This window comes from Pseudonocardia sp. TMWB2A (assembly GCF_017312135.1).
Window position 1 is genome coordinate 5,069,293 of sequence record NZ_QKQY01000002.1, and the last position, 55,159, is coordinate 5,124,451.

The following is a 55,159-nucleotide window of genomic DNA, read 5'->3' on the forward strand; positions in this document are numbered from 1 at the left end:
CGGTGCCGGGCGCACCGTCGGGGCGGGCCTCCCCGAGCCGCACCGCGGCCGTCACCACCACTGCGGACGTGACCGGTGTCGGCCACGACCCGTACCCGGAGATCGTCACGGCGCCCACGCTAGTCATCGCCGGGCCGCCGTGCCCGTAGGTTGTCGCCGTGCCGACACTGCGTGCGCTGGAATGCCTGGTGGCCGTCCTCGACCACGGGTCGGTGACCGGGGCGGCCGCGGCCCTGCACCTGTCCCAGCCCGCGCTGTCCCACCAGCTGGCCCAGCTCGAACGCGAGATCGGCACCCCGCTGCTGGAGCGGCTGCCGCGCGGGGTGCGCCCGACCGTCGCGGGGCGGGCGGTGCACGCCGACGCCGTCGCCGCGCTGGCGGCCGCGGACCGGGTGCTGACGACCGGGCGCGCGGTCGCCCACGGTGGCGCCGGGGTGCTGCGGGTGGCGTGCGCGGAGACGATGACCGCGGGGCTGCTCGCCCCGGTGCTGCGGGCCTCCTCCGGCGCCGCCGCCCGGACCCGGGTGGAGCTCACCGAGCTGACCAGCGCCGACGAGATCGCGGCCCGGGTGGCCGACGGCGCGGCCGACGTGGGGGTGTCCCCGCGCCCCGGCCGCGACGGCGTCGACGCCGAGGTGCTCGGCCGCGAGCCGCTGGTCGCGGTGCTCCCCCGTCGTCACCCGCTCGCCGGCACACCGGGCCCGGTCCCGGTCGCCGCGCTCGGCGACGGCCCCGTGGTGCACTACGACCCCGGCAACGGCCTGGCCGGCTGGCTCGACACCCTCGCCGCCGGGCACGGCGTCGCCCTCGACGCGGTGACCCGCACCCGCAGCGCGACGACCGCGGCCCGGCTCGCCGACGCCGGGCTGGGCGTCGCGGTGGTGCCGGTGACGGCACTGCCCGCGGGCGCCCCGGGCGTGGTGCGGGCGCTGGACCCGGCGCAGGACCGGGAGGTGGTCGCGCTGACCCGGCCGGGCCGGGACCCGGTGGTGACGGCGTTCGTCGCCGCGCTGCGACGGCGCGGGGTGCCCGTGCCCGCCGCCGTCGCCGCGCAGCTCGCCCCCTAGAGCGGCGCGGGTCAGGCCAGCCGGCCGCCGCCGTCGACGTGCAGGGTCGTGCCGGTGACGAAGGGGTTGGTGAGCAGCGAGCGGGCCGCGGCGGAGAGCTGGGCCGGGGTGCCGATGCGCCGCGCCGGGTTGGCCGCGGCGGTGGCGGCGAGGAAGGCGTCCTTGCCGTCGCCGAGCCGGTCCCACTGGCCGGAGTCGACGATGCCGGGCGAGAGCGCGTTGACCCGCACCGGGGAGAGCTCGACGGCCAGGGCCTGCGCGAGGAACGCGACGGCGCCGTTGGTCGTCGCCATCACCGACCGTCCGGGGGCCGGGCGCCAGGCCGCGACGCCGGAGAACAGCAGGAACGAGCCGCGCACGAGCGGGGCGAGGTGCTTGGCCAGCAGCAGCGGGCCGATGACCTTCGCGTCGAACGCGGTGTGTACGGCGTCGCGGTCCAGCTCCGCGACGGGCCCGTTCGCCGGTGCGGCGGCCAGCGACACGACGTGGTCCAGCGGCCCCGAGGTCGCGGCGAAGGCGGCGATGCTCCCCTCGTCGGTCAGGTCGATCCGGGCGGTGGCGGCGCCGACCTGTGCGGCCACCGGGGCGAGCCGCTGCGGGTCGCGCCCGGCGAGGGTGACCGTGGCCCCCTCGGCGACGGCGTCGGCGGCGAGCGCGCGGGCGATGCCCGAGCCGCCGCCGACGATCAGCAGGTCCTGTCCGGCCAGTGTGGTGATGTCCATGCCCGGTACAGCGCGGCCGGGCCGTCGCACAGTCCCGTCGCGCGATCGATGCTTCCGAGTGCTGCGATAGACGTCGTCTATGCCTCGGCCAGCCGCAGCGTCGCCCGGGCCCGGGCGAGCACCGGCGCGTCGACCATCTCCCCGCCGAACCGGAAGACCCCGGGGTGCCGCTCCGCCTCGGCGAGCAGGGCGCGGGCGTGCTCGATCTCGGCGTCGCCGGGCCGGAACCCGCGGCGCACGACCTCCACCTGCGACGGGTGGATGCACACCTTCGCCGCGAACCCCGCGTTCGCCGCGTCGACGGTGTCGGCGAACAGGGTGTCGGTGTCGGCGATGTCGGTGAGCACGGTGTCGACCGGGGCCGGGCCCGCGGCGCGGGCGGCGTAGAGGATCCGGGTGCGGGCCTCGGTCAGGGCCGGGCCGTAGCCGCCGCCGGCCGCGCGCCCGGTGCGCCCGCCCAGGTCGGCGAGCAGGTCCTCGCTGCCCCACATCAGGCCCGAGCAGTTCGACGCCCGGGCGATCGACGGCGCCTCCAGCACCCCGTGCGCGGTCTCGCACAGCGCGATCACCGGGTGCGGGGCCAGCGCCTCCACCGCGGCGGCGCTCGTCGCCATCGGCAGCATCAGCGTGAGGTCGGGGTAGGCGGCCAGCGCGGCGACGTCGCCGTCGTGGGCGGGGGTGCCGGGCGCGTTGACCCGCACGACCACCCGGGTGCGGTCCAGCTCCGCCAGCGCGGCGACGACGGTGTCCCGGGCGCCGTCCTTGTCGTCCGGGCCGACGGCGTCCTCCAGGTCGAGGATGACGGCGTCGGCCGCGGCGAGCGCCTTGGCGAACCGGTCGGGCCGGTTGCCGGGGCAGAACAGCCACGCGGGCCCGTGGTCGAGGGGCTGGGCTGCGGTGTCCACGGGTGGTTCCCTCCGGTGGGACGGCGACTCTGACCCGACCAGGATCTCCGGTGCGGCGACGACCGGCTCACGGGGGCCCGGTCTCAGCGCCGCACCGCGGCCGCCTCGCACAGCAGCCGGACCGCGACCGGCAGCGCGCCGGGCCGCAGCACCGGCGCCAGCCCGACGATCCCGCGCATCCCGGTCCACCAGCGGACCTGCCCGTCGGTGCGGAGCACACCGACCGCCGGCACCCGGCACCCGGCGACGGCGGCCGGCAGGTTCGGGTAGATCTCGGCCAGCCGCGGCTCGTGGCAGGAGCGCGCCCGGACCCGGACGGTCACGCAGCCCGGCAGCTCCTGTGCGATCCGCGAGCACGGCGCACAGGCCGCGTCGTGCACCACCACGAGCTCCCGGATCCGCGTGCGCGCCACGGCGCCATCATCGCCTGCCCTCAGCGGCCGAGTACCGCCGCGGCCAGCGCGCCGGGGTGCGACAGCATCGGGTGGTGCCCGCCGGGGACCATCTCGGGCACGACGCCGCGCAGCCGCCGGGCGAGCATCGTCCGGACGAACGCGGCCGGGAACAGCTTGTCCTCGCGGCACAGCAGGTACCGGGTCGGCACGTCCGGCCAGGCCGCACGCGGCCACGGCTGGGTCCACGGCGTCGCGGACTGGTCGCGCTCGTGACGCAGTGCCTCGTTCGCGACCGACTCGTCGACGTCGTGGTAGAAGAGCCCGACGACGTCGTCGGGGTCGCGCCCGTCGCGGGCGTCCTGCTCCGCGAGCGCCGTCCCGGCGCCGGTCGCGTCGCCCCACTGCGCCGCGGACTCGCCCGGCAGCGGCACCATCGCCGTCACCAGGACGAGCTCGCGCACCGCGACCCGGTCGCACACCAGCGGTGCGCTGAACCCGCCGAAGGAGTGCGCGACGACCACGAGGTCCTCGGCACCGCCGACCGCGGCCACGACGGCGTCGGCGTAGATCTCCAGCCCGGCGGTGTCGTCGTCGCAGGGCAGCTCGACCGGCACCGCGCGGTGGCCGCGCCGGGTCAGCTCCCGTTCCAGCGGGCCCCAGTACCAGGTGTCGGTCCCCGCCCCGGGGACGAGCGCGAAGGTCGTCATACCGGTGACGACCGCCCACCGGCGCCGTTCTCATCGCCTACCGTCGGGGGCGGAACCGAGGAGGCCCGATGACCGACCCGACCCACCTGCCCGCCGTCCCCGACCCGGAACCGGCCCTGCCCGACCCTGCCGTGCCCGACCCGGTCGAGCCCGTCACCGACTACACCGACGACGGCGTCCCCACGTTCTCCTACGTGCGCGACCGCATCGAGGGCCGCGCCGCGACCGCGGCGGCCGCCGAGGAGCTCGCGGGCGGCGACGCGCGCGCCGCGGAGGCGGAGGACGCGTTCGCCGAGCGCGAGCGCAAGGCCGCCGACCGGCTCTCCGAGATCCGCCGGTCGATGGAGCGCTGAGCGACCCGTCGCACCCCCGGCGCGGTCCCCGCACCCCGTGCGGCGGGTGCGACGACCGCCGCCGGGGCGCGAGGGCACGCTCAGCTCCCGGAGCGCCGGAAGATCTTGTCCCCCAGCCACACCAGCGGGTCGTACTTGCGGTCCACCGCGCGCTCCTTGAGCGGGATGAGCGCGTTGTCGGTGATCTTGATGTGCTCGGGGCACACCTCGGTGCAGCACTTGGTGATGTTGCAGAACCCCAGCCCGTGTTCCTCCTGGGCCTCGACGGCGCGGTTGCCGTGCGCGTCGAGCGGGTGCATGTCCAGCTCCGCCATCCGCATCAGATAGCGCGGCCCGGCGAACGCCTCCTTGTTCTCCTCGTGGTCGCGGACCACGTGGCAGGTGTTCTGGCACAGGTAGCACTCGATGCACTTGCGGAACTCCTGGCTCCGCTCGACGTCGACCTGCGCCATCCGGTACTCGCCCGGCGCGACGCCCTCGGGCGGGGTGAAGCTGGGGATCTCGCGGGCCTTGGTGTAGTTGAACGACACGTCGGTCACGAGGTCGCGGATCACCGGGAAGCTGCGCAGCGGCGTGACGGTGACGACCTCCTCGTCGTCGAAGGTGTTCATCCGCGTCATGCACATCAGCCGCGGCCGGCCGTTGATCTCCGCCGAGCACGAGCCGCACTTGCCCGCCTTGCAGTTCCACCGCACGGCCAGGTCGCCGGCCTCGGTGGCCTGCAGCCGGTGGATGACGTCGAGGACGACCTCGCCCTCGTTCACCTCCACCGGGTAGTCGACCAGCTCGCCCTTGGTGTCGTCGCCGCGCCAGACGCGGAAGTGGTGCAGGTGACTGCTCACTGGTTCCCCTCCGCGGAGTCGGCACGGTGACCGCCCAGCTCGTCTCCGGTGTAGTACTTCTTCAGCTCGTCCATCTCGAACAGGTCGAACAGGTCCGACCGCATCGGGAGCTGCTCCTGACGGGTCAGCTCGACGTCGTCCTCGCCGATGGCCCGGCACACCAGCAGCAGGTGCCGCCAGTCCGAGTCCATGACCGGGAAGTCGTCGCGGGTGTGCCCGCCCCGGGACTCCTGGCGCTCCAGCGCCGCCTTCCCGGTGCACAGCGCGACGAGCAGCATGTTGCGCAGGTCCAGGGCCAGGTGCCAGCCCGGGTTGAACCGGCGGTGCCCCTCCACCGAGACCGTCCGGGTGCGGGTGGCGATGTCCTCGAGCTTCTTCAGCGCGAGCTCCATCTCCTCGCCCTTGCGGATGATCCCGACGAGCTCGTGCATCGTCTTCTGCAGCTCCTGCTGCACGACGAACGGGTTCTCCCCGCCCGCGGTCGCGCTGGAGAACGGCAGCATCGCCCGCTCCAGCGCCGCGGCGACGTCGGACTCGGCCACGGCGGGCCGGCCGGCGTCGGCGTGCTGCGCGGCGTGCAGCCCGGCGCGACGGCCGAACACCAGCAGGTCCGACAGCGAGTTGCCGCCGAGCCGGTTGGAGCCGTGCATGCCGCCCGCGACCTCGCCCGCGGCGAACAGGCCGGGGACCTTCGACATCGCGGTGTCCGGCTCGACCTCCACCCCGCCCATCACGTAGTGGCAGGTCGGGCCGACCTCCATCGGCTCCTTGGTGATGTCGACGTCGGCCAGCTCCTTGAACTGGTGGTGCATCGACGGCAGCCGCTTGAGGATCTCCTCGGGCTTGAGCCGGGTGGACACGTCGAGGAACACCCCGCCGTGCTCGGTCCCGCGCCCGGCCTTGACCTCGGAGTTGATCGCCCGGGCCACCTCGTCGCGGGGCAGCAGCTCCGGCGGGCGCCGGTTGTTGTCCGGGTCGGTGTACCAGCGGTCGCCCTCCTCCTCGGAGGTGGCGTACTGCTCCTTGAACACGTCCGGCACATACTCGAACATGAACCGCTTGCCGTCGGTGTTGCGCAGCACGCCGCCGTCACCGCGGACCGACTCGGTGACCAGCAGGCCCCGCACCGAGGGCGGCCACACCATGCCCGTCGGGTGGAACTGCAGGAACTCCATGTTGATCAGCGTCGCGCCGGCGCGCAGGGCCAGCGCGTGGCCGTCGCCGGTGTACTCCCAGGAGTTCGACGTGACCGAGTAGCTCTTCCCGACCCCGCCGGTGGCGAGCACGATCGCCGGGGCGTCGAAGCGCACGAACCGGCCGTCGCCGCGGAAGTAGCCGAAGCAGCCCGAGATCGCGCCGTCGGTGGTGAACAGCTCGGTGATCGTGCACTCGTGGAAGACCCGGATCCGGGACTCGGCGTCGCCGGTCTCGGCGAGGTCCTCCTGCTGCAGCGAGACGACCTTCTGCTGCAGGGTCCGGATCAGCTCCAGACCGGTCCGGTCGCCGACGTGCGCCAGCCGCGGGTAGGTGTGCCCGCCGAAGTTGCGCTGGCTGATCTTGCCGTCCTCGGTGCGGTCGAACAGCGCACCGTAGGTCTCCAGCTCCCAGACCCGGTCCGGGGCCTCCTTGGCGTGCAGCTCGGCCATCCGCCAGTTGTTGAGGAACTTCCCGCCGCGCATGGTGTCGCGGTAGTGGACCTGCCAGTTGTCGTTCGGGTTGGCGTTGCCCATCGACGCCGCGCAGCCGCCCTCGGCCATCACGGTGTGCGCCTTGCCGAACAGCGACTTGGAGATGATCGCCGTCCGCTTGCCCTGCAGCCGCGCCTCGATCGCCGCCCGCAGGCCGGCACCGCCGGCCCCGATGACGACGACGTCGTAGTCGTGCCGCTCGATCTGTTCGTCCATCTCGGTGCTCACCCCACGATCCGCAGGTCGCTGATCCAGCCGGCGGAGACGGCCATGACGTAGAAGTCGGTGACGGCGAGGCTCACCAGCGTCGCCCACGCGAACTGGTTGTGCCGCGTGTTCAGCTTCGAGACCTGGGTCCAGAGCTTGTAGCGGACCGGGTGCTTCGAGAAGTGGTTGAGCCGCCCGCCGACGGCGCTGCGGCACGAGTGGCACGAGAGCGTATAGCCGAACAGCAGCACCACGTTCACGACCAGGATGATGTTGCCCAGCCCCAGGCCGAACCCGCCGCCGGGCTTGGCGAAGGCCAGCACCGCGTCGTAAGCGTTGATCAGCGTGATGATCCCGGCGATGTAGAAGAAGTAGCGGTGCGCGTTCTGCAGGATCAGCGGGAAGCGCGTCTCGCCGGTGTAGCGCCGGTGCGGCTCGGCGACCGCGCAGGCCGGCGGGGAGAGCCAGAACGCCCGGTAGTAGGCCTTGCGGTAGTAGTAGCAGGTCAGCCGGAACAGCAGCAGGAACGGCAGGGAGACCGCCGCGTAGGGCAGCCACCAGACGTCGGGCAGGAACCGGCCGAAGTGCGACGCCTCCTCGACGCAGCCCGTCGAGACGCACGGCGAGTAGAACGGCGTCAGATAGCCGTACTCGGGGACGAAGTAGTAGTTCTGCATGAACGCCCGCACGGTCGCGTAGGCGACCCAGGCGACGAACGCCACGAAGGTGGCCAGCGGGGGAAGCCACCATCGGTCCGTGCGCAGCGTGCGCGCGGCGATGGTGGCCCGGCCGGTGGACGCGTCAGTGGTGGATGACACGTACGGGAGCTCCTGTCGTCTCGACGACGCCGAAGAGACCTGACACGACGTCGTGTCCTCGTGAACACCCGCCGCACACACGGTGCGGTGGTCGCCAGAGAGTACGACCCAGATCACATGTGATCTACGTCGGGACGGCGATTGGCCGTTCTATCGAGACGTGGCTCACACGTCACGGGCCGTCGAGACCCGATTCGCGCAGCGTGACGTTGAGCCGCCCGGACCGCAGGCCGGTGCCGGGCGGTCCGGGGTCGTCGAGCAGCCGGGGCACCCCGTGGAACGCCAGCCGGCTCGCCCCGCCGAACACCACGAGGTCACCGGAGTACAGCTCGACGTCGGTCCACGGCCGCCCGCGGTGCCCGGCGGTGCCGAGCCGGAACACACACGCCCGCCCGACCGACAGCGACACCACCGGGGCGGGCGAGCGTTCCTCGCGGTCCTGGTGCAGGCCCATGCGGGCGTCGCCGTCGTAGAAGTTGACCACCGCGACGTCCGGCCGGTACGCCTGCGCGTCCGGGTGGCCGGTCGCGGCCAGCGCGGCCCGGCCGAGGTCGGCCAGCCACGACGGGACCGGCGGGACGGCGCCGCCGTCCTGGTCGTCGCGGGTGCGCGAGTAGCGGTAGGGCAGCCAGTGCCACCCCAGGCAGACGCTGCGGACCGACATCACGCCACCGCCGGGGAGCGTCACCGTGCGGAGGCCGGGACCGTCGCGGACCCACCCCCGGCAGGCGTCGGCCAGCCTGCGCTGCCCGGGGAGGTCGAGCCAGTCCGGGACGTGCACCGCGCCGGGCCCGAGCGCACGCCGCTCCCGTCCGAACAGTCCGTCCACGACCCCTCCCCCACGACGCACGACGGCCCGGGCACCCCGCGGAAGAGGTGGCCCGGGCCGTCGCGACGGTGTGTCCTACTTCTTCCGGCCGCCCACCGTGGCCGCGAGGTAGTCGCGGTTCAGCTGGGAGATCACGTCGAGCGGGATCTCCTTCGGGCAGGCGGTGGCGCAGGCGCCGGTGTTGGTGCAGCCGCCGAACCCGGCGGCCTCGTGCTCCTCCACCATGCTGACGACGCGCTCGTAGCGCTCCGGCTGGCCCTGCGGCAGCTCGCCCAGGTGGGTCAGTTTCGCGCCCAGGAACAGCGACGCCGACCCGTTCGGGCAGGCCGCGACGCAGGCACCGCAGCCGATGCAGTTCGCCGCGGCGAACGAGCGGTCCGCGGCGACCTTCGGCACGGCGTTGGAGTTGGCCTCCGGCGCCGACCCGGTGTTCACCGAGACGTAGCCGCCGGCCTGGATCATCTTGTCGAACGCGGCGCGGTCGACGACGAGGTCCTTGATGACCGGGAACGAGCCCGAGCGGAACGGCTCGATGACGATCGTGTCGCCGTCGGAGTAGTGCCGCATGTGCAGCTGGCAGGTGGTGGTCGCCCGCTGCGGGCCGTGCGGCCGGCCGTCGATGACCATGCTGCACGAGCCGCAGATGCCCTCGCGGCAGTCGTGGTCGAACGCGACCGGCTCGTCGCCGGAGAGGATCAGCTTCTCGTTGAGCACGTCGAGCATCTCGAGGAACGACATGTCCTCGTCGGCGTCGACGGTGTAGGTGACCAGGCGCCCCTTGTCGACCGCGTCGCGCTGGCGCCAGACCTTCAGGTTGAGCTTCATGTCCGTCGGTCCTCTTACTTGTAGCTGCGCTGGGTCGGGTGCACGTACTCGAACGTGAGCTCCTCCTTGTGCAGGACCGGAGCCTGCCCGCGGCCGGTGTACTCCCAGGCCGAGGTGAAGGAGAAGTTCTCGTCGTCGCGCTGCGCCTCGCCGTCCTCGGTCTGGCTCTCCCCGCGGAAGTGACCGCCGCAGGACTCGCGACGCACGAGCGCGTCGAGACACATGAGCTCGCCGAGCTCGAGGAAGTCGGCCACGCGGCCGGCCTTCTCCAGGCTCTGGTTGAGCTCCGCGCCGGTACCCGGCACCTTGACGTTGTTCCAGAACTCGCGACGGAGCTCGGGGATGCGGTCCAGCGCCTTGCGCAGACCCTCCTCGGTGCGCTCCATACCGCAGTAGTCCCACATGATCTGGCCCAGCTCGCGGTGGAACGAGTCCACCGTGCGGGTGCCGTTGATCGACAGGAACTGGTCGATCCGGTCGGTGACCGACTGCACGGCCTCGACGACCTCGGGCGCGTCGTCGGGGACGGCGTCGAGCTCGTTCTTGGCCAGGTAGTCGCCGATCGTGACCGGGAGGACGAAGTAGCCGTCGGCCAGGCCCTGCATCAGCGCGGACGCACCGAGCCGGTTCGCACCGTGGTCGGAGAAGTTCGCCTCGCCGGCCACGTAGAGACCCGGAATGGTCGACTGCAGGTCGTAGTCGACCCAGAGGCCACCCATCGTGTAGTGCACGGCGGGGAAGATCCGCATCGGGACCTCGTACGGGTTCTCACCCGTGATCCGCTCGTACATCTCGAACAGGTTGCCGTACTTGTTCTCGACGGCCTTGCGGCCGAGGCGCTGGATGGCGTCGTCGAAGTCCAGGTACACACCCAGGCCCGACGGTCCGACACCGCGCTTCTCGTCGCAGACCTCCTTGGCGGCCCGGGACGCGATGTCGCGGGGCACCAGGTTGCCGAACGCCGGGTACTTGCGCTCGAGGAAGTAGTCGCGCTCCTCGTGCGGGATCTCGTTCGGCCCGCGGTCGTCGCCGAGCTTCTTCGGGACCCAGACGCGGCCGTCGTTGCGCAGCGACTCCGACATCAGGGTCAGCTTCGACTGGTGGTCGCCGGAGACCGGGATGCAGGTCGGGTGGATCTGGGTGAAGCAGGGGTTCGCGAACAGCGCGCCCTTGCGGTGCGCCCGCCAGCCGGCGGTCACGTTGCAGCCCTTGGCGTTCGTCGACAGGTAGAAGACGTTGCCGTAGCCGCCGGAGGCGAGCACGACCGCGTCGGCGGTGTGCACCTCGATCTCGCCGGAGACCATGTCGCGCGCGACGATGCCGCGGGCACGACCCTCGACCATGATCAGCTCGAGCATCTCGTGCCGGGCGTACATCTCGACGGTGCCGGCCTTCACCTGGCGCTCCAGCGCCTGGTAGGCGCCGATCAGCAGCTGCTGACCGGTCTGGCCGCGGGCGTAGAAGGTGCGGGAGACCTGCACGCCGCCGAAGGAGCGGTTGTCGAGCAGTCCGGCGTAGTCGCGGGCGAACGGCACGCCCTGCGCGACGCACTGGTCGATGATCTGCCGCGAGATCTCGGCGAGCCGGTGGACGTTGGACTCCCGGGCGCGGAAGTCGCCGCCCTTCACGGTGTCGTAGAACAGCCGGTAGACGCTGTCGCCGTCGTTGCGGTAGTTCTTCGCGGCGTTGATGCCGCCCTGCGCGGCGATCGAGTGCGCACGCCGCGGGCTGTCCTGGTAGCAGAAGGTCTTGACGTGGTAGCCGGCCTCGCCGAGCGTCGCGCTCGCGGAGCCGCCGGCCAGGCCGGAACCCACGACGATGATCTTCTTCGAGCGCTTGTTCGCCGGGTTGACCAGCTTGACGCCGAAACGACGACGCTCCCAGCGGGTCTCGATGGCACCCGACGGGACCGCCTTGTCGACGACCGGCTCACCGGTCGCGTAGTCGGCGTAGGACACGTGGTGGGACGTGGCGTCAGTGCTGTCAGTCATGGGATCAGACCACTCCGAACGTGACGGCGAGGGGCACCGAGATGAAGCCGAGGGTCAGCACGGCGGCGAAGACCGTCGACACCACCTTGATGGTGCGCTCACGGCTGTTCGACGACCACCCGAGCGTCTGGATGCCCGAGAAGATGCCGTGCTGGACGTGGAAGCCCAGCGCGACCACCGCGAGGACGTAGAACAGGGTGACGTACCAGCGGGCGAGGGTGAAGTCGGCCGCGAGGTTGTCGGCCACCGCGAGGTGCACGCCGTTCGGGTTCAGCGTGCCCGCGGTGAGGTCGAGCAGGTGGTAGATCACGAACAGCGCGATGATCACGCCGCCCCAGCGCATGGTGCGGGCCGCGTAGCTGCCCTTGACCTGGTAGGAGCCACCCGCGTACTTGATCGGGCGGGCCCTGCGCGCACGCAGGGCGAGCATCGTCGCCGACCAGATGTGGGCGACCACCGCGACGACCAGCACCACGCGGACGATCCAGAGCATGCCCGAGTAGGGCAGCGCCGGCTCCAGGATGGTGCGCAGCCAGGCCGCGTAGTGATCGATCGCCTCGGGGCCGAAGAAGATCTTCAGGTTCCCGATCATGTGCAGCGTGACGTAGCCGAGCAGCACGACGCCGCTCACCGCCATCACGAACTTCAGCAGCGCACTGGGCGTGCGCGGGCGCCGGGGTGCGGCGGGCTTGGCTCCGCCGCCGGCCCGGGACTTCTCGGACATCGTGACCACGTCCTCCAGTGGACATACCAACGGGTAAGGCAGTCCAATGCATGAAACGGTCTCCGCTCATAGCCGTAAGCTATGCACGTGACACTTCAGCAGCTCATGTACTTCGTCGCCGTGGCGAACGTGCGCAGCTTCACTCGGGCGGCCGACCAGGTGGGGGTCGCCCAGCCGACCCTGAGCCGCGCGCTGCGGGCGCTGGAGGACGAGCTGGGCTCCCCACTGATCAACCGCGGGTCGGCCGTCACGCTGACCCCGGCCGGTGAGGCGGTGCTGCCACTGGCACGCAGGATGCTCGCCGATTCCGACATGGTCCGCACGACGGTGGCCGAGATGGTCGGCCTGCGCAGCGGCCGGGTGCGGGTCGGGGCGACGCCGTCGCTGTGCATCGGCGTGCTGTCCGACGTGCTGCGGGTCTTCCACGCCCGGCACCCCGAGATCGCCGTCGAGCTCGCCGAGGACGGCTCGCAGCCGCTGGAGGCGGCGCTGGTGCAGGGGGAGCTGGACGTCGCGCTGGTGATCGTGCCCCCCGACGGGGTGGACCCGACCCTGCACACCGCTCCCCTACTGCGCGAACGGCTCTCGGTCGCCTCGCCGCGGGCGCGCAGGCCGCTGACCCCGCGCGGGTCGATGACGGTGTCCGAGCTCGCCCGGCACGACCTGGTGATGGTGCGCCAGGGCTACGACCTGCGGGAGGTGACCCTGCGGGCCTACGCCGTCGCCGGGGTCACGCCGCGGATCGCCGTCGAGGGCGGCCAGATGGACGCGGTGCTGCGCATGGTCGAGGCCGGCACCGGGGTGGCGGTGGTGCCGGACCTGACGTTCATCGGGCGGCCGCGGCTGCGGCGCACGGTGCTCAACCCGGCGATCCACCGCACGGTGGCGCTGGCCCGGCGGGCCGACATCGCCCCCACCCCGGCCGTCATCGCCTTCGCGGACACGCTGCTGGAGCACATGTCCGACACCTCGGCGTCGCTGCGGGAGGGCACGACCGACGTCCAGGTGCTGCACCGGCACCGGACCGGCCGGGAGCTGCTCGGCTGAGGGCCGGGGTCAGTCGGGCACCGGGAACAGCGGGGCGCGGCCCCCGGGGGTCTCCGGCGGCGGGTGCGGGTCGAGCACCCGCAGGTGTTCCAGGGTGCCGGTGACCTGCAGGACCCGGCGGACCTGGCGCGCCGTGCCGCAGTACAGCTCCAGCACCACCCCGGCCGCGGCAGCGTCGCGGTGGCAGTCCAGCAGCGCCGCGATCCCGGCCGAGCCGAGGAAGCCGACCGCGGACAGGTCCAGCACGATCCGCGGGGCCGCGGCGAACCAGGCGCCCACCTGCTCGGCCAGGAACGGCGCGGTCGCGACGTCGACGTCGCCGACGGCGTGCAGCGCCACCGGCCCGGACGGGTGTGGCACCGCCTCCAGGGCCAGGCCGCCGCCCTCCGCGGTCTCGGCGGACAGGCCGGGCACTCCTCCCGGGCCGTCCGTCGGATCGGTCATCACCGGCCGCCTCCCGCGGGGCGCCGCGCCACCGCCGGGGCCAGAGTGCCAGTACCGCACGCCGACCGCCCGATGGCGGCGGCGTCGTCGCCCCGTCGACGCGCGGGATGCCGCCGGTCTTCCTAGGCTCGGCGGGTGGCCCATCACGATCTCGCAATCGTCGGCACCGGATCCGGGAACATGATCGTCGACGACCGCTTCGACGGTCTCGACGTCGCCCACGTCGAGGCGACCCGGTTCGGCGGGACCTGCCTCAACGTCGGCTGCATCCCGACCAAGATGCTCGCCTACACCGCCGAGGTCGCCGAGACGGTGCGCGCGGCGTCGTCCTACGGCGTGGACGCCCGGATCGACCGGATCCGCTGGAGCGACATCCGCGACCGGGTCTTCGCCCGGCTCGACCCGATCGGCGACGAGGGCCGCGACTACCGCCGTGACCACGGCACCGTCTACGACGGCACGGCCCGCTTCACCGGGCCGCGCGCGATGACGGTGGACCTGGCCGACGGCGGCACCGCGGAGTTCACCGCGGACCGGATCGTGCTCGCCGTCGGGGGGCGGCCGGTGGTCCCGCCGCCGGTCGCGGACTCGGGCGTCCCGTTCCACACCTCGGACACGATCATGCGGATCGACGAGCTGCCCGAGCACCTGGCGATCATCGGAGGCGGCTACATCGCGGCCGAGTTCGCGCACGTGTTCGGCGGGCTGGGCTGCGAGGTCACGATCGTCGAGAGCTCCGACACCCTGCTCGGCGGGATGGACGAGACCGTCGTGGAGCGGTTCACCGACGCCGCCCGCGAGCGCTTCACCGTCCACACCGGCCGGACGGTGGAGAAGGTCACCGGCGGCGAGGGCGACGTGCGGCTGCACCTCGACGACGGCACCGAGGTCCGGGCCGACCGGCTGCTCGTCGCGGCCGGGCGCCGTCCGAACTCCGACCGGCTCGACCTGGACCACGCCGGGGTCGACATCGACGACGCCGGCCGCGTCGTCGTCGACGCCCACGGCCGCACCACCGCCGACGGGGTGTGGGCGCTGGGTGACATCTCGACCCCGCACCCGCTCAAGCACGTCGCGAACCACGAGGCCGAGGTCGTCGGGCACAACCTCGCCCACCCCGACGAGCTGCGCGAGGTGGACCACGGGTTCGTCCCGGCCGCGGTGTTCACCACCCCGCAGATCGGCACCGTGGGGCGCACCGAGCAGCAGTGCCGCGAGGAGGGCCTGGAGTTCCGGGTCGGGTTCCACGAGTACGCCGACGTCGCCTTCGGCTGGGCGCTGGAGGAGCAGCGCGGGTTCTGCAAGGTCCTCGTCGCCCCCGACGGCACGCTGCTGGGGGCACACCTGCTCGGCCCGCAGGCGTCGACGATGGTCCAGCAGCTGGTGCAGGCGATGGTGCTGGGCGTGACCGCGCAGCGTCTCGCCGACGTCCAGTACTGGATCCACCCCGCGCTGACCGAGGTGCTGGAGAACGCGCTGCGCGACGCCGTCGAGGAGGACTAGGCCCGCCGCTCGGCCAGCTCGGTGACCACGGCCAGCCCGACCACCACGGCGAGCACGACCAGCCCGATCACGATCGCGGGCAGGGCGTGCCCGGCGACCAGCGCGACCGCCGCGGCCACGACCAGCACCGCGGCGGCGACGTAGCGCGACCGCCCGACCGTCCCGGTGCGGCCCTGCAGGTAGAGCTTGTTCCCCGCGAGGTAGAGCAGCGGCCCGCCGACCGAGGTCAGCACCAGGGCCGGGGTGTTCTCCGGGTGCGTGAGGTGCAGGTCGATCGCGACCGCGAACAGCACGGCGCCGGCCACCATCAGGCCGTGCGCGTAGGCGAACGCGGCCCGCGCCGCGCGGGTCGACCCGTCACCGGAGCTCGCCCGGGTGCCGTGCCCGGCGAGCGCGAAGTAGGACCACCACAGTGCGACCAGGCCGGCGAACCCGAGCAGGGTGATCACCACCGCGTAGGGGGTCACGACCTCCATCTCCGACAGCGTGAAGCCCATGATCAGGATCGACTCGCCGAGCGCGATGATGAACACCAGCCGGTTGCGCTCGGCCAGGTGCTCCACGTCGGTCGGCCAGTCCTCCAGCGGGGTGTACCCGAGCCCCGGCACCCGGAACTCGAACCGCGGCCCCGCCATGTCGACGGCGACGGCCAGCGCCCAGACGACCAGCCGGGCCACCGGCGGGAGGAACGCGCCGACGACCATCAGCACCGACGCGACGGCGCTCCACACCAACAGGTTGCGGTAGTTGCGCGCCATGACGTGCCCGCGCGCGCTCACGACGAGGAACAGCGGGCGCCCGATCTGGGCGGCGGCGAAGCACAGCGCGAACAGCAGCCCGGAGTCGCCGAACGCGCCCGGCAGGGCGAGCGCCATCCCCAGCGCCGCCAGCATCAGCCCGGCGTTGAGCATCCGGACCGACGGGCGCGCCGGGTCCAGGTAGTTCATCGCCCAGGCCGAGTAGTTCCACAGCCACCAGACCGCGGCGAACAGCACCGCCGTCTCCAGCGCCCCGAGCGGGGTCAGGTGGTACAGCAGCGTGTGCGAGACCTGGACGATCGCGAACACGTAGACCAGGTCGAAGAACAGCTCGATCGGGGCGACCTCGGGGTCGCCCGTCCGGCGCAGCACCCGCGGTCGGGTGTCCGGTGTCGTCATCGATGGGTCCTTCCCCGTGTCGGCGCAGCCGAAGGGTAGTGCGGCGCGCAACGATGGCCGACGTGAACCTCGGCCTGCGTGCGATGCGCCCCCGCGACCCGGACGAGCCCCACCGGGCGGCGAGTCCGCTGGAGCTGTTCTTCGACCTGGTCTTCGTGGTGGCGGTGTCGCTGTCGTCGGCCGCGCTGCACCACTCCGAGTCCGGCGGGCACGTCGGCGCCGGGGTCGGGTCGTATCTGCTGGTGTTCTTCGGCATCTGGTGGGCCTGGATGAACTTCACCTGGTTCGCCTCGGCCTTCGACGTCGACGACTGGCTCTACCGCGTCACCACCCTGGTGCAGATGGCCGGGGCGCTGGTGTTGGCCGCGGGGACCCCGTCGGCGATGGCCGGTGAGGGCTACGGCGTGCTCGTCGCGGGCTACGTGGTGATGCGCCTGGCGATGGTCACGCAGTGGCTGCGGGCGGCCCGCTCGCACCCGGAGCTGCGGGTCACGGCGCTGCGCTACGCGGGCGGCATCGTCGTCGTCCAGCTGCTGTGGATCGCCTGGGTGCTCGTGGACCCGCACCCGGTGGGGTTCGTCGTGCTGGCGCTGGCCGAGCTGGCGGTCCCGGTGGTCGCCGAGCGGGCGCGGACGACGCCGTGGCACCCGCACCACATCGCCGAGCGCTACAGCCTGTTCACCCTGATCCTGCTGGGCGAGTCGGTCCTGGCGTCGACGACGGCCGTGGTCGACGCGCTGTCCTCCGCCGAGCACCTCGGCCCGCTGCTGCTGCTCTCGGCGTGCGGGCTCGTGCTGGCCGCGGGCATGTGGTGGGTCTACTTCGCCCGCGACCAGCACGAGCACCTGCGGGCCATGCCGCGGGCGCTGGTGCACGGCTACGGCCACTACCTCGTCTTCGCCGCGGCCGGGGCGTTCTCGGCGGGCATCGAGGTGGCCGTCGACGTCGACACCACCGCGACCGGGCTGTCCGCCGCCGCGGCCGGGGCGACGCTGACCGTGCCGGTCGCCCTGTTCGTCCTCGGGGTGTGGGCGCTCGCGCTGCGCCCCACGCTCACCGCCGGGCGCAGCGCCGCCGTCGTCGTGCTGGCGGTGCTGCTGGGGCTGTCGGCGTTCGCGCCGTTCACCCCGGTCGTCGCCGCGGTGGTGATGGTGGCGGTGGTCGTGACCGTTGAGACAGCACCCGCCCGGAACACCGTCGCCGCGTGACGGGTTCGGAGGTGACATGGGCCGGGTGTGGATCGACAAGCAGACCCCCGAGGTGTTCCGGGCGATGACCGACGTCGTCGCGGTCGTGCGCGAGCGCGCCGCCGCGGCCGGGGTGGACCGGGACCTGCTGGAGCTGGTGAACCTGCGGGTCTCACAGATCAACGGCTGCGAGACCTGCCTGGACACGCACTGGCGGGCGGGGCTCGCGGCCGGGCTGACCCCGCAGCGGATGACGCTGCTCCCGGCCTGGCGCGACAGCGCCCTCTACGACGACCGCGAGCGCGCCGTACTCGGTCTCGCCGAGGCCGTCACCCGGACCGCCGGGACCCACCTCGACGACGACGCCTACGCCGCCGTCCGCGGTGACCTCACCGACGACGAGGTGTCGGTGCTGGTCTGGGCGGCGATCACCATCAACGCGTTCAACCGGGTCTCGATCCTGTCGGCGCACCCCGTCCCCGAGCGCGACGCCGACGGCCGCGTGGTGCGGCGCCGGGCGTCCTGAGAGGCTGAGCACATGTCCGGCGACACCGACGACACCGTGGTCACCCACGACACGGGCCACCACCGATACGAGATCCTGATCGACGGCACCGTGGTCGGCCGGGCCGAGTACGTCGACGACCACGAGCAGCGGATCTTCCACCACACCGAGGTCGACCCGGAGCTGTCCGGGCGCGGGCTCGCGAGCACCCTGGTCCGCTTCGCGCTGGACGACACCCGCGCCGCCGGGCAGCGGATCGTGCCGGTCTGCCCGTACGTGCGGCGCTGGGTGTCGACCCACCAGGGCTACGCCGACATCCTCGACCTGGTGACGCCCGACGCCGTCGCCACCGTCCGGCGGAGGGCGCGGTGAGCAACGTCGAGACCGCGCCGGAGGAGGTCGTCTGCGGGGGCGACGCCGCCGCCGCGGAGCTGGTGACCCCGCGCGACGTGCCGCTGGGCGGGCCGCGCGCGATGACGGTGCGCCGCACGCTGCCGCGCCGTACCCGGTCGCTGATCGGGGCCTGGTGCTTCCTGGACCACTACGGCCCGGACCGGGTCGCCGACACGGGCGGGATGGCCGTGCCGGGGCATCCGCACACCGGGCTGGCGACGGTGTCGTGGCTGTTCAACGGGGAGGTCGAGCACCGCGACACCACCGGCGCGCACGCACTCGTGCGCCCGGGTGAGCTGAACCTGATGACCGCGGGGTCCGGCATCGCGCACTCGGAGTTCTCCACGCAAGGTACCGAGGTGCTGCACGGGGTGCAGCTGTGGCTGGCGCTGCCCGCCGCGCACCGGGACACCGCGCCCCGCTTCGAGCACTACGCGCCGCCCCGGGTGCGGGCCGGGGACGCCGCGCTGCGGGTGTTCCTCGGGTCGCTGGCCGGGTCGACGTCGCCGGTGGAGACGTTCACCCCGCTGCTGGGCGCCGAGGTCGTACTGCCCGCCGGGGCGGCGGTGACGCTCGACGTCGACGCCGGGTTCGAGCACGGCGTGCTGGTCGACGCCGGCTCGGCGCGGGTGTGCGGGACGGCGGCCGCGTCCGCCGAGCTCGTGTACCTCCCGCCGGGCCGGACGACCCTGGACCTGCACGCCGGCGACGACGGCGCCCGCCTCGTGCTGCTCGGCGGGGAGCCGCTGGGCGAGCAGATCGTGATGTGGTGGAACTTCGTCGGTTCCACCCACGACGAGGTCGCGGCCTACCGGGAGCAGTGGCAGGACGAGCGTGCCGCCGGAGGGCGGGACGGTGGGCGCTTCGGGGTGTTCCCGGACGCCTGGGAGTCGACGTTGCCGGCGCCGGAGCTGCCGAACGCGCGGTTGACGCCTCGGGGGTAGGGCGGGGTTCGCGGATCGCGAAACGTGGAGACGTCTCCGCAGCTCAAGGATTCGCAATAGTGAACGGAAACTTGGTGTTCGAACACTAGTTCGAGTACTGTCGATGGTGTGACCGCCACCCAGGAACCACCCGCCCACGCCACCGGCGTGCCCGGCGGCGGGTTCCCCTCCGGTGACCTCACCCTGCTCCGGTTCCACGTCGAACAAGCCCTCGGCGCCGACACCTGCGCGTGGTCCGAGTCGGAGTTGATCGACCAGATCCAGGAGATCGAGTCGCTCCAGGCCTCCCTGGCCGCCCTCCAGGCGAGCCGGATCCGGGCTTTCGCCCGCAGCCACGTGGAGAACGGCTCGACCGACCTGGATCCCGAGAAGCTCCACCGCAGCGTGGTCGCCCAGATCCAGCTGGCCTGCCGGGTCTCCGCCGCCGAGGCCCGCACCCGGGCGGCGAACGCCCGGGACCTGCATTCCGGGCTCGACCGGATCCGTGGCCTGCACCGAGCCGGCGAGCTCAGCGCCGCGAAGGTGTCCGCGATCGCCGTCGAATGCCGCGACCTCAACACCACCCAGCGGGCGCAGGTCGACTCCCGACTCGCCGCCGTCCGCGACCTCACCCGGTACGGGATCGGGCGGCTGCGGGCGATGACCCGGCGTCTGGTCGCCGAGATCGCCCCCGACCGGTTCCGCGCCCGCGTCCACGCCGCCAAGGCCGAACGCCGAGTGACACTGCGCCCGGCACCGGATGCGATGAGCTACCTGACCGCCTACGTTCCGGTCGAGCAGGGCGCCGCCTGCCTGGCCGCGCTGCAGAAGGCCTTCGTCGAGGTCCAGGTCGACCCCGAGCCCCTGACCCGCACCCGCGGACAGGTCCTCGCCGACACCCTCGTCGAACGCGTCACCGGACAGGCCACCGCGACGGCGGTGAACCTCGAAGTACAGGTCACCGTGCCCGTGCAGGCCCTGCTCGACCCGCATTCCCCGCTGCCCGCCGAGATCCCCGGGCTCGGACCGGTGCCGGTCGACCTGCTCGCGAACCCCGAGGGCACCAAGTCGCTGCGCAGACTGCTCACCGACCACGGTCTGGTCATCGGCGGCGACTCCCGCAGGCGCACCTTCACCGGGCTCCTCGCCACCCTCGTGAAAGCCCGCGCCGGGAACCGGTGCACCGAGCCCTACTGTGACGCTCCCGTCCGTCACCTCGACCACATCCAGCGGAATGCCGACGGTGGGCGCACCGAGCTGGAGAACGGGCGCGGGGTGTGCGAGTTCCACAACCACGTCCGCGAACAACCCGGCTGGCACATCGCCCGGGCCCCCGACGGGGCCGTCGTCACCACCACGCCGACCGGGCACACCTACCGCGGACCGGACTGACGACGATGCTGCTCGCAGACGTCACCCACATCGCATCGACGTCACACCGACCTGCACCGTCGACGACTGAGCCTCGGGGTCCCCGATCAGGGACGTGGTGCGGCGGTTCAGCCCAGGTCGGCGCGCACCACCGGGACGACCCGGCGCAGCTGCTCGAGCAGCAGGTCGGCGTCCCGGCCGTCGCGGGTGACGACGAGGTCGACCCGGCCGATCTCGCCGGACATGTCGACCCGCAGCGAGCGGACCTTCCAGCGGCGCGACCGCAGCATGGTGAGGACCTTGTACAGGCCGTCGTCGGCGTCGGTCAGCAGCAGCGAGACGACGTGACCGTGCTCGGCGGGATCGCTGTCGGTACTGGTGCGCTCGGCGGTGAGGGCGTTCATCGGATCTCCGGTGTTCGAGGGCGAACGTCAGGATCCGGCCAGGTCCGGCGGGCACGACGTGCCACGCGCCGGCTCCCTGGCTTCAGCCGGCGCGCCGGGTAATGATCCGACCGCGCACGGGACGAGGGTAACAGCCGTCACCACCCCCGGGCAGAGCCGTGGTGATCGCGACGCGGATGCTGACCCCGTGCGGTACGTGGCGATCGGGGACAGCTTCACCGAGGGCGTGGGCGACGAGGACGCGGCGGGCATCCCCCGCGGCTGGGCCGACCGGGTCGCCGCCGGGCTGGCCGGCGCCTCCGGCGAACCGGTGCACTACGCGAACCTGGCCGTACGGGGCCGGCTGCTGGCCGACGTCGTCGGGCCGCAGCTCGACGCCGCGCTGGCGCTGGACCCCGCACCGACGCTGATCACGCTCAACGGCGGCGGGAACGACATGCTGCGCCCCCGCACCGACGTCGACGGGCTCGCCGCGCTGACCGCCCGCGCCGTCGACCGATGCGCGGCGGCGGGGGTCCGGCTGGTGCTGCTCAGCGGCGCCGACCCGTCGGACCGCCTCCCGCTGGGACGGGTCGTCCACCGCCGCGGCGCCGAGCTGTCGGCGACGGTGCGCACGCTCGCCGCCGCCCGCGGGCTCACCTTCGTCGACGTGTTCGGCGACGCCGAGATCCGCAGGCCCGGCTACTGGTCGGACGACCGCCTGCACCTGGGCACGCCCGGGCACCTGCGCGCCGCCGGGCTGGTGCTGGAGGCACTCGGGGTGCGCGGCGCGACGCCCGCGACGACCGTCGCCACGACCCCGCCGACCGGGCCGGCCGCGGGGCTCGCCTACTACCGCGCCCACGTCCTGCCCTGGGTCGGACGACGCCTGCGGGGCAGGTCCTCCGGGGACGGCCGCCCGGCGAAGGCACCGGCCTGGACCGTCGTCCCGGCGCGCTGAGCTGCGGCGACCCGCGACACCGCGATCACGGAAGCCGCTGGGAGTGCGTTCGGGCAGGTCCCGCAGCGCGTCGAGCCGGTGGTGATCACGCGGCGGCGCTGAGGGTCACAGGTCGGCCAGCGCGGACAGCGGGGACTCGACGGCGTCGGCGACGAACCGCAGGAACCCGCCCGCGGTGCCGCCGTCGCAGACGCGGTGGTCGAACACCAGCGACAGCTGGGTGACCGACCGCGGGACGACCGCGCCGTCGACGACCCACGGCCGCGGCAGCACCCGTCCGACGCCCAGCATCGCGACCTCGGGATGGTTGATGATCGCGGCGCTGCCGTCGACGCCGAGCACCCCGTAGTTGTTCAGTGTGAACGAGCCGCGGGTCAGCTCCGCGGCGGTGACCGAGCCGTCCCGGGCGGCCGCGGTGAGCCGACGGATCTCGGTGTCGAGTCCGCGCATCCCGAGGCGGTGGGCGTCGGCCACCGAGGGGACGACCAGGCCACGGTCGGTCTGCGCGGCGATGCCGAGGTGCACCCCGTCGAGGTGCACGATCTCCCCCGCCTGCGTGTCGACCCGGGCGTTGAGCTCGGGGAACCGCGCGAGACCGGCGACGACGAACCGGGCCAGGATCGCGAGCAGCCCGACCGGGCGACCGTCGGCGCCGGCGAGCTGCGGGCGCAGGGCGAGCAGGTCGGTGGCGTCGACGTCGACCCAGGTCGTGGCCTCGGGGATCTCGGCGCGGCTGCGGGTCAGGGTCTCGGCGACGGCGCGGCGAACCCCGCGGAGCGGCACGATCCCCCGCACCGCGAGCCCGGTGCGGGGGTCGCGGCCCGGTGCGATGGCGGTCGTCGCGGCGGGCGGTGCAGCAGCGGCGGGCGGCGCAGCGGCGGGCGGCGCGGCAGCGGGCTCGGCGGCGGCAGGCTCCGCGGCGCGGGCGGCGGCGAGCGCCACGTCGTGGCGCAGCACCATCCCGCCGGGCCCGGTCCCCTCGACCGTCGCGAGGTCGATGCCGTGGTCGCGGGCCAGCCGCCGCACCACCGGCGACTGCACCGGCCGACGCTCCCCCGGCGCGCGCTCGGCGACGGACGTCGCCGCCGGGACCGCGGGCGCGGCAGCGGGCTCGGGCTCGGGCTCGGGCGAAGCGGCGGGTGCGGCGGCGGGCTCGGGCGCGAGCGCGGGGGCACGCTTCGCGGCCCGGCGACGCCGGCGGGCCCCCTCGTGCCCGCCGGACGTGCCGTACCCGATCAGGACGTTCCCCGACCCGGCGTCCTCGGCGTCCCCGACCGAGACCAGCGGCTCCCCGACCCGCAGCGTCTCGCCCTCCGCGCCGTGCCGGGTCAGCACCGTGCCCGCGTACGGCGACGGCACCTCGACCACGGCCTTCGCCGTCCCGACCTCGGCCACGGGCTGGTCGACGCCGACGGTGTCCCCGTCGGCCACGAGCCAGCGGACCAGCTCGGCCTCGGTCAGCCCCTCCCCCAGGTCGGGCAGGGTGAACACCTGCGCGCTCACGCCGCGTCCTCCCAGCCGAGCGAGTCGACGGCGTCGAGCACCCGGTCCACCCCGGGCAGGTGGTGCTGCTCCAGCTTCGGCGGCGGGTAGGGCACGTCGAACCCGGTCACCCGGCGCACCGGCGCCTCGAGGTGGTGGAAGCACCGCTCGGAGACCCGGGCGGCGATCTCCGAGGCGACCGAGGCGAACCCCGGGGCCTCCGCGACGACGACCGCCCGCCCGGTCCGGCGGACCTGCGCGCAGACGGTCTCGTCGTCGAACGGGACGATCGACCGCAGGTCGACCACGCCCAGGTCACGGCCCTCGCGGGCGGCCTCCTCGGCGGCGGCGAGCGCGACCGGGACCGTCGGGCCGTAGGCGATGAGCGTCGCGTCGACCCCGGGGCGGCGGACGACGGCACGTCCGATCGGCGGCACCGGGACGGTCGTGTCCACCTCCTCCTTGGTGAAGTAGTGCTTCTTCGGCTCCAGGAAGACCACCGGGTCCGGGTACTCGATCGCCGCGCGGAGCAGGCCGTGGGCGTCGGCGTTCGTGGCCGGGGCGAGCACGGTCAGCCCGGCGGTGTGGGCGTAGTACGCCTCGGAGGAGTCGCAGTGGTGCTCGACGCCGCCGATCCCGCCGGCGTAGGGCACCCGGATGACCATCGGCAGCCGCATCCGGCCCGAGGTGCGGTTGCCGAACTTCGCGACGTGGCTGGCGATCTGCTCGAACGCCGGGTAGGCGAACGCGTCGAACTGCATCTCGACGACGGGCCGCAGCCCGTTCATCGCCATCCCCACCGCCGTGCCGACGATGCCGGACTCGGCGAGCGGGGTGTCGAAGCAGCGGTGCTCGCCGAACTCGGCGGTGAGCCCGTCGGTGACCCGGAACACCCCGCCGAGCGGGCCGACGTCCTCCCCGAACACGACGACGGTCGGGTCGGCGGCCATCGCCTCGCGCAGTGCCGTGTTGATCGACTGCGCCATGGTGAGCTTCACGGGACCGGTGTTCACGGCATGACCTCCAGCTCGGCGCGCAGCTGGTCGCGCTGCTCGCGCAGCTGCGGGGTGGGGTGGGCGTAGACGTGCGCGAACAGGTCCTCGGGGTCCACCGGGGACTCGGCCGCGATGCCGGTGCGCAGGTCGGCGGCCATCCGCTCGGCGTCGTCGGTGAGGGCGCGCTCGGCGTCGTCGTCGAGCAGGTCGTCGGCGCGCAGCCGGGCGCGCAGGCGTACCAGCGGGTCTCGGACGGCCCAGGAGGCGACCTCGCTCTCGTCGCGGTAGCGGCCCGCGTCGTCGGCGTTGGTGTGGGCCTCCATGCGGTAGGTGTCGGCCTCCACCAGCGTCGGGCCGCCACCGGAGCGGGCCAGGGCGACGGCGTCGTCGAGCACGGTGAGCAGCGCGGGGAGGTCGTTGCCGTCGACCCGAACGCCGGGCATGCCGTAGCCGACCGCCTTGTCCGCGAGGCTGGCGGCGGCGCTCTGCCGGTGCAGCGGCACCGAGATCGCGTACTTGTTGTTCTGCACGAGGAACACCACCGGCGCGCGGAAGACCGCGGCGAAGTTCAGCGCCTCGTGGAAGTCGCCCTCGCTGGTGGCGCCGTCGCCGCAGAGCGCCAGGACGGCGTCGGGCTCGCCCTTGAGCCGGGCCGCGTGGGCGACGCCGACCGCGTGCAGCAGCTGCGTCGCGAGCGGGGTCGCCTGCGGGGCGACGCGGTGGGCGGCGACGTCGTAGCCGCAGTGCCGGTCCCCGCGCAGCATCGTGAGCACCTCGACCGGGTCGACGCCGCGGGCGACGATCGCGGCGGTGTCGCGGTAGGTCGGGAAGAGCCAGTCGCCGTCGGCCAGCACCATCGCCGCGGCCACCTGGCAGGCCTCCTGGCCGCGCGAGGACGGGTACACGGCCAGGCGCCCCTGCCGGACCAGCGCGCCGGCCTGTTCGTTGAGCCGCCGGGCGTGCACCAGGCCGCGGTAGCCGGCGAGCAGCCGGTCCGGCGGCGGGAGCTGCGCGCCGGGCACGGTGGTGCCGTCCGGTTCCAGCAGGCGGACGGTCTCGCGCCGGTCGTCCACGATGACTCCCCTCCGTGCGGACACTGTGCCTCGAGAATGGCGCATGATCCGTACGATCGGCCCGGACCGAGGAGATGACGAGACGATCGGCCCGCAGCACGGCACAGCCCCGGACGAGTGGTCCGGGTCACCGGTGCCCGGCGGGGCCCGGTGAGACGAACGGAGGGTGCCGGTGCTCGACGACATCGACCGGCGGATGGTCGCGGAGCTGCAGCGCGACGGCAGGCTGACCGGGCGCGCGCTGGCCGAGCGCCTGACGATCTCGCGGGCGAACGCCTACGCCCGCCTCGCCCGGCTCGTCGACGACGGCGTGGTCACCGGTTTCACCGTGCTCGTCGACCCGGACAAGGTGGGGCTGCACACCTCGGCGTACGTGACGTTGACGGTGCGCCAGAACAGCTGGCGCGAGCTGCGCGAACAGCTGCGCGCGATCCCCGAGGTCCGGCACATGGCACTGGTCGGCGGGGACTTCGACGTGCTGCTGCTGGTGCGCACCACCGGCAACGACGCACTGCGCAGCGTCGTGCTCGAACGCCTGCAGGCGCTGCCGACGGTCGTGTCGACGCGGACGATCCTGATCTTCGAGGACGAGTCCCGCTAGCTGCGGGCGGGCGTCTCCCGCTCGGCCCAGGCGGTGTCGAGGAGCTGCCGCAGCGCGTCCGCCGGCTGGGCGCCGGCGACGCCGTAGCGGTCGTCGACGACGAGGAAGGGCACCGAGGTGATGCCGAGGCGGCGGGCCAGGTCCTCGTCGGCGCGGACGTCGTCGAGGTACCGGTCGGAGCCGAGCACGGCGCGCACCCCGTCGTCGTCGAGGCCGGCGTCCACCGCGATCCGGGCGAGCGCCCCGGGGTCGCCGATCGGCTCGCCGTCGGTGAACGAGGCCCGCAGCAGCCGGCCCTTCAGCTCGTCCTGCACCGTGGCGCCGCCGGTCTCCCAGGCGTGGTGCAGCAGCCGGTGGGCGTCGACGGTGTTGCCGTGCCGGGCCCGGTCGAAGCGGAACTCCAGGCCGTCCTGCGCGGCGGTGGCGGCGACGCGCTCCTGCATCCGCCGGGCCTCCTCGACGCTCATGCCGTACTTCGACGCCAGGTGCTCGGCGCCGCCGCTGCGCTCGCGGGGTGCTTCCGGCTCCAGCTCGAAGCTGCGCCACCGCAGCGTCACGTCGTCGCGGTGGGCGAATCCGGCCAGCGCGGCCTGCAGCCGGGCACGCCCGATCGCACACCACGGGCAGACGACGTCGGACCAGATCTCGAGCTTCACAACCGGCCGCAACCGGCCGGGGCCCCGCCGCATTCCCTCAGCGGCGGTCCTTGAGCCGCTGCAGCTTCCCGACCGAGCGCTCCAGGGTGTCGGGGTCGACGACGTCGCAGGTCACGGAGATGCCGACGGTCTCCTTCACCGCGCGCACGAGCTCCGCGGCGGCCGGGTCGCGGCGGTCGGCGGGCGTGTCGCCGCGGGCCTCCACGCGCACGGTCATCGCGTCGAGCCTGCCCTGGGTCGTCAGCTCCAGCTGGAAGTGCGGCGCGAGCCCGGGCGTGCGGAGCACGATCTCCTCGATCTGGGTCGGGAAGACGTTCACACCGCGCAGGATGATCATGTCGTCGGACCGTCCGGTGATCTTGGCCATCCGCCGCATCTGCGGCCGCGCGGTGCCCGGGAGCAGCGTCGTGAGGTCGCGGGTGCGGTAGCGGATGATCGGCAGCCCCTCCTTGGTGAGGCTGGTGAACAGCAGCTCGCCCTCGGAGCCGTCGGGCAGCGGGGTGCCGTCGAGCGGGTCGACGACCTCGGGCAGGAAGTGGTCCTCCCAGATGTGCAGGCCGTCCTTGGTCTCCACGCACTCCTGCGAGACACCGGGTCCCATGACCTCGGACAGGCCGTAGATGTCGACGGCGTGGATGCCGGCCCGCTCCTCGATCTCGGCGCGCATCTGCTCGGTCCACGGCTCGGCGCCGAAGATCCCGACCTGCAGGCTCGTCGACCGGGGGTCGACGCCCTGGCGCTCGAACTCGTCGAGCAGGGTGAGCATGTAGCTCGGGGTCAGCATGATGACCTCGGGCTCGAAGTCGCCGATGAGCTGCACCTGGCGCGGGGTCATCCCGCCGGAGACGGGGATGACGGTCGCGCCCAGCTTCTCCGCGCCGTAGTGCGCGCCGAGCCCGCCGGTGAACAGGCCGTACCCGTAGGCGACGTGCACGCGGTGGCCGGGGCGCCCGCCCGCGGCCCGGATCGACCGGGCGACGAGCCCGGCCCACCGGTCGAGGTCGCCCGCGGTGTAGCCGACGACGGTCGGGCGGCCCGTGGTGCCCGACGACGCGTGGATCCGCGCGATCCGCTCGCGCGGCACCGCGAACATGCCGAACGGGTAGGTCTCCCGCAGGTCGGCCTTGGTCGTGGTCGGGAACTTCGCGATGTCGGCGAGCTCGCGGCAGTCGTCGGGGTGCACGCCGTGCTCGTCGAACTTCGCGCGGTAGTGCGGCACGTTGTCGTAGGCGTGCCGCAGCGACCACTGCAAACGCTCCAGCTGCAGCGCGCGCAGCTCGTCGACCGACATCCGCTCCGCGGGGTCCAGCAGCTCGGCCGGGGGCGCGTCGCCCGGGCGCTTCGTGGCGGTCGTCATCACGCGTCCTTCTTCGCGACGAGAGTGAGCACGTCGTAGCGGGCGACGGACTCGCCGTCCTGCCGCGTGACTTCGGCGTCCCAGCGGACCTCGCCGTAACCGGCGGACTCGCGCGGGGTGAGCTGCTTGCAGGTCAGGGTCACGGTGAGCTCGTCGTCGAAGCGGACCGGGGTGAGGAACCGCAGTCCGTCGACGCCGAAGTTCGCGAGCACCGGGCCCGGGTCCGGGTCGACGAACAGGCCCGCGGCCAGCGAGACGACCAGGTAGCCGTGCGCGACGCGCTGCCCGAACAGCGGGTTCGCCGCGGCGGCGGCCTCGTCCATGTGCGCGTAGAACGTGTCGCCGGTGAACTCGGCGAAGTGCTCCACGTCCTCCCGGGTCACCCGGCGCGGGCCGGCGACCAGGCAGTCGCCGGGGCGCAGCTCCTCCAGGTGCTTGCGGAACGGGTGGACGTCGGACTCGTGGCGCCGGGCCCCGGCGACCCAGCGGCCGGTGATCGCGGCCAGCGAGTCGGGGTCGGCCTGCACGGCGGTGCGCTGCATGTGGTGGAACACCCCGCGGACACCGCCCATCTCCTCGCCGCCGCCGGCGCGGCCGGGACCGCCGTGGACGAGCTGGGGCAGCGGCGACCCGTGTCCGGTGGACTCGCCCGCGTCGCGGGCGTTGAGCACGTGCACGCGGCCGTGGAACGGCGCGACGCCGAGCACGACCTCCCGGACGAACCCGGGGTCGGCGGAGACGACGGACCCGGCGAGCGAGCCCTGGCCGCGGGCGGCGTAGTCGATCAGCTGCTCGGTGGTGTCGTAGGGCAGCACGGTCGACACCGGGCCGAACGCCTCGATCTCGTGCGGCTCGGCGCGGTCCGGGTCCCCGACCAGCAGCAACGGGGAGACGAACGCGCCACGGTCGGCGTCGGCGCCGGTCACCTCGACGCGGTCGGGGTCGCCGAACACGATCCGGCCGGCGTCGCGCAGGGCCTTCACGCTGCGACGGACTTCCTCGCGCTGGTCGAGGCTCGCGAGCGCCCCCATCCGGACGCCCTCGGCTCCGGGGGCGCCGACCACGACCCCCGCGAGCCGTGCGGTGACGGCCTCCACGACGGCGTCGACGTGTGCGCGGGGCACGAACGCGCGTCGGATCGCGGTGCACTTCTGTCCGGCCTTGACCGTCATCTCGGTGGTCAGGGCCTTCACGAACAGGTCGAACTCCTCGGTGCCGGGCGTCGCGTCCGGGCCGAGCGCGGCCAGGTTCAGCGAGTCGGCCTCGGCCGAGAAGCGCACGGAGTTCCGGACGATCCCGGGGTGGCTGCGCAGGGTCTGCGCGGTCGACGCCGAGCCGGTGAAGCTCACCAGGTCCTGCCCGGTGAGGTGGTCGAAGGTGTCGCCGAGCGATCCGGCGACGAACTGCACCGACCCCTCGGGCAGCAGGCCGGAGCCGATGATCAGCTCGGCGAGCTCCGCGGTGAGGAACGCCGTCGGAGACGCGGGCTTGATCAGCGTCGGGACGCCCGCGAGGAAGGCCGGGGCGAGCTTCTCCAGCGGGCCCCAGACGGGGAAGTTGAACGCGTTGACCTGCACCGCGACCCCGTGCAACGGGGTGAGCACGTGCTGGCCGAGGAACGTCCCGCCCCGGCCGAGCGGCTCGACGTCGCCCTCGACGTGGATCGTGTCGTTGGGCAGCTCGCGCTTCGCCTTGGAGGCGTAGGCGAGCAGGACGCCGATGCCGCCGTCGACGTCGAACTTCGAGTCGCCGAGGGTGGCGCCGGTCCGCGCGGAGACGGCGTAGAGCTGCTCGCGGTGCTCGCGCAGGTGCTGCCCGAGCGCCTTCAGCAGGGCGGCACGCTGGTGGAAGGTGAGCTCGCGCAGCGCGGGCCCGCCGGTCCGCCGCCCGTACTCCAGCGCCCCGGCGAGGTCGAGGCCATCGGCGGAGATTCGGGCGACCTCCTCGCCGGTCACCGCGTCGTACAGCGGGCGGCCCTCGCCGCTCCCGGTCTGCCAGGTACCGGAGAGGTGACTGCGGAGCAGGGTCATCGGCGAGCCTCCGTCGCGCTTCGTCGTCGCGGGTCAGCGATTGAACCGACCGTTCGTTCGGGCGAACCTAGCACCGGTCCACGGAACCGCACCAGGGTCCGTCCGGACGCCGGCAGGACGGGGAGACCGATCGTTCGGTCGGCCGCTAGGCTCACCGGATGACCTCCCCCGCCACCGGCACCGATCCCGCCGTCCTCGTGACCCGCGACGAGACCGACCCGTCGGTCGCGGTGGTCACGCTGAACCGGCCCGCGAAGTACAACGCGCTCACCGTCGAGCTCAAGGAGGCGCTGCTCCCCGCGGTGGTCGAGGTCGCCGGGGACGAGTCCGTACGCGCGATCGTGCTGACCGGCGCGGGGAAGGCGTTCTGCGTCGGGCAGGACCTGGGCGAGCACGCCGCGGCGCTCGACGTCGACCCGGTCGACGCCCTGGGCACCGTGCGCCGGCACTACAACCCGCTGATCCGCGCGCTCAACGAGGCACCGAAGCCGGTGGTCGCCGCGATCAACGGGCCCTGCGTGGGCGCCGGGCTCGGCATCGCGCTGGCCACCGACCTGCGGATCGCCGCGGAGGGGCTGAAGTTCGCGACCGCGTTCACCGGGATCGGGCTGTCCACCGACAGCGGCCTCGCGGCGTCGCTCGCGCACGCCGTCGGCGTCTCCCGGGCGACCGAGCTGGTGCTGCTGAACGAGCAGTTCACCGCCGAGGACGCCCGCAACTGGGGCCTGGTGCGCGACGTCGTCCCGGCCGACCAGGTCCTCACCACCGCGCTGGAGCTCGCGCGCCGGCTGGCCGCCGGACCCACCCGCGCCTACGCCGAGGTGAAGGGCGCGCTGCGCTTCGGCGCGGTCAACGAGCTCCCCGCCGTCCTGGAGTACGAGGCCGACGCCCAGGTCCGGCTCTCGACCACGCGCGACCACCAGCAGGCCGTGAGCGACTTCCTCGCGAAGAAGAAGCCCGTCTTCGAGGGCCGATGAGCTCGCCGGTCAAGCGGGCCCGGCGACCCAGCGGCGGCCGCGACGCGCTGCTCGAGACCGCGGTCGGGGAGTTCATCGACCGCGGCTACGACGCGACGTCGATGGAGGACCTCTCGCGGGCCGCCGGGATCACGAAGTCGTCGTTCTACCACCACTTCGCGGGCAAGGAGGCGCTGCTGCGCGCGGCGCTGGAACGCGCCGTCGACGGGCTGTTCGGCGTGCTCGACCTGCCCGAGGCCCGCACCGGCTCCCCCGCCGACCGGCTGCGGGTGATCGTCGCCGCGCAGGTCAGGGTGCTGATGGCCGAGCTCCCGTACGTCACCCTGCTGCTCCGGGTCCGCGGCAACACCGAGACCGAGCGCTGGGCGCTGGAACGCCGCCGTGCGTTCGACGCGGCCGTGCGAGCCCTGGTCCGCGACGCCGTCGACGCCGGCGAGGTCCGCTCCGACGTCGACCCCGCCCTGGCCGCACGGCTGCTGTCCGGCACGATCAACTCGATCGTCGAGTGGTACCGCCCCGGCCGCCCCGGGACCGCCACCCTGCCCGAGGACGTCGTCCGCGCCGCGTTCGCCGGCATCGTCCCGGCGCCGTGACCGACGTCCGGGTCCGCGTCCGCCCCGAGGTCGACGACGTCGCGCTCTCCGCGCTGCACGCCGCCGGGTTCGACGAGACCCCACGCCTGCGACGCTGGTCCGCCCAGCTCGCCGCACACAGCCTGAGCTGGCTCGACGCCCGCGACGGCGACGCGCTCGCCGGGTTCGTCAACCTCGCCTGGGACGGCGACCGGCACGCGTTCCTGCTCGATCTCGTCGTCGCCGACGGGTACCGCCGCCGCGGGATCGGCCGGGCGCTGGTCGCCGGGGCCGTGGAGCAGGCCACCGCGGCGGGCTGCACCTGGCTGCACGCCGACTTCACCCCCCACCTGACCCCCTTCTACCGCTCCTGCGCCCTCCCCCCTACCGACGCCGGCCTCCTGCGCCTGCACCGCTGAGCAGTCGATCAGCACGTTCTCGCCCGTGACGGGGCGGAAACGTGCTGATCGATCACGCGTGACCGCCTCGAGACGTCAGGCGGCGGCGAACCTCGACGGCCAGGAGGTCGGGGTGGGCCAGCCCGAGCGCGACCACGACCTCCACCGGTACCCCGCGCGGTGCGCAGTCCGCCCCCAGCATCTCGGCCGCGGCCCAGCCGCCCAGCGCGGCCCGCCCGGTCCCGGCTCCGATCGCCCCGACCGCGACCGCCCCGGCCTCGCACCGCAGTAGGAAGGTGTCCGGGACGTGCGCGGCGACGAACACCCCGCGCACGACCGGACGGAACCGGGCCCCCGCAGCTGCTTCGAGGTGACCACCCCGGCGCGCACCGCCGCAGTGCCGAGGAACGGTCGCGTGAGATCCATGCCCCTTGGACCGCCCCACCCACCGCCCGGTTCCTCCGGAGTCCCGGCCCGGCACCGACCACCGCGCGGGGGCCGGGGTTGCGGGATCCCCCGCTCATCCGCCACACTCGTAGCCGAACGAACATTCGGTACGGAGGTGTCCAGTGACGAGCACCGCGCCATCCCCGGCGGAGCTGGAGGAGCGGTTCGACGCGACGATCGCGGCGGACCAGCGGATCGAGCCGCGGGACTGGATGCCCGAGGCCTACCGCAGGAGCCTGATCCGGCAGATCGCCCAGCACGCGCACTCGGAGATCATCGGGATGCAGCCGGAGGGCAACTGGCTGCTGCGTGCGCCGTCGCTGCGGCGCCGGGCGATCCTGCTGGCCAAGGTGCAGGACGAGGCCGGCCACGGCATGTACCTCTACGCGGCCGCCGAGACCCTCGGCGTCGACCGCGAGGAGCTCACCGAGAAGCTGATCGACTCGAAGCAGAAGTACAGCTCGATCTTCAACTACCCGACGCTGTCCTGGGCGGACATCGGCGTCATCGGGTGGCTGGTCGACGGCGCGGCGATCGCGAACCAGGTCCCGCTGTGCCGCTGCTCCTACGGGCCCTACGCCCGGGCGATGATCCGCATCTGCAAGGAGGAGTCGTTCCACCAGCGCCAGGGCTACGAGTCGCTGCTCGCCCTGACCGCGGGGACCGAGGCGCAGAAGCGCATGGTCCAGGAGTCGGTGGACCGCTGGTGGTGGCCGTCGCTGATGATGTTCGGCCCGGCCGACGGCGACTCGCCCAACACCCACCAGTCGATGGCCTGGGGCATCAAGCGCCACACCAACGACGAACTGCGCCAGCGCTTCGTCGACATGACCGTCCCGCAGGCGGCGGTGCTGGGCGTCACGCTGCCCGACCCGGACCTGCGCTGGAACGACGAGCGGCAGGCGCACGACTTCGGCGAGCCGGACTGGTCGGAGTTCACCGCCGTCGTCTCCGGGGCGGGGCCGGCGAACCGGCAGCGGCTGGACCACCGGCGTCGCGCGCACGAGAACGGGGCGTGGGTGCGCGAGGCGGCGCAGGCCTACGCGGAGAAGCAGGCCGGGAAGCGGGGGGCACGGGCATGAGCGAGCAGGACATGACCGCCGAGGGCGGCCACGGCGCCGTCCCGACGACGGGTGTCGAGACCGGGCAGGGCGAGAAGCCGAGCCGTCGCGCCTGGCCGCTCTACGAGGTGTTCGTCCGCGGCAAGCGCGGGCTCAACCACGTCCACGTCGGGTCGCTGCACGCCGCGGACGACGAGATGGCCCTGCACAACGCCCGCGACGTCTACACCCGTCGCAACGAGGGCGTGAGCATCTGGGTGGTCCGCGCCGACGCGATCACCGCGTCCAGCCCGGACGAGAAAGACCCGTTCTTCGCCCCGAGCGGGGACAAGGTCTACCGGCACCCGACGTTCTACGCGATCCCGGAGGAGGTGCCGCACCTGTGAGCGGCTCCGTCTACGACGGCCTCACCGAGGAGGGCGACGACCCGCGCTGGGCGTTCGGGTCGGGGTTCGAGGACAGCGAGGCGGACATCGTCGCGCCGGTTCCCGCGGGCACCGATCCGGCGGACCTCGCGGAGTACTGCCTGATGCTCGGCGACGACGCGCTGGTCCTGTCCCACCGGCTGACCGAGTGGGTCTCGAACGCCCCGGAGCTGGAGGAGGAGGTCGCGCTCGCCAACACCGCGCTCGACCTGCTCGGCCAGGCCCGGGTGCTGCTGTCGCGCGCCGGGCACCTGACCGGCCGCGACGAGGACGCGCTGGCCTACTGGCGCGAGGTGTCGGAGTTCCGCTGCGTCGGGCTCGTCGAGCCGTCCGACGACCTGGACTTCGCCCGCGCCATCGCCCGGCTGCTGGTGTTCTCCACCTGGCGGCTCGCGCTGCTGCACCGGCTCACGGACTCCGCTGACCCGGTGGTCGCCGCCGTCGCCGCGAAGGGGGTCAAGGAGGTCACCTACCACCGTGACCACGCCGCGCGCTGGACGCTGCGCCTCGGCGACGGCACACCGGAGTCGCACCGGCGCATGCAGGACGCGCTGGAGTGGGTGTGGCCGCACCTCGGCGAGCTGTTCCGCACCACCGACACCGAGCGACGCCTGGTCGCCGCCGGTGTCGCCGTCGACCCGGCGGACACCCGCGAGGAGGTCGACGCCGTCCTCGCGCAGGTGATCGGGCGCGCCACGCTGACCGTGCCGCAGGTCCCGTCGACCGGCACGATCGGGGGCCGCGGCGGCCGCCAGGGCGTGCACACCGAGAAGCTGGAGCCCGCGCTGGTCGTGCTGCAGAGCCTCGCGCGCCGGCACCCCGGGGCGTCCTGGTGAGCGGGGCGGGCGGGGTCGTCGCGCAGGTCGTCGACCCCGAGATGCCGATGCTCACCCTCGACGACCTCGGCGTGATCCGCTCGGTGTCCGAACAGGACGACCGCGTGACGGTCACGATCACCCCGACCTACTCCGGCTGCCCGGCGATCGAGGAGATGCGCGCGGACATCCGCGGCGCGCTCACCGCGGCCGGGTACGCGCGCGTCGAGGTGCGGACGGTGTTCTCCCCCGCCTGGAGCACGGACTGGATCAGCGAGGCCGGGCGGCGCAAGCTCGCCGAGGCCGGCGTCGCGCCGCCCGGGAGCGCCCCGCGGACGGGCGGGCCGATCCCGCTGACGCTGGACGCGCCGTCGACGGTCGTGCCCTGCCCGCAGTGCGGCTCCCGGGCGACCGAGGAGCTGTCGCGCTTCGGCCCGACCGCGTGCACCGCGCTGCGGCGGTGCACCACCTGCCGTGAGCCGTTCGAGCACATGAAGGAGATCTGATGAGCGAGCGGCGCGCGGCGGCGTGGCAGGCCCGGGCCAACCAGGCGTACGGCCGGACGACGCTCGCCTTGGACGACGAGATCGAGGCCCTGCTGGCCGAGGACGACGCGCTGCCCGCCGGCTTCCACCGGCTCGTGGTGACCGAGGTCGACCGGCTGTGCGACGACGCCGTCGCCGTCACCTTCGACGTCCCCGAGGACCTGCGCGGGCACTACGACTTCCGGCCCGGCCAGTACCTGACCCTGCGGAAGGACACCGCCGACGGCGAGGAGCGCCGGTCGTACTCGATCTGCTCCGCCGCCGGGACCGCGCCGCGGGTGGGGGTGCGCCGGGTCGACGGCGGGCTGTTCTCCGCCTGGCTGGTCGACGAGGTGGCCCCGGGCGACGTCGTCGAGGTCGGCCCGCCCGCCGGGTCGTTCACCCCGGAGCTGACCGCGGGCACGCACCACGGTCTCGTCGCAGCCGGGTCCGGGATCACCCCGGTGCTGTCGATCGCGGCGTCCCTGCTGGCCGCGCACGACGACACCCGCGTCACCCTCGTCTACGGCAACCGGCGGACCGACACGGTGATGTTCACCGAGGAGATCGCCGACCTGAAGAACCGCTACGGCCCGCGGCTGCACCTGCTGCACGTGCTCTCGCGCGAGCCCACCGAGGCCGAGATCGTCAACGGCAGGCTGGACGCCGACCGGCTGCGGCTGCTGTTCACCGCGCTGGTCGACACCGCCGACGTCGACGACTGGTGGCTGTGCGGCCCGCTCGGCATGACCGAGGCCGCGGTCGCGGTGCTCGGTGAGCTCGGCGTCGAGCGGCGCCGGGTGCACCGCGAGCTGTTCTACGTCGACGAGCCGCCGCCGGAGGTCGACCGCCACGAGCCCGAGCCGGACGGCGACGGCGCGCAGGTCACGGTCGTCCTCAACGGACGGTCGACGACGCTGGCCGTCCCGGCCGGCGAGTACGTCCTCGACGCCGCCCAGAAGGTCCGCGGCGACCTGCCGTTCGCCTGCAAGGGCGGGGTGTGCGGGACGTGCCGGGCGAAGGTGACCGACGGCGAGGTGACCATGCGGCGCAACTACGCGCTGGAGGACGACGAGGTCGCCGCCGGGTTCGTCCTCACCTGCCAGTCCCGCCCAGTGACCGACACCGCCACGGTCGACTACGACGCCTGATACTGGCGGGCATGACCACGTCGCGTCGCGGCCACCCGGTGGGACCGACCGGGTCGGTCGTGGTGCGCGCGCTCGGCCTGCTCGACGCGTTCGGCCCCGACCGGCCCGCGCTGTCGCTCAGCGACCTCGCCCGACACGCGGACGTCCCGTTGTCGACCGCGCACCGGCTCGTCGCCGACCTGGCGGCGTGGGGCGCGCTGGAACGTGACGACGAGGGCCGCTACCGGATCGGGCTGCGCGTCTGGGAGCTCGGCGCGCTCGCCCCGCGCGGGCAGGCGCTGCGCGAGACGGCGCTGCCGTTCCTGGAGGACCTGTCCCGGGTCACCCGGGAGAACGTGCAGCTCGCGGTGCGTGAGGGCGCCGAGGTGGTGTTCGTCGAGCGGCTCGCCGGGTCCGGCGCGGTCCCGGTGCAGACCCGGGTCGGGGGGCGTTTCGCGCTCACCGCGACCGGGGTCGGTCTGGTGCTGCTCGCGCACTCGCCGCCGGAGCTGCAGGACGAGGTGCTGGGCGCGCGGATCGAGCGCTACACCCCGTTCACGGTGACCGACCCGCAGCGGATGCGCCGCATGCTCGCCGACGTCCGCCGCGACGGCCACTCGGTCAGCGACCGGCAGGTCACCGACGACGCGCTGTCGGTCGGCGCCCCCGTCTCCGACGCCCGCGGCCAGGTCGTCGCGGCCGTCTCGCTCGTCGTGCGGCACGGCAGCGTGTCCGCCCGCGCGCTCGCCCCGCTGGTGCGCACCACCGCCGCCGGGATCAGCCGCGCGCTCAGCACCACCACGCGCTGAAACCCTTCCATTCTCCGGAAGGGACGTACGGCGCGGCCCCCGTCGCCCCGCATCCTCGCTGCACCACCACGACCGCGCGGCGACGACGGAGTCCCACCATGCGCCCACCCCCCGCGGCGGACACCGTCCGCCGTCTGCTCGACGACGCACCGATGTCCCGCCACCAGTGGGGCGCGGTCGCGGCGTGCGTCCTGCTCAACGTCCTCGACGGCTTCGACGTGCTGGTCATGGCCTTCACGGGCCGCTCGGTCGCCACCGAGTGGGGGCTGTCCGGCAGCCAGCTCGGCCTGCTCCTGTCCGCGGGCCTGGTCGGCATGGCCGCCGGGTCGGTCCTCATCGGACCGTGGGCGGACCGGGTCGGGCGACGGCCGGTCGTGCTGGGCTGCCTCGTCGTCGCGGGGCTGGCGATGCTGGGCTCGGCGGCGGCGCAGTCCCCCGGCCAGCTCGGCGCGCTGCGGCTGGTCACCGGGCTCGGTGTCGGCGGCATCCTCGCCACCAGCAACGTCGTCGCCGCCGAGTACGCCTCGGCCCGCTGGCGGGGGCTCGCGGTCAGCCTGAACTCCACCGGCTACGCGATCGGGGCCGTCCTCGGCGGCGTGCTCGCGGCCACGCTGATCGGGCAGTTCGGCTGGCGGTCGGTGTTCCTCGCCGGGGGTCTGGCCACCCTGGCCGCGGTCCCGCTGGTCTGGTGGCGGCTGCCGGAGTCCCTGGACTTCCTGCTCGTGCGCCGCCCGGCCGGGGCGCTGGAGCGGGTCAACGCGCTGCTGGCGCGGATGGGGCACGCGGCGCTGCCCGCCCTCCCCGACGGCGCCCCGGTGCGGACCGGCGTCGCCGCGGGGTACGGGGCGCTGCTGCGCCCGGCGCTGCGGCGCACCACGGTGCTGCTCTGGGTCAGCTTCTTCTGCGTGATGGCCGGGTTCTACTTCGTCACCAGCTGGACGCCGACCCTGCTCGTCGAGGCCGGGCTCTCCCCGGACGCGGGCATCGCCGGCGGCACCCTGCTCAACGTCGGCGGCATCTTCGGCGCCGCCGGGCTCGGCCTGCTCGCCGCCCGGTTCGCGCTGCGGCACGTGCTCGCCGGGTACCTGCTGGCCACCGCGGTGCTGCTGGCCGTGTTCATCACCAGCACCTCCTCGCTCGCGGTGGCGTTCGTCGTCGCCGCGCTGGTCGGGCTGTTCGTCAACGGCTGCGTCGCCGGGCTGTACGCGATGGCACCGACCTCCTACGGCGCCGACGTGCGCACCACCGGCGTCGGCACCGCGCTCGCGGTCGGCCGGTCCGGGGCGATCCTCGCGCCGACCCTGGCCGGGGCGCTGCTCGACGGCGGCGCCACCCCGCAGTCGCTCTACCTGCTCTTCGCGGCCGTGTTCGTCGGCGCGGCCGCCCTCGTCCTGCTGCTCCGCCGATCCGGCACCCCCACCACCCAGGGAGTCCCCGCATGAGCTCGATCCCCCGCGACCAGTGGTACGTCGCCGCCTACTCCGCCGAGATCGGCCGCGAGCTGTTCGGCCGCACGATCTGCGACGAGCCGATCCTGTTCTGGCGCACCGAGGCCGGCCAGGTCACCGCGCACGCCGACCGCTGCGTGCACCGCCGGTTCCCGCTGTCCCAGGCCCCGAGCCGGCTCGTCGGCGACACCGTCGTCTGCGGCTACCACGGCTTCACCTACGGCGCCGACGGCAGGTGTGTGGCGGTGCCGGGGCAGAACCGGGTGCCACGCACGGCCCGGCTGGCGGCCTACCCCGTCGTCGAGCAGGACTCGCTGATCTGGGTCTGGATCGGCGACCCGGAGCTCGCCGACCCGCTGCGCATCCCCCGCGCGACCTACCTCGACGACGCCGCGTGGACCACGGTGCGCGGGATGGAGCCGCTGGCCGCCCGGTTCTCGCTGCTGGTGGACAACCTGCTCGACCTGTCGCACGAGACCTACCTGCACGGCGGCTACATCGGCACCCCCGAGGTCGCGGCCACCCCGATCTCCACCGAGGTCGACGAGGACGCCGGCGTCGTCTACGTCTCCCGGCACATGGCCGACGCCGAGTGCCCGCCGTTCTACGAGCGCTCCACCGGCCTGTCCGGGCGGATCTCGCGCTGGCAGGACATCGAGTACACCCCGCCGTGCCTGTACAAGCTGCACTCCCGGATCGCGCCGGTCGGCTCGGTCCCGCACCCCGACGGCTCCGACCCCGACGCCTTCCACGTGGAGGTCGTCTACGCGATCACCCCGGAGACCGAGCACTCCACACACGACTTCTGGATGGTTGCGCGCGACTTCGCCCCGGGCGACGTCGAGGTCTCGGCGTTCCTCGCCGAGCAGAACCGCACCGTCGTGCTGCAGGACGTCGAGGCGCTCGACGTGCTGGAGAAGGTGATCGCGACCGAGCCGGCGGGCTACCAGGAGCTGTCGGTCAACATCGACACCGGCGGGCTCGCCGCACGCCGGATGCTCGCCCGGATGGCCGGTTCGGCACCGGCGGTCCCGTCCCCGGCGCCCGCCCGGTGAGCGCGATCCCCGAGGCCCCGCCCGTCCTGCACGGGCACCGTGTCCAGCGCATCCACTGGGTGCTGGGCACCGACCTGCTGCGCGCGGTGTGCCACTGCGGCGCCGAACGCGTCTTCGACGACCCGGTGCCGCTGTGGGACTGGCTGCTGGGCTGCCCCGTGGACCACGAGACCTGGAGTACGTCGTGACCGAACCCGAGCTGCACCTGGTGGTGGAGAAGAAGGAGCTCCTCGCCGACGACGTCGTGCTGCTGACCCTGCGCGACCCGTCCGGCGCCGAGCTGCCGGAGTGGACGCCCGGTGCGCACCTCGACCTCGTCCTGACCGCGGACCTCGTCCGGCAGTACTCGCTGTGCGGGGACCCGGGCGAGCGCTCGGTCTACCGGGTCGCGGTGCTGCGCGAACCCGCCGGGCGGGGCGGCTCGGCGCACGTGCACGACGTCGTCGCCGAGGGCGACACGGTGCTGGTCCGCGGGCCGCGCAACCGGTTCGCACTCGTCGACGCCCCGGGCTACGTGTTCGTCGCCGGCGGGATCGGCATCACCCCGCTGGTCCCGATGATCGCGGCGGCGCACGCCGCGGGCGCGGACTGGCGGCTGGTCCACGGCGGGCGCAGCCGGGCGTCGATGGCGTTCAGCGAGCTCGCCGGGCGTCACCCCGACCGGGTGGCCCTGGTGCCGCAGGACGAGGCCGGGCTGCTCGACGTCGCCGGGATCGTGGCCGCGGCCGCCGGGCGACCCGTGTACTGCTGCGGGCCGGAGGGGCTGCTCGCCGCCGTCGAGGCCGAGGGGGAGCGTCTCGGCGTGCCGGTGCACGTGGAACGGTTCTCCGCCCGGCCCGGCGCGCTCGACGGCCCGGACGAGGCGTTCGAGGTGGAACTGTCGGGGTCGGGGACGGTCGTCGCCGTCCCGGCGGGCTGCTCGATCCTCGACGCCCTGGAGGGCGCCGGGATCGCGACGCTGTCCTCGTGCCGGGAGGGGACCTGCGGGACCTGCGAGACCGGGGTCCTCGCCGGCGAGCCGGACCACCGGGACTCGCTGCTCACCGAGGAGGAGCAGGCGTCGAACGAGGTGATGATGCTGTGCGTGTCGCGGTCCCGGTCGCCGCGGCTGGTGCTCGAGCTCTGAGCCCGGGCGCCCCGTAGGGTCGGGCGCGTGTTCGTCAAGGTGTGCGGGCTGCGGACCCCCGGTGACGTCGACGCGGCCGTGGCCGCCGGCGCCGACGCGGTCGGGTTCGTCGTGTACCCGCCGAGCCCCCGCCACGTCGACCCGGCCGACCTCGGCGCGCTCGTCGCCCGGGTGCCGGACGGCGTGCGGTCGGTGGTCGTCGTCGCCGACCTGCCCGCCGACCGGGCCGCGGCGGTGACCGCCGACGCCGGCGCCGACGTGCTGCAGCTGCACGGCCGCTACACCCGCGACGACTTCACCGCGGCCGCCCGCGCGCCGATCACCCTGTGGCGGGCGACCTCGCTGGCCCACGACCCCGACCTCACCGTGGGCCTGTACGGCGAGGACGTGCTGCTGCTCGACTCCCCCGTCGCCGGGTCCGGCGAGCGCTGGGACGCCGAGGCGCTCGACCCGAAGCCGGACGGGCCGTGGTTGCTCGCGGGCGGGCTGGACCCGGACACCGTCGCCACCGCGGTGCGCCGGGTCCGTCCCTGGGGCGTCGACGTCTCCAGCGGCGTCGAGTCGTCCCGCGGCGTGAAGGACCACGCCCGCATCCGCGACTTCGTCGCCGCCGCCCGGGCGTGATGCACGATCCTCACGGATGATGCATGATCCGTGAGGATCAGGCATCGTCTCGACGTCGAGGAGCCGTCATGGCCGCGGGCGCACTGCAGGGCAAGGTCGCGATCGTCACCGGAGGGGCGTCCGGCATCGGCCGGGCCACGGCCGGGCGGTTCGTCGAGGAGGGGGCGTCGGTCGTCGTCGCCGACCTGGACGGGGAGGCGGCGGAGCGCGCCGCCGCCGAGCTCGGTGAGCGGGCGGTCGGACTCCGGGTCGACGTCACCGACGCCGCGGCGAACGCCGCTGCCGTCGAGCGGGCCGAGGCCGCGTTCGGCCGTCTGGACCTGCTGTCCTGCAACGCCGGGCTCACCGGCTTCCCCGTCCCCGCGCTCGACGCCGACCCCGAGGAGTTCTCGGCGATCTTCGACGTCAACGTGAAGGGCGTCTGGCTCGGTGTGCGCGCCGCGGTGCCCGCCATGCGACGCACCGGCGGCGGCGCGGTCACGATCACCGGGTCGGTGATGGGCGAGCGGACCCGTCCCGGGTTCGGCGCCTACGCCTCGTCCAAGGCCGCCGCCAACCACCTCGCCCGCACCCTGGCCCTGGAGCTGGCGCCCGACATCCGGGTCAACTGCCTGGCCCCGGTCGCCACCGACACCCCGATGCTGCCGAAGTTCCTCGGCACCGACGACCCCGAGGCGGCTCGCGAGCGCTTCGTCGCGGGCATCCCGCTGGCCCGGCTCGCGGAGGCGGGCGACGTCGCCGACGCCGCGGTGTTCCTCGCCTCCGACGCCGCCGCGTTCCTGACCGGCGTCGTCCTGCCCGTCGACGGCGGGCGGAGCATCTGATGACACTCCCCCTGGAGGGACTGCTCGTCGTGTCCTGCGAGCAGGCCGTCGCCGCACCGCTGGCGACCCGGCACCTCGCCGACCTCGGCGCCCGCGTCATCAAGATCGAACGCGAGGGCTCGGGCGACTTCGCCCGCGACTACGACGAGACCGTCCACGGCATGTCCAGCCACTTCGTGTGGCTGAACCGGTCCAAGGAGTCGGTCACCCTCGACCTCAAGTCCGACGACGGCCGCGCCACGATGCTGCGGCTGCTGGAACGGGCCGACGTGTTCGTGCAGAACTTCGCCCCGGGTGCCGCCGAGCGGCTCGGGCTCGGTGCCGCGGCGCTGCGCGAGCGGTACCCGCGGCTGGTGACCTGCTCGATCTCCGGCTACGGCTCGTCCGGCCCGTACCGCGACGCCAAGGCCTACGACCTGCTCATCCAGTCCGAGGCCGGGCTCGTCTCGATCACCGGGACCGAGGACGCGCCGGCGAAGAGCGGCATCCCGGCCGCCGACATCGGTGCCGGCATGTACGCCTTCTCCGGCATCCTGTCCGCGCTCTACGAGCGGGAACGCACCGGGCAGGGCACCGACCTCGAGGTCAGCCTGTTCGACTCGCTGGTGGAGTGGATGGGCTACCCGCTCTACTACGCCGGCTACGGCGGCACCGCCCCGAAGCGGACCGGCACCAGCCACGCCGCGATCGCCCCGTACGGCACGTTCTCCGCCGGCGACGGCACCGACGTCGTCCTGTCGATCCAGAACGAACGCGAGTGGGCGACGTTCTGCGAGGTCGTGCTGCGCCGCCCGGAGGTCGCGACCGACCCGCGGTTCGCGAGCGGCCGGGCCCGGGTGGAGAACCGCCTCGACCTGCACGCCGAGATCGACACCGTGCTCACGGGCCTGACCGGCGACGAGCTCGTCGCGCGGCTGGTCCAGGCGCGGGTCGCGCACGCCCGGCAGCGCGAGGTCGGGGAGGTCCTGGAGCACCCGCAGCTCGCCGCGCGCGACCGGTGGACCGAGGTCGGCAGCCCGGTCGGGCCGCTGCGCGCACTGCAGCCGCCGATCACCGTCGCCGGACGGACCGCGCGGATGGACCCGGTCCCGGCCGTCGGCGAGCACACCGCGGCCGTCCTCGCCTGGCTCGACGAGCGGTGAGCACCAAGCGGGACCGGATCGTCGACGAGCTGCGCCGCGACATCCTCGGCGGCGGCCTCGCCCGCGGGACGCCGCTGCGTCAGGACGAGCTGGCCCGCCGGTTCGGCGCGTCCATCACCCCGGTCCGCGAGGCGCTGAGCCTGCTGTCCGCGGAGGGGCTGGTCGTCGCCGAGCACCACCGCGGGGTGCGGGTCGCCGGCGTCGACGTGGACCGGGTGACCGCGACCTACGTGGTGCGCCGGCTCACCGAGGCCTACGCGGTCCGCCGCGCGACGCCGCGGGTCTCGCGGCACGACCTCGCCCGGGCCCGCGCCGTCCTCGACCACCCCGCCGACGACCCGGCCGCCGCCCGCGAGCGGAACCGCGAGTTCCACTTCCTGCTCTACGACCGGTGCGGCGTGCCCGCGCTGCCGGAGCGGATCGCCGCGCTGTGGCAGGCGTTCCCGTGGGACCTGACCCTGCACGACGACGACCGCGCCGCAGCCTCGGCCGCCGAGCACCGGGCGATCCTCGACGCGGTGACCGACGGCGACGCCGACCGGGCCGCTGCCGCGACCGAGGAGCACGTGGCGGGCGGGTTCGCCTCGCTGCTCCGCGCGCTCGGCGGGGCGCGGGCCGGGGACCCGTTCGACGACTAGGGTCGCGCGGATGGACTGGGTACGGCACGCGATCTGGTGGCACGTGTACCCGCTGGGGTTCACCGGGGCCCACCCCGACCGCGGCGACGGCGCGGACCACTCGCTGCGGCGGATCATCGGCTGGCTCGACCACGCCGTCGCGCTGGGGGCGAACGGGCTCCTGCTCGGCCCGGTGTTCGCGTCGGCCACCCACGGCTACGACACCACCGACCACCTGCGGATCGACCCGCGCCTGGGCTCGGACGCCGACTTCGACGCGCTCGTCGCCGAGGCGAAGGGACGCGGCCTGCGGATCCTGCTCGACGGCGTGTTCAACCACGTCGGCCCCGAGCACCCGCGGCTGCTCGCCGCCCGCGCCGACCCCGGCGGGCCGGACGACGCCTGGTTCCGGCACACCGACAACGGGGAGATCGCCGTCTTCGAGGGCCACCCCGGCCTGCACACCCTCGACCACGACAACCCCGCGGTCCGCGACCACGTCGTCGAGATCCTCTGCCACTGGCTCGACCGCGGCGCCGACGGGTGGCGGCTCGACGCCGCCTACACCGTTCCCGACGACTTCTGGGCCGACGTGCTCCCCCGCGTCCGCGAGCGCCACCCGGATGCCTGGTTCCTCGGCGAGGTCATCCACGGCGAGCACGACGCGGTCACCGCCGCCACCACGATCGACGCGCTCACCCAGTACGAGCTGTGGAAGGCGATCTGGTCGAGCCTCAACGACGGCAACCCGCACGAGCTGGCGTGGGCGCTGCAGCGCCACGACCGGTTCGTCGCCGCCGCGGTGCCGAACACCTTCGTCGGCAACCACGACGTCACCCGGCTCGCGTCGCAGCTGCACGACCGCCGCCACATCGAGCTGGCCGTCGCCGTGCTGTGCACCGTCGGTGGCACCCCCTCGGTCTACGCCGGCGACGAGCTCGGCCTCACCGGGGTCAAGGAGGAGCGGGCCGGCGGCGACGACGCGGTCCGCCCCGAGTTCCCCGCCGACGGATCCCTCCCCTCCGGCGCCGACCCGCACGTCCTGGCCGTGCACCAGGAGCTGATCGGACTGCGCAGGCGCCACCCCTGGCTGTACGACGCGCGGACCGAGGTGCAGGAGGCCACCGACGACCGGCTCGTCTACGTCAGCCACGGCGACGGCGGCGCGCTGCGGGTCACCCTCGACTACGCCGCGGGCACCTGGGACGTCCAGGACGCCTGACCCACCTCGGCAACAGGTGGATCACGGTTGATCCTTCCGGCCGAGCGGCCTGCCACTCGCAGCACCGCGACGGCCGGTGGTCGCGGACCGGCCCCACGCGGACAACCCGATCCGTACGGTCGATCACGGAACGGTCACGGTCCTGATCCCCAGCAGGACCCGCGCGCCCCGCTCCCCAGGCACACGGGCGCAGCCGTCTCCGACGAGGAAGGACGCCCTGCGTGCCGAGGAACATCCCCGGCTCAGTGGCGGCCCGGCGCTCCCCGAGCCGGACCGACCCGAGCCGACCCCTGCCGTCGACGACCGTCGTCACCCGTGACGTCGGCCCGGAGCGGGGCGGGAGGCACCGCCGCGCGGGGCGGGCCCGCACCCTGCAGGCACTCACCTCCGCGCTCGCCGGTGGCGGCCTCGTCGCCGCGCACGCCGCGACGGGCGGTGGGCTCCCCCGGGTCGACGACCTCGCGTTGCAGGCGTTCAGCACCCCGGCCGCGGACGCCTCGCTCACCGAGGCGGCGTCGGCCACGCCGTCGGCGCACGCCGGCGCGGCCCGGTCGCTGGCCGAGCCGCCGCCCCCGGTCGACGTCGACGCGATCGTCGGCGCCGCGGACGGTGCGGTCGGCTCCGCGGTGAAGGCCCGCGACGAGGCGCGCGAGCGCGCCCGCGCCGCCGCCCGCGAGGCCCGGGAGGCGGCCGCGCGCGCCGCCGACTCCGCGCGGTCCTCGGCCGGGACCTCCGGCGCCCCCTCGGGCGGCGGTCCGACCGGGTCCACCACGTGCGCCCTGGGCACCGCGGGCATGGAGGGCGTCGCCGCGAACGTGGCGACGGCCGGGGAGAAGCTGCGCTGCCTGTTCGGCGTCGACTCCGTGCTGGGCATCGGCAGCCGCGGGAACGCCTCCGACCACCCCAGCGGCAAGGCTCTGGACTTCATGGTCGACAAGGCGACGGGCGACCGGCTCGCCGCCTACGCCAAGCAGAACTGGGACGACCTCGGGATCTCCTACATCATCTGGCAGCAGCGCATCGACACCGGCAGCGGCTGGAAGGCCCAGGAGGACCGGGGCGGGGCGACGGCGAACCACATGGACCACGTGCACATCTCGTTCACCTGAGTCACGGCTGCTCCAGGCGCTCCGCCGCGTACACGGCGATCGCGTCGCGCAGGTAGCCGCTCAGCCCGGCGCCGTGCGCGTCGATCTGGCCGGCGAAGCGCGGGTCGTCGGCGTAGAGCTCGTCGAGCCCGGTGTAGGCCTCGCGAGCCGGCACCCAGAACCGGCTCACCCAGCGATGGTGGTCGGCGACGATCTCCTGCACCGACGGCGCGTCGACCGGGTCCCCGGCGGAGCGTGCCGTGGCGAGCCGGCGCAGGACCGACTCCCAGTCCGCGGTCAGCTCCGTTGCGTCGGCGCGTGTCCAGTCGGCGACGCGTTCCTGGACGGCGACGGCGTCGGCGCCCCAGCGGTCCCGGGCCTCGGCCCCGTGCGGGTCGTCCCGGAATGCCTCGAACATCTCCTCGGCGGTCATCTCGCCTCTCCCCTCTCGTTCTCCGATGGATCGTGCGACGGTGTCGGCGAGCCGGCGCAGGCGCGCGATCTCGTCGAGGAGCCGCCCGTGGTGGACACGCAAGGCGTCCACCTCCGCGGCGTCCGACCCGGTGTCGAGCACCGCGGCGATCTGCGGCAGGCCGAGTCCGAGCTCCCGTAGCAACAGCACGTGCTGCAGCCGACGCAGCTGCGTCCGGCCGTAGAGGCGCCGTCCGCCCGGGCCGGTCCCGGCCGGGGGCACGAGTCCGATGTGGTCGTAGTGGCGCAGGGTGCGTGAGCTGACCCCGGCCAGGCGGACCACGTCGTCGGTGCTCCAGCAGGGCTCGTCCGTCATGGGAGCGACGGTAGAAGTTGACGTAGCGTCAACCGCAAGTGTCAGTCCGGTCCGCGGTAGGTGTGCCCGGTCGGAGTGGTAGTGACGACGGCCCCGTCGGGGGCACGGGCCACGTGCCAGCCGGGTTGTTCGCGGACGTGGTTGTGGAACTCGCAGACCCCGCGTCCGTTGTCCAGCTCGGTGCGTCCGCCGTCGGCGTCGCGGTGGATGTGGTCGACGTGGCGGACGGGAGCGTCGCAGTAGGGCTCGGTGCACCGGTTCTGCGCCCGTGCTTTCACGAGGGTGGCGAGGAGTCCGGAGAAGGTACGCCTGCGGGAGTCGCCGCCGATGACCAGGCCCTGGTCGGTGAGCAGTCTGCGCAGGGACTTGGCGCCCTCGGAGGTGGCGAGCAGGTCGGCCGGAACGGGCCCCAGGCCGGGGATCTCCGCGGGCAGCGGGGACCTTGGGTCAAGCAGGGCCTGGACCGGGACGGTGACCTGCACTTCCAGGTTCACCGCCGTCGCGGTGGCCTGCCCGGTGACCCGCTCCACGAGGGTGTCGGCCAGAACCTGCCCACGGGTACGGGTCAGCGGCGCCGGGTCGACCTGGACCTCGACGAACGCTCTCTGTAGTGCGGCGAGGCAGGCGGCGCCCTGTTCGACCGGGACGTAGGCGGTCAGATAGCTCATCGCATCCGGTGCCGGGCGCAGTGTCACTCGGCGTTCGGCCTTGGCGGCGTGGACGCGGGCGCGGAAGCGGTCGGGGGCGATCTCGGCGACCAGACGCCGGGTCATCGCCCGCAGCCGCCCGATGCCGTACCGGGTCAGGTCACGCACGGCGGCGAGCCGGGCGTCGACCCGCGCGCGCTGGGTGGTGTTGAGGTCGCGGCATTCGACGGCGATCGCGGTGACCTTGGCGGCGCTGAGCTGACCGGCCTGGTGGAGACACCGGATGTCGTCGAGTCCGGAGTGCAGGTCGCGGGCGTCGGCGATGCGGGTGCGGGCCTCGGCGGTGGAGACCCGGCAGGCCAGCTGTACCTGGGCGATCACGCTGCGGTGGATCTTGTCGAAGTCGCTCCGGTCGTCGACACGCCGGTTCTCGACATGGGCCTGGGCGAAGACCCGGATCCGGTCCGCCTGAAGGGCGGCCAGGGAGGCCTGGAGGGTCTCGATCTCCTGGATCTGGTCGATCAACTCTGACTCGGACCACGCGCAGGTGTCGGCGCCGAGGGCTTGTTCGACGTGGAACCGGAGCAGGGTGAGGTCACCGGAGGGGAACCCGTCGCCGGGCACGCCGGTGGCGTGGGCGGGTGGCTCCTGGGTGGCGGTCACACCATCGAGAGTGCTCGAACGTGTGTTCGATCGCTAGTTTACGTTCGCTATTGCGAATCGCTGAGCTGGGACAACGGTGGGCCGTACGGACGAGGCTCGGGGAGCGCGGCGCGGCGCCGCCCGGACGACGGCGGGGCGCGGTCGACCGAACCGACCGCGCCCCGCCGACGCTGCCCACGGCCCGAGCCGTGCGGCGACCGGGCCCACCTCAGCCCAGCAGCGCCCGCATCTCCGCGATCTCCGCCTGCTGCGCGTCGACGATCCGCTGTGCCAGCTCCCGGGCCCGAGGGTCCACCCCGGCGTCGAGCTCCGCGCGGGCCATGGTCACCGCCCCCTCGTGGTGGGCGATCATCATCTCGAGGAACGACCGGTCGAACGCGGCGCCGGACGCGCGCCCCAGACCGGCCATCTGCTCGTCGGACATCATCCCGGTCATCCCGGCCATGTCGCCGTGACCGCCGTGGTGGTCCGCGGCGGGTGCGGCGCCCCAGTCGGCCAGGAGCCCCTGCAGCTGCGCGATCTCCGGGCCCTGGGCCGCCTCGATCCGGGCGGCGAGGTCGCGCACCGGGGCTCCGGCGCGGCCGTCGGCGAGCCGCGCCATCGCGACCGCCTGTTCGTGGTGCGGGATCATGCCCTGGGCGAAGGCGACGTCGGCGCTGCTCGACGAGGCCGCGGGCGGGGCGGACGCTCCCCCGCCGGCACAGCCGGTCAGGACGAGGGCAGCGGCCAGTGCCGTGGCGGCGAGCGCCACGTTCGTGCGTGTCATGTGTCGGTACTCCCGTGTCGTGGGTGCTCGGCGGCTCCGGCGCTCTCCCGCGCCGGAGGCCGGTCACGTCCGCGACACGCAGAGCAGCGCGAGCCGCCGTGGGACCGGGGGCGGGCGGGCCGTCGGTGCGGTCCGCGGGCGTCCCGGACCGGCCGCCCGGCGCGACGACGGCAGCGGCGCGAACCCGGACAGCAGCACCGCCGCGGCCAGGACGACCCCGGCCGCGAGCACGGCCAGGCACAGGTGCAGCAGGTGCGACGCCCCGTCGTGGGGCATGCCGTGCGGGTCGGGACGCGACGCCCCCTCCACCCCGTGCGGGACGGAGGGTACGGCGACCGCGGGAGCGTGGTGTACACCGGAGGGCGCGGGCGGCGCCGCGAGCGCGTGCATCCCCAGCAGCCCGAACAGCACCGGCAGCACGAGCACGAGCAGCCGGGTCCGGTCCGTCACACCCCGGACGCTACAGCCCGGGTGGATACCGTTACCCCCTAGGGGTATGGTGACGGTGGACCCCGAGGAGGACGCGATGCCCGGCTACGCCGACACCAAGGACGCGCACGTCAAGCGGATGCGGCGGATCGAGGGCCAGGTCCGCGGCATCACCAGGATGATCGAGTCCGACAAGTACTGCATCGACGTGCTGACCCAGGTCGCCGCGGTCAACAAGGCCCTCGAGGCCGTCGCGCTGGGTCTGCTCGACGAACACCTGAAGCACTGCGTCGCCGACGCCGCCACCGAGGGTGGCCCCGTCGCCGAGGAGAAGATCCGGGAGGCCAGCGCGGCGATCGCCCGGCTGGTCCGATCCTGACATCCGAACGGGAGAGAGCACGATGAGCACCGCCAGCTACACCGTCACCGGCATGACCTGCCAGCACTGCGTCGCCTCGGTCACCGAGGAGATCAGCGAGATCGCCGGCGTCACCGACGTGGCCGTCGACCTGCCGACCGGCGCCGTCACCGTCACCAGCGACGACGAGATCTCCCCCGACGCCGTCCGTGACGCCGTGCACGAGGCGGGCTACCAGCTCGTCTGAGCACCCCTGACCACCCACCCGGCGCGGGTCGCCACCGCCACCCGCGCCGGGTCACCCCCGGAGGACCGACCATGAGCGACACGTCCCCGGCCCACGGACCCGTCACCGCCCTGCCCCGCGCAGCCGCGACCGGGACCGTCGCCGAGAACGGCGCGGGCAGCACCGTCACCGAGATCGAGCTCGCCGTCGGCGGCATGACCTGTGCGTCCTGCGCCAACCGCATCGAGCGCAAGCTCAACAAGCTCGACGGCGTCACCGCCACCGTCAACTACGCCACCGAGAAGGCCCGGGTCAGCGCGCCCGGTGGGATCGGCATCGACACGCTCGTCGGGACCGTCGAGGCGGCCGGCTACACCGCCACCCCGCCGAGCGCGGAGGCCGACGAGGACCCCGAGCGCGACCTGCGCGACCTGCGGAACCGGCTCATCGGAGCCGCCGTGCTGTCGGTGCCGGTCGTCGTCGTCGCGATGACGCCCGCATGGCAGTTCGTCGGCTGGCAGTGGGTCTCGCTGCTGCTGACACTGCCGGTCTGGGGCTGGGCGGGCGCGCCGTTCCACCGCGCCGCCTGGACCAACCTGCGCCACGGCGCCGCCACGATGGACACCCTCGTCTCGATGGGGACGACGGCCGCGCTCGCCTGGTCGCTCTACGCGCTGTTCCTCGGCACCGCCGGGATGCCCGGCATGGTGCACCCCTTCGAGCTGACGATCTCGCGCACCGACGGCAGCGGGAACATCTACCTGGAGGTCGTCGCCGCGGTCGTCACGTTCGTGCTGGCCGGGCGCTACGTCGAGCTCCGCTCCCGCCGCCGGGCCGGTGCCGCGCTGCGCGCGCTGCTGCAGATGGGCGCGAAGGACGTGACGGTGCTCCGCGACGGCGCCGAGGTGCGCGTCGCCGTCGACGAGCTCGCCGTGGGCGAGGAGTTCGTCGTGCGCCCCGGGGAGAAGGTCGCCACCGACGGCGAGGTCGTCGACGGCCGCTCGGCGGTCGACGTCTCGATGCTGACCGGCGAGTCGGTGCCGGTCGAGGTCCGGGCCGGGGACACCGTCGTCGGCGGGTGCGTGAACTCCGGCGGGCGGCTCGTCGTGCGGGCCACCCGGGTCGGCTCGGACACCGCGCTCGCGCAGATGGCGCGGCTGGTCGAGGAGGCGCAGAACGGCAAGGCCGAGGTGCAGCGCCTCGCCGACCGGATCTCCGCGGTGTTCGTGCCCGTCGTCGCCGTGATCGCCGCCGCGACGCTGCTGGTCTGGATCCTCACCGGCGCCGTCGCCTCGACCGCGTTCACCGCGGCCGTCGCCGTGCTGATCATCGCGTGCCCGTGCGCGCTCGGGCTGGCCACGCCGACCGCGCTGCTCGTCGGCACCGGGCGCGGCGCCCAGACCGGCATCCTGATCAAGGGGCCGGAGATCCTGGAGTCCACGCGCCGGGTCGACACCGTCGTGCTCGACAAGACCGGCACCGTCACCACCGGCACCATGGCGCTGACCGGCGTGCACACCGGCGACGGGACCGACGAGGCGACCGTGCTGCGCCTCGCCGGGGCGCTGGAGCGCGCCTCGGAGCACCCGGTCGCCGCCGCGATCGCCGGGGCGGCGGCCGAGCGGGTCGGTGACCTGCCCGCCGTCACGGACTTCACCAACCACGAGGGCCTCGGCGTGCAGGGCGTCGTCGACGGCCACGCCGTGCTCGTCGGCCGTCCGCGGCTGCTCGAGCAGTGGTCGGTCCCGCTGTCCGACGACCTCGCCGCGGTCGCCGCGGACGAGGCCGCGCGGGGCCGTACGACGGTCGCCGTCGCGTGGGACGGGGCCGCGCGTGCCGTGCTCGTCGTCGCCGACACCGTCAAGCCGACCTCGGCCGAGGCGATCGCGGAGTTCCGCAGGCTCGGGTTGCGTCCGGTGCTGCTCACCGGGGACAACCGGGCCGTCGCCGAGACCGTCGCCCGTGAGGTCGGCATCGAGCCCGGCCCGGACACCGTCATCGCCGACGTGCTGCCCGCGGACAAGCTCGCCGTGGTGGAGCGGCTGCAGGAGCAGGGCCGGGTCGTCGCGATGGTCGGCGACGGCGTGAACGACGCGGCCGCGCTCGCCCGGGCCGACCTGGGCCTGGCCATGGGCACCGGCACCGACGTGGCGATCGAGGCGTCGGACATCACCCTGGTCCGGGGTGACCTGCGGGCCGCGGCCGACGCCGTCCGGCTGTCCCGGCGCACCCTGGGCACGATCCGGGGCAACCTGTTCTGGGCGTTCGCCTACAACACGGCCGCGATCCCGCTGGCCGCGTTCGGGCTGCTCAACCCGATGATCGCCGGAGCGGCGATGGCGTTCAGCTCGGTGTGCGTGGTGCTCAACAGCCTGCGGCTGCGCCGGTTCCGCCCGCTGGCGGACTGACCCCCTCCGCCGTCGGGTCGCGGCTCAGGTGCTCGGCGATCGCGCGGAGCTTGATGTTGAGGTGCTGCGAGGCACGGGTGAGCCGGTCGAACGCCTGCTCCGAGGAGATCCCGTAGCGCTCCCGCAGGATGCCGATCGCCTCGCCGATCACCTGCCTGCTGCGGACCGCCTCCTGCAGGTTCTCCCGCGTACGCACCGCGTCGATCGCGACGGCGGCGTGCGCGGCCAGCACCGCGATCCGGTCCTGGGCGGCGGTGTCGAACGCGCCGGCTGCGCCGAAGACGTTCAGGGCGCCGGTGGTGCGCTCGTCGGTGAACAGCCGGGAGGCCACCACCGAGCCGATGCCGCGGCGCGCCGCGGCCGGGCCGAACCGGGGCCAGCGCCCGTCGTGCCCCAGGTCGGCCGACACGACGTTGCGGTCCGCGCTGATCGCCTGGAGGCAGGGGCCCTCGCCCAGCTCACGCTGCAGATCGTCGACGGTCCGGGCGCCCGGACCGGTGCACGCCGGGGTGGCGACCTTTCCGCCGGAGGTCAGCGTGAGCGTGGCGTGGGTGCAGCCCTCGACGAGCGCGGTGCACGCCTCGAGCACACGGTCGCACGCGTCGGCCGCGTCACGGGCCGCGTAGAGGTGACGCGACAGTCCGGCCATCGTCCGGGCCAGCTCCTCGGGCGCGCGCCCGGCGTCGTCGTCGGCGCGGAACTCCGACGACGCCCCCTCGGACAGGTCCTCGGTCCAGGAGGTCCGGCGTCCCGGCATCAGGCGCTCCTCGTCCGTTCGCGGTGATCGAGGTGAGGTTCGGGGCGGCCCCGCCGGCTGCAGGATCTCAACCGACAGGACCTGGGCCGGCGTACGCCCCGGGTACGAGTGCCGACATGGACCTGACGTACCCCGTCGGCGGCCGCCCACACGTCACCGGTCCGCCGGATGCAGATCCGGGCTGCGGTCGGCCGGTCCGGCGTGCAGGTGGTCCAGGCAACGCCGCAGGTGCAGCACGATCCCCGACGCGGCGAGGCTGTCCTCCCAGCCCGCGCGCTGGGAGTCGAGCCGGTCGGTGACCCGGTCCAGCGCCTCCCGGGCGGCGGCCAGGTGGCGGCGGTGCCCGTCGAGCCCGGCGGGTGCGGGGCCGCGGGTGAGGTGCGCCAGCTCCGCCGACCGGATCGCGGTGGCCAGGTCACGCATCGCCTCCGCGACCGGGGTGCGCAGCTCCGGGTCCAGGACGAGCACGGTGCGCTCGGCCCACGCCGTCTGGGCCAGGACCGTGCTGACGTCGCGGACGAGCACCGCGAGCTGTTCCAGGGTCTGCGCGGCCTCGTAGAGCTGCTGGCCGCGGGCCCGGTAGGCACGCGCCCGCAGGTTGGCCCGCCGGCCGGCGTCGGCGGAGCGGACCGCCTCCCGGGTCGCGTCGATCAGCGGCTCGAAGTCGTGGCGGTGGCGGGTCCACTCCTCGCGCTCCGGCGGCCACCGCTCGGCCAGGACCTCCGCCATCTCCTGCAGGTGGTCGGCGATGCCGTCGCGCAGCCGCGCCACCACTCGGTGCGCGCGGGCGTTCTGCGGCGGAGGCGGCAGGGCCAGGGTGACCGCGACCCCGACGAGCACGCCGAGCAGGGTCTGGCCGAGGTAGCCCGCCATGAAGCCGGACGGGTCCGTCGCACCGATGAGGATCGTGAACAGCGCCGCGGTGGGGACGAGGTCGCGGGCCGCGGAGAGGATCGGGACGGCACCCACCGCGATGCCGGCGAGGACGGCCGCGGCCACCGCCCACCACTGCGCGCCGCCCAGGTGCAGGGCGGCGGCACCGAGGCCGACGCCGAGGCCGGTCGCGAGCACCGCGTACAGGCTCTGGCGCAGCGAGTCGAAGACGGTCGGGTAGCAGACGAGCAGGGCACCGAGCGGCGCGTAGTAGGGGTACTGGCCGAGGACACCGGGGACGAGGGTGGCGAGATACCAGGCGGCGCCGGCCGCGGCGCCGGCGCGCCAGGCCAGCCGCATGCGGTGGCGCAGTCCCTCGGTGAACGGGGAGGCCGGGGAGTTCGGGTGGTGCGGGATCAACGACGGCTCCGTCGGTCGTGCAGGTGGTGCGGGAGCGGGGCCGGCTGTTCGACCGCGAAGGGCGCGCACTACCCGCGACCGCGCGGGACAAACCCGGGTGGTGGCAGGGTGTGCCAGTGCGCGCCATCGTGATCGGCCACGACCACGTCGCCGGGCTCGGGCTGCTCGGCCGTGCCCTGGAACGACGCGGGATCCGTCCGGAGTGGACGACGGTGGTGCCCGCGGACCGGTACGACACCCCGGACGTCGACGCCGGGTTCCCCGACCCCACCGGGGCCGGCCTGGTGGTCACGCTCGGCGCGCCGTGGCCGAGGGAGCGGATCGCAGGGTGGGCGGCCCGTGAGGTCGCCTTCCTGCGCCGGACGCACGACGCCGGGGTG

At 74.0% G+C, this 55,159-nt stretch carries 62 protein-coding genes (2 of these 62 running past the window's edge); 34 read left to right on the plus strand and 28 right to left on the minus strand.

What is annotated here, in order from left to right; all coding sequences use genetic code 11:
- Window positions 1–109: the start of a S9 family peptidase gene (locus DMP17_RS38290; RefSeq protein WP_337832071.1), read on the minus strand. It extends 1,904 nt beyond the left edge of the window; only the first 109 of its 2,013 coding nucleotides appear in the window; it begins with the start codon at window positions 107–109; its stop codon lies off the left edge, out of view.
- Window positions 110–158: 49 nt separating this feature from the next.
- Here DMP17_RS38290 and DMP17_RS38295 point away from each other — a divergent pair, with 49 nt between their 5' ends.
- Window positions 159–1,067 carry a LysR family transcriptional regulator gene (locus DMP17_RS38295; protein ID WP_337832072.1) on the plus strand — a complete coding sequence of 303 codons (909 nt, stop codon included), beginning with the start codon at window positions 159–161 and terminating at the stop codon, window positions 1,065–1,067.
- A gap of 11 nt (window positions 1,068–1,078) precedes the next feature.
- Here DMP17_RS38295 and DMP17_RS38300 read toward each other — a convergent pair whose 3' ends face one another.
- The 4 genes from DMP17_RS38300 to DMP17_RS38315 form a co-directional block, all read right to left on the minus strand.
- A complete protein-coding gene (locus DMP17_RS38300) occupies window positions 1,079–1,789 on the minus strand; it encodes an SDR family oxidoreductase (RefSeq protein WP_226350491.1) in 711 nt (236 codons plus the stop codon).
- A 77-nt stretch (window positions 1,790–1,866) separates the two neighbouring features.
- Window positions 1,867–2,694, minus strand: coding sequence for an HpcH/HpaI aldolase/citrate lyase family protein (locus DMP17_RS38305; protein ID WP_337832073.1), 828 nt, complete (start codon window positions 2,692–2,694; stop codon window positions 1,867–1,869).
- An 83-nt stretch (window positions 2,695–2,777) separates the two neighbouring features.
- Window positions 2,778–3,107, minus strand: a complete 330-nt coding sequence (locus tag DMP17_RS38310) for a hypothetical protein (protein WP_337832074.1) — start codon at window positions 3,105–3,107, stop codon at window positions 2,778–2,780.
- A gap of 20 nt (window positions 3,108–3,127) precedes the next feature.
- Window positions 3,128–3,796: an alpha/beta fold hydrolase gene (locus tag DMP17_RS38315; protein WP_337832075.1), complete on the minus strand. Its 669-nt coding sequence runs from the start codon at window positions 3,794–3,796 to the stop codon at window positions 3,128–3,130.
- Between the two features lie 68 nt (window positions 3,797–3,864).
- Here DMP17_RS38315 and DMP17_RS38320 point away from each other — a divergent pair, with 68 nt between their 5' ends.
- Complete coding sequence (locus tag DMP17_RS38320; RefSeq protein ID WP_337832076.1) at window positions 3,865–4,149, plus strand: hypothetical protein; 285 nt, start codon at window positions 3,865–3,867, stop codon at window positions 4,147–4,149.
- A gap of 80 nt (window positions 4,150–4,229) precedes the next feature.
- Here the strand turns inward: DMP17_RS38320 and DMP17_RS38325 are convergent, their stop codons facing one another.
- The 7 genes from DMP17_RS38325 to DMP17_RS38355 form a co-directional block, all read right to left on the minus strand.
- The gene (locus DMP17_RS38325) at window positions 4,230–4,991 is read right to left on the minus strand and encodes a succinate dehydrogenase/fumarate reductase iron-sulfur subunit (RefSeq protein ID WP_178372989.1); all 762 of its coding nucleotides are present in this window, start codon (window positions 4,989–4,991) and stop codon (window positions 4,230–4,232) included.
- Window positions 4,988–6,895, minus strand: a complete 1,908-nt coding sequence (locus tag DMP17_RS38330) for a fumarate reductase/succinate dehydrogenase flavoprotein subunit (RefSeq protein WP_337832791.1) — start codon at window positions 6,893–6,895, stop codon at window positions 4,988–4,990. The genes DMP17_RS38325 and DMP17_RS38330 overlap by 4 nt, the downstream gene beginning before the upstream one ends.
- 8 nt (window positions 6,896–6,903) lie before the next feature.
- Window positions 6,904–7,704 carry a hypothetical protein gene (locus DMP17_RS38335; protein WP_251786624.1) on the minus strand — a complete coding sequence of 267 codons (801 nt, stop codon included), beginning with the start codon at window positions 7,702–7,704 and terminating at the stop codon, window positions 6,904–6,906.
- Between the two features lie 172 nt (window positions 7,705–7,876).
- On the minus strand, window positions 7,877–8,533 hold the full coding sequence (locus DMP17_RS38340; RefSeq protein WP_226350485.1) for an alpha-ketoglutarate-dependent dioxygenase AlkB family protein: 657 nt from the start codon (window positions 8,531–8,533) through the stop codon (window positions 7,877–7,879).
- A 75-nt stretch (window positions 8,534–8,608) separates the two neighbouring features.
- On the minus strand, window positions 8,609–9,358 hold the full coding sequence (locus DMP17_RS38345) for a succinate dehydrogenase/fumarate reductase iron-sulfur subunit (protein WP_208820962.1): 750 nt from the start codon (window positions 9,356–9,358) through the stop codon (window positions 8,609–8,611).
- Window positions 9,359–9,372: 14 nt separating this feature from the next.
- Window positions 9,373–11,349 (minus strand): fumarate reductase/succinate dehydrogenase flavoprotein subunit, encoded by a 1,977-nt coding sequence (locus tag DMP17_RS38350; RefSeq protein ID WP_337832077.1) that lies wholly within the window; start codon window positions 11,347–11,349, stop codon window positions 9,373–9,375.
- Between the two features lie 4 nt (window positions 11,350–11,353).
- Window positions 11,354–12,073, minus strand: a complete 720-nt coding sequence (locus tag DMP17_RS38355) for a succinate dehydrogenase cytochrome b subunit (RefSeq protein WP_178372991.1) — start codon at window positions 12,071–12,073, stop codon at window positions 11,354–11,356.
- A gap of 87 nt (window positions 12,074–12,160) precedes the next feature.
- On the opposite strand from DMP17_RS38355, the gene DMP17_RS38360 reads away from it, so the two are divergent.
- A complete protein-coding gene (locus DMP17_RS38360; protein ID WP_224401790.1) occupies window positions 12,161–13,120 on the plus strand; it encodes a LysR family transcriptional regulator in 960 nt (319 codons plus the stop codon).
- A 9-nt stretch (window positions 13,121–13,129) separates the two neighbouring features.
- Here DMP17_RS38360 and DMP17_RS38365 read toward each other — a convergent pair whose 3' ends face one another.
- Window positions 13,130–13,564, minus strand: coding sequence for an STAS domain-containing protein (locus DMP17_RS38365; RefSeq protein ID WP_337832078.1), 435 nt, complete (start codon window positions 13,562–13,564; stop codon window positions 13,130–13,132).
- Between the two features lie 135 nt (window positions 13,565–13,699).
- Here DMP17_RS38365 and DMP17_RS38370 point away from each other — a divergent pair, with 135 nt between their 5' ends.
- A complete protein-coding gene (locus DMP17_RS38370; protein ID WP_337832079.1) occupies window positions 13,700–15,067 on the plus strand; it encodes a mycothione reductase in 1,368 nt (455 codons plus the stop codon).
- Here the strand turns inward: DMP17_RS38370 and DMP17_RS38375 are convergent.
- The gene (locus DMP17_RS38375; protein ID WP_337832080.1) at window positions 15,064–16,224 is read right to left on the minus strand and encodes a low temperature requirement protein A; all 1,161 of its coding nucleotides are present in this window, start codon (window positions 16,222–16,224) and stop codon (window positions 15,064–15,066) included. The genes DMP17_RS38370 and DMP17_RS38375 overlap by 4 nt on opposite strands.
- A gap of 53 nt (window positions 16,225–16,277) precedes the next feature.
- Between DMP17_RS38375 and DMP17_RS38380 the strand changes: the two genes are divergently transcribed.
- From DMP17_RS38380 to DMP17_RS38400, 5 genes are all read left to right on the plus strand, one after another.
- Window positions 16,278–17,432, plus strand: a complete 1,155-nt coding sequence (locus DMP17_RS38380) for a low temperature requirement protein A (RefSeq protein ID WP_337832081.1) — start codon at window positions 16,278–16,280, stop codon at window positions 17,430–17,432.
- 16 nt (window positions 17,433–17,448) lie between these two features.
- Window positions 17,449–17,937, plus strand: a complete 489-nt coding sequence (locus tag DMP17_RS38385) for a carboxymuconolactone decarboxylase family protein (protein WP_337832082.1) — start codon at window positions 17,449–17,451, stop codon at window positions 17,935–17,937.
- Window positions 17,938–17,949: 12 nt separating this feature from the next.
- On the plus strand, window positions 17,950–18,288 hold the full coding sequence (locus DMP17_RS38390) for a GNAT family N-acetyltransferase (protein ID WP_226350478.1): 339 nt from the start codon (window positions 17,950–17,952) through the stop codon (window positions 18,286–18,288).
- Complete coding sequence (locus tag DMP17_RS38395) at window positions 18,285–19,253, plus strand: pirin family protein (RefSeq protein ID WP_226366481.1); 969 nt, start codon at window positions 18,285–18,287, stop codon at window positions 19,251–19,253. Before DMP17_RS38390 ends, DMP17_RS38395 begins: the two co-directional genes overlap by 4 nt.
- A 108-nt stretch (window positions 19,254–19,361) precedes the next feature.
- Complete coding sequence (locus DMP17_RS38400; protein WP_337832083.1) at window positions 19,362–20,624, plus strand: HNH endonuclease; 1,263 nt, start codon at window positions 19,362–19,364, stop codon at window positions 20,622–20,624.
- A gap of 107 nt (window positions 20,625–20,731) precedes the next feature.
- Here DMP17_RS38400 and DMP17_RS38405 read toward each other — a convergent pair whose 3' ends face one another.
- Window positions 20,732–21,007 carry an ACT domain-containing protein gene (locus tag DMP17_RS38405; RefSeq protein ID WP_226350651.1) on the minus strand — a complete coding sequence of 92 codons (276 nt, stop codon included), beginning with the start codon at window positions 21,005–21,007 and terminating at the stop codon, window positions 20,732–20,734.
- A 187-nt stretch (window positions 21,008–21,194) separates the two neighbouring features.
- Here DMP17_RS38405 and DMP17_RS38410 point away from each other — a divergent pair, with 187 nt between their 5' ends.
- The gene (locus tag DMP17_RS38410; RefSeq protein WP_337832084.1) at window positions 21,195–21,947 is read left to right on the plus strand and encodes an SGNH/GDSL hydrolase family protein; all 753 of its coding nucleotides are present in this window, start codon (window positions 21,195–21,197) and stop codon (window positions 21,945–21,947) included.
- Between the two features lie 105 nt (window positions 21,948–22,052).
- On the opposite strand, the gene DMP17_RS38415 is transcribed toward DMP17_RS38410, so the two are convergent.
- The 3 genes from DMP17_RS38415 to pdhA are packed head-to-tail and all read right to left on the minus strand — an operon-like array spanning window position 22,053 to window position 25,497.
- Window positions 22,053–23,450 carry a dihydrolipoamide acetyltransferase family protein gene (locus DMP17_RS38415; RefSeq protein WP_337832085.1) on the minus strand — a complete coding sequence of 466 codons (1,398 nt, stop codon included), beginning with the start codon at window positions 23,448–23,450 and terminating at the stop codon, window positions 22,053–22,055.
- Window positions 23,447–24,415: an alpha-ketoacid dehydrogenase subunit beta gene (locus DMP17_RS38420; protein WP_226350650.1), complete on the minus strand. Its 969-nt coding sequence runs from the start codon at window positions 24,413–24,415 to the stop codon at window positions 23,447–23,449. Before DMP17_RS38420 ends, DMP17_RS38415 begins: the two co-directional genes overlap by 4 nt.
- 23 nt (window positions 24,416–24,438) lie before the next feature.
- Window positions 24,439–25,497, minus strand: a complete 1,059-nt coding sequence (pdhA, locus tag DMP17_RS38425) for a pyruvate dehydrogenase (acetyl-transferring) E1 component subunit alpha (protein WP_443217943.1) — start codon at window positions 25,495–25,497, stop codon at window positions 24,439–24,441.
- Between the two features lie 166 nt (window positions 25,498–25,663).
- Between pdhA and DMP17_RS38430 the strand changes: the two genes are divergently transcribed.
- On the plus strand, window positions 25,664–26,098 hold the full coding sequence (locus DMP17_RS38430; RefSeq protein WP_226350474.1) for an Lrp/AsnC family transcriptional regulator: 435 nt from the start codon (window positions 25,664–25,666) through the stop codon (window positions 26,096–26,098).
- On the opposite strand, the gene DMP17_RS38435 is transcribed toward DMP17_RS38430, so the two are convergent.
- Genes DMP17_RS38435 through paaZ form a run of 3 tightly spaced genes read right to left on the minus strand, consistent with a single transcriptional unit; the run spans window position 26,095 to window position 30,141 of the window.
- Window positions 26,095–26,754, minus strand: coding sequence for a DsbA family oxidoreductase (locus DMP17_RS38435; protein ID WP_226366485.1), 660 nt, complete (start codon window positions 26,752–26,754; stop codon window positions 26,095–26,097). The genes DMP17_RS38430 and DMP17_RS38435 overlap by 4 nt on opposite strands.
- Before the next feature lie 37 nt (window positions 26,755–26,791).
- Window positions 26,792–28,111, minus strand: coding sequence for a phenylacetate--CoA ligase PaaK (gene paaK, locus DMP17_RS38440; RefSeq protein ID WP_226366486.1), 1,320 nt, complete (start codon window positions 28,109–28,111; stop codon window positions 26,792–26,794).
- Window positions 28,111–30,141 (minus strand): phenylacetic acid degradation bifunctional protein PaaZ, encoded by a 2,031-nt coding sequence (gene paaZ / locus DMP17_RS38445; RefSeq protein WP_337832086.1) that lies wholly within the window; start codon window positions 30,139–30,141, stop codon window positions 28,111–28,113. The genes paaK and paaZ overlap by 1 nt, the downstream gene beginning before the upstream one ends.
- A gap of 158 nt (window positions 30,142–30,299) precedes the next feature.
- Between paaZ and DMP17_RS38450 the strand changes: the two genes are divergently transcribed.
- Genes DMP17_RS38450 through DMP17_RS38460 form a run of 3 tightly spaced genes read left to right on the plus strand, consistent with a single transcriptional unit; the run spans window position 30,300 to window position 32,109 of the window.
- Window positions 30,300–31,118, plus strand: coding sequence for an enoyl-CoA hydratase/isomerase family protein (locus DMP17_RS38450; RefSeq protein WP_226366488.1), 819 nt, complete (start codon window positions 30,300–30,302; stop codon window positions 31,116–31,118).
- Window positions 31,115–31,711 (plus strand): TetR/AcrR family transcriptional regulator, encoded by a 597-nt coding sequence (locus DMP17_RS38455; protein WP_226350469.1) that lies wholly within the window; start codon window positions 31,115–31,117, stop codon window positions 31,709–31,711. The genes DMP17_RS38450 and DMP17_RS38455 overlap by 4 nt, the downstream gene beginning before the upstream one ends.
- Window positions 31,708–32,109 carry a GNAT family N-acetyltransferase gene (locus DMP17_RS38460; RefSeq protein ID WP_337832087.1) on the plus strand — a complete coding sequence of 134 codons (402 nt, stop codon included), beginning with the start codon at window positions 31,708–31,710 and terminating at the stop codon, window positions 32,107–32,109. Before DMP17_RS38455 ends, DMP17_RS38460 begins: the two co-directional genes overlap by 4 nt.
- Before the next feature lie 52 nt (window positions 32,110–32,161).
- Here DMP17_RS38460 and DMP17_RS38465 read toward each other — a convergent pair whose 3' ends face one another.
- Window positions 32,162–32,422: a hypothetical protein gene (locus DMP17_RS38465; RefSeq protein ID WP_337832088.1), complete on the minus strand. Its 261-nt coding sequence runs from the start codon at window positions 32,420–32,422 to the stop codon at window positions 32,162–32,164.
- Window positions 32,423–32,657: 235 nt separating this feature from the next.
- On the opposite strand from DMP17_RS38465, the gene paaA reads away from it, so the two are divergent.
- The 16 genes from paaA (at window position 32,658) to DMP17_RS38545 (ending at window position 46,466) form a co-directional block, all read left to right on the plus strand.
- Complete coding sequence (gene paaA, locus DMP17_RS38470) at window positions 32,658–33,617, plus strand: 1,2-phenylacetyl-CoA epoxidase subunit PaaA (RefSeq protein WP_337832089.1); 960 nt, start codon at window positions 32,658–32,660, stop codon at window positions 33,615–33,617.
- 11 nt (window positions 33,618–33,628) lie between these two features.
- Window positions 33,629–33,982 carry a 1,2-phenylacetyl-CoA epoxidase subunit PaaB gene (paaB, locus tag DMP17_RS38475; RefSeq protein ID WP_434092930.1) on the plus strand — a complete coding sequence of 118 codons (354 nt, stop codon included), beginning with the start codon at window positions 33,629–33,631 and terminating at the stop codon, window positions 33,980–33,982.
- A complete protein-coding gene (paaC, locus tag DMP17_RS38480; protein ID WP_337832090.1) occupies window positions 33,979–34,857 on the plus strand; it encodes a 1,2-phenylacetyl-CoA epoxidase subunit PaaC in 879 nt (292 codons plus the stop codon). The genes paaB and paaC overlap by 4 nt, the downstream gene beginning before the upstream one ends.
- Window positions 34,854–35,342: a 1,2-phenylacetyl-CoA epoxidase subunit PaaD gene (gene paaD, locus DMP17_RS38485; protein WP_226366490.1), complete on the plus strand. Its 489-nt coding sequence runs from the start codon at window positions 34,854–34,856 to the stop codon at window positions 35,340–35,342. The genes paaC and paaD overlap by 4 nt, the downstream gene beginning before the upstream one ends.
- A complete protein-coding gene (gene paaE / locus DMP17_RS38490) occupies window positions 35,342–36,511 on the plus strand; it encodes a 1,2-phenylacetyl-CoA epoxidase subunit PaaE (RefSeq protein WP_443217944.1) in 1,170 nt (389 codons plus the stop codon). The genes paaD and paaE overlap by 1 nt, the downstream gene beginning before the upstream one ends.
- A gap of 11 nt (window positions 36,512–36,522) precedes the next feature.
- The gene (locus DMP17_RS38495; protein WP_226350462.1) at window positions 36,523–37,299 is read left to right on the plus strand and encodes an IclR family transcriptional regulator; all 777 of its coding nucleotides are present in this window, start codon (window positions 36,523–36,525) and stop codon (window positions 37,297–37,299) included.
- Window positions 37,300–37,397: 98 nt separating this feature from the next.
- The gene (locus DMP17_RS38500; protein WP_226350461.1) at window positions 37,398–38,741 is read left to right on the plus strand and encodes an MFS transporter; all 1,344 of its coding nucleotides are present in this window, start codon (window positions 37,398–37,400) and stop codon (window positions 38,739–38,741) included.
- On the plus strand, window positions 38,738–39,802 hold the full coding sequence (locus DMP17_RS38505; protein ID WP_337832091.1) for an aromatic ring-hydroxylating dioxygenase subunit alpha: 1,065 nt from the start codon (window positions 38,738–38,740) through the stop codon (window positions 39,800–39,802). The genes DMP17_RS38500 and DMP17_RS38505 overlap by 4 nt, the downstream gene beginning before the upstream one ends.
- Entirely contained in the window at window positions 39,799–39,990 is a 192-nt protein-coding gene (locus DMP17_RS38510; RefSeq protein WP_073577386.1) for a hypothetical protein, read from the plus strand. Before DMP17_RS38505 ends, DMP17_RS38510 begins: the two co-directional genes overlap by 4 nt.
- Window positions 39,987–40,928, plus strand: a complete 942-nt coding sequence (locus DMP17_RS38515; RefSeq protein ID WP_226350458.1) for a PDR/VanB family oxidoreductase — start codon at window positions 39,987–39,989, stop codon at window positions 40,926–40,928. The genes DMP17_RS38510 and DMP17_RS38515 overlap by 4 nt, the downstream gene beginning before the upstream one ends.
- Before the next feature lie 27 nt (window positions 40,929–40,955).
- On the plus strand, window positions 40,956–41,552 hold the full coding sequence (locus DMP17_RS38520; protein WP_226350457.1) for a phosphoribosylanthranilate isomerase: 597 nt from the start codon (window positions 40,956–40,958) through the stop codon (window positions 41,550–41,552).
- Window positions 41,553–41,620: 68 nt separating this feature from the next.
- Complete coding sequence (locus DMP17_RS38525; RefSeq protein WP_226350456.1) at window positions 41,621–42,376, plus strand: SDR family oxidoreductase; 756 nt, start codon at window positions 41,621–41,623, stop codon at window positions 42,374–42,376.
- Window positions 42,376–43,518, plus strand: coding sequence for a CaiB/BaiF CoA transferase family protein (locus DMP17_RS38530; RefSeq protein ID WP_337832092.1), 1,143 nt, complete (start codon window positions 42,376–42,378; stop codon window positions 43,516–43,518). The genes DMP17_RS38525 and DMP17_RS38530 overlap by 1 nt, the downstream gene beginning before the upstream one ends.
- On the plus strand, window positions 43,515–44,156 hold the full coding sequence (locus DMP17_RS38535; RefSeq protein ID WP_226350454.1) for a GntR family transcriptional regulator: 642 nt from the start codon (window positions 43,515–43,517) through the stop codon (window positions 44,154–44,156). The genes DMP17_RS38530 and DMP17_RS38535 overlap by 4 nt, the downstream gene beginning before the upstream one ends.
- Before the next feature lie 10 nt (window positions 44,157–44,166).
- A complete protein-coding gene (locus tag DMP17_RS38540; protein ID WP_337832093.1) occupies window positions 44,167–45,357 on the plus strand; it encodes an alpha-amylase family glycosyl hydrolase in 1,191 nt (396 codons plus the stop codon).
- Window positions 45,358–45,578: 221 nt separating this feature from the next.
- Window positions 45,579–46,466, plus strand: coding sequence for a hypothetical protein (locus DMP17_RS38545; protein WP_337832094.1), 888 nt, complete (start codon window positions 45,579–45,581; stop codon window positions 46,464–46,466).
- Between the two features lies 1 nt (window position 46,467).
- Here the strand turns inward: DMP17_RS38545 and DMP17_RS38550 are convergent, their stop codons facing one another.
- The 4 genes from DMP17_RS38550 to DMP17_RS38565 form a co-directional block, all read right to left on the minus strand.
- Entirely contained in the window at window positions 46,468–47,232 is a 765-nt protein-coding gene (locus tag DMP17_RS38550; protein ID WP_337832095.1) for a MerR family transcriptional regulator, read from the minus strand.
- 41 nt (window positions 47,233–47,273) lie between these two features.
- Window positions 47,274–48,542 carry an HNH endonuclease gene (locus tag DMP17_RS38555; RefSeq protein ID WP_337832096.1) on the minus strand — a complete coding sequence of 423 codons (1,269 nt, stop codon included), beginning with the start codon at window positions 48,540–48,542 and terminating at the stop codon, window positions 47,274–47,276.
- A gap of 208 nt (window positions 48,543–48,750) precedes the next feature.
- Window positions 48,751–49,308, minus strand: a complete 558-nt coding sequence (locus DMP17_RS38560; protein WP_337832097.1) for a DUF305 domain-containing protein — start codon at window positions 49,306–49,308, stop codon at window positions 48,751–48,753.
- A gap of 63 nt (window positions 49,309–49,371) precedes the next feature.
- Entirely contained in the window at window positions 49,372–49,758 is a 387-nt protein-coding gene (locus DMP17_RS38565) for a DUF6153 family protein (RefSeq protein ID WP_337832098.1), read from the minus strand.
- Between the two features lie 76 nt (window positions 49,759–49,834).
- On the opposite strand from DMP17_RS38565, the gene DMP17_RS38570 reads away from it, so the two are divergent.
- From DMP17_RS38570 to DMP17_RS38580, 3 genes are all read left to right on the plus strand, one after another.
- Entirely contained in the window at window positions 49,835–50,116 is a 282-nt protein-coding gene (locus DMP17_RS38570) for a metal-sensitive transcriptional regulator (protein WP_226350647.1), read from the plus strand.
- Between the two features lie 22 nt (window positions 50,117–50,138).
- Entirely contained in the window at window positions 50,139–50,342 is a 204-nt protein-coding gene (locus DMP17_RS38575) for a heavy-metal-associated domain-containing protein (protein WP_208821024.1), read from the plus strand.
- A 194-nt stretch (window positions 50,343–50,536) separates the two neighbouring features.
- The gene (locus DMP17_RS38580; protein ID WP_226350646.1) at window positions 50,537–52,729 is read left to right on the plus strand and encodes a heavy metal translocating P-type ATPase; all 2,193 of its coding nucleotides are present in this window, start codon (window positions 50,537–50,539) and stop codon (window positions 52,727–52,729) included.
- On the opposite strand, the gene DMP17_RS38585 is transcribed toward DMP17_RS38580, so the two are convergent.
- Complete coding sequence (locus DMP17_RS38585; protein WP_226366498.1) at window positions 52,686–53,486, minus strand: GAF and ANTAR domain-containing protein; 801 nt, start codon at window positions 53,484–53,486, stop codon at window positions 52,686–52,688. The genes DMP17_RS38580 and DMP17_RS38585 overlap by 44 nt on opposite strands.
- A gap of 153 nt (window positions 53,487–53,639) precedes the next feature.
- Complete coding sequence (locus tag DMP17_RS38590) at window positions 53,640–54,779, minus strand: FUSC family protein (protein ID WP_337832099.1); 1,140 nt, start codon at window positions 54,777–54,779, stop codon at window positions 53,640–53,642.
- 116 nt (window positions 54,780–54,895) lie between these two features.
- Between DMP17_RS38590 and DMP17_RS38595 the strand changes: the two genes are divergently transcribed.
- Window positions 54,896–55,159: the 5' portion of a type 1 glutamine amidotransferase gene (locus DMP17_RS38595; protein ID WP_226350445.1), read on the plus strand. The gene runs 423 nt beyond the window's last position; 264 of the gene's 687 nt are visible here — the first part of the coding sequence; the start codon lies at window positions 54,896–54,898; its stop codon lies off the right edge, out of view.

Bases quoted from the DNA above. Each gene is read 5' to 3' on its own strand.
- DMP17_RS38575 (WP_208821024.1), top strand. From the start codon at position 50,139: ATGAGCACCGCCAGCTACACCGTCACCGGCATGACCTGCCAGCACTGC.
- DMP17_RS38585 (WP_226366498.1), bottom strand. From the start codon at position 53,486: ATGCCGGGACGCCGGACCTCCTGGACCGAGGACCTGTCCGAGGGGGCG.
- DMP17_RS38525 (WP_226350456.1), top strand. From the start codon at position 41,621: ATGGCCGCGGGCGCACTGCAGGGCAAGGTCGCGATCGTCACCGGAGGG.
- DMP17_RS38495 (WP_226350462.1), top strand. From the start codon at position 36,523: ATGACCACGTCGCGTCGCGGCCACCCGGTGGGACCGACCGGGTCGGTC.
- DMP17_RS38300 (WP_226350491.1), bottom strand. From the start codon at position 1,789: ATGGACATCACCACACTGGCCGGACAGGACCTGCTGATCGTCGGCGGC.
- DMP17_RS38375 (WP_337832080.1), bottom strand. From the start codon at position 16,224: ATGACGACACCGGACACCCGACCGCGGGTGCTGCGCCGGACGGGCGAC.
- DMP17_RS38355 (WP_178372991.1), bottom strand. From the start codon at position 12,073: ATGTCCGAGAAGTCCCGGGCCGGCGGCGGAGCCAAGCCCGCCGCACCC.
- DMP17_RS38570 (WP_226350647.1), top strand. From the start codon at position 49,835: ATGCCCGGCTACGCCGACACCAAGGACGCGCACGTCAAGCGGATGCGG.
- DMP17_RS38385 (WP_337832082.1), top strand. From the start codon at position 17,449: ATGGGCCGGGTGTGGATCGACAAGCAGACCCCCGAGGTGTTCCGGGCG.
- paaB (WP_434092930.1), top strand. From the start codon at position 33,629: ATGACCGCCGAGGGCGGCCACGGCGCCGTCCCGACGACGGGTGTCGAG.
- DMP17_RS38320 (WP_337832076.1), top strand. From the start codon at position 3,865: ATGACCGACCCGACCCACCTGCCCGCCGTCCCCGACCCGGAACCGGCC.
- DMP17_RS38345 (WP_208820962.1), bottom strand. From the start codon at position 9,358: ATGAAGCTCAACCTGAAGGTCTGGCGCCAGCGCGACGCGGTCGACAAG.
- DMP17_RS38540 (WP_337832093.1), top strand. From the start codon at position 44,167: ATGGACTGGGTACGGCACGCGATCTGGTGGCACGTGTACCCGCTGGGG.
- DMP17_RS38580 (WP_226350646.1), top strand. From the start codon at position 50,537: ATGACCTGTGCGTCCTGCGCCAACCGCATCGAGCGCAAGCTCAACAAG.
- paaZ (WP_337832086.1), bottom strand. From the start codon at position 30,141: ATGACCCTGCTCCGCAGTCACCTCTCCGGTACCTGGCAGACCGGGAGC.
- DMP17_RS38550 (WP_337832095.1), bottom strand. From the start codon at position 47,232: ATGACGGACGAGCCCTGCTGGAGCACCGACGACGTGGTCCGCCTGGCC.
- DMP17_RS38420 (WP_226350650.1), bottom strand. From the start codon at position 24,415: ATGGCGCAGTCGATCAACACGGCACTGCGCGAGGCGATGGCCGCCGAC.
- DMP17_RS38390 (WP_226350478.1), top strand. From the start codon at position 17,950: ATGTCCGGCGACACCGACGACACCGTGGTCACCCACGACACGGGCCAC.
- DMP17_RS38455 (WP_226350469.1), top strand. From the start codon at position 31,115: ATGAGCTCGCCGGTCAAGCGGGCCCGGCGACCCAGCGGCGGCCGCGAC.
- DMP17_RS38500 (WP_226350461.1), top strand. From the start codon at position 37,398: ATGCGCCCACCCCCCGCGGCGGACACCGTCCGCCGTCTGCTCGACGAC.
- DMP17_RS38350 (WP_337832077.1), bottom strand. From the start codon at position 11,349: ATGACTGACAGCACTGACGCCACGTCCCACCACGTGTCCTACGCCGAC.
- DMP17_RS38560 (WP_337832097.1), bottom strand. From the start codon at position 49,308: ATGACACGCACGAACGTGGCGCTCGCCGCCACGGCACTGGCCGCTGCC.
- DMP17_RS38380 (WP_337832081.1), top strand. From the start codon at position 16,278: ATGGCCGACGTGAACCTCGGCCTGCGTGCGATGCGCCCCCGCGACCCG.
- paaK (WP_226366486.1), bottom strand. From the start codon at position 28,111: ATGACGACCGCCACGAAGCGCCCGGGCGACGCGCCCCCGGCCGAGCTG.
- DMP17_RS38330 (WP_337832791.1), bottom strand. From the start codon at position 6,895: ATGGACGAACAGATCGAGCGGCACGACTACGACGTCGTCGTCATCGGG.
- DMP17_RS38315 (WP_337832075.1), bottom strand. From the start codon at position 3,796: ATGACGACCTTCGCGCTCGTCCCCGGGGCGGGGACCGACACCTGGTAC.
- DMP17_RS38450 (WP_226366488.1), top strand. From the start codon at position 30,300: ATGACCTCCCCCGCCACCGGCACCGATCCCGCCGTCCTCGTGACCCGC.
- DMP17_RS38365 (WP_337832078.1), bottom strand. From the start codon at position 13,564: ATGACCGATCCGACGGACGGCCCGGGAGGAGTGCCCGGCCTGTCCGCC.
- DMP17_RS38405 (WP_226350651.1), bottom strand. From the start codon at position 21,007: ATGAACGCCCTCACCGCCGAGCGCACCAGTACCGACAGCGATCCCGCC.
- paaE (WP_443217944.1), top strand. From the start codon at position 35,342: ATGAGCGAGCGGCGCGCGGCGGCGTGGCAGGCCCGGGCCAACCAGGCG.
- DMP17_RS38505 (WP_337832091.1), top strand. From the start codon at position 38,738: ATGAGCTCGATCCCCCGCGACCAGTGGTACGTCGCCGCCTACTCCGCC.
- DMP17_RS38530 (WP_337832092.1), top strand. From the start codon at position 42,376: ATGACACTCCCCCTGGAGGGACTGCTCGTCGTGTCCTGCGAGCAGGCC.